The organism is Massilia sp. MP_M2 (assembly GCF_039123635.1).
Classification (GTDB): Bacteria; Pseudomonadota; Gammaproteobacteria; order Burkholderiales; family Burkholderiaceae_D; genus Telluria.
The window spans coordinates 625852-683522 of record NZ_JBCHJF010000001.1 but is presented as its reverse complement, the minus strand read 5'-3'; the positions used below and the strand labels follow the sequence as shown (position 1 = coordinate 683522).

General features: G+C 63.8%; 49 protein-coding genes, 1 tRNA gene and 1 pseudogene (2 of these 51 only partly in view). 34 read left to right on the top strand and 17 right to left on the bottom strand.

Annotation, left to right across the window (positions count from 1 at the left end; translation table 11 throughout):
- The 5 genes in view from RCH14_RS03055 to RCH14_RS03035 are tightly spaced (at most 11 nt apart) and all read left to right on the top strand, a layout consistent with a single transcriptional unit that may run on beyond the window.
- A protein-coding gene (locus tag RCH14_RS03055; protein WP_343024676.1) for an MFS transporter crosses the window boundary here: on the top strand, positions 1–1199 show its 3' portion. The gene continues 97 nt to the left of window position 1, outside the view; the window shows 1199 of its 1296 coding nt (coding positions 98–1296); its start codon lies beyond the left edge, outside the window; the stop codon is at positions 1197–1199.
- 11 nt (positions 1200–1210) lie between these two features.
- Positions 1211–3775 carry a nitrite reductase large subunit NirB gene (gene nirB, locus RCH14_RS03050; protein ID WP_343024675.1) on the top strand — a complete coding sequence of 855 codons (2565 nt, stop codon included), beginning with the start codon at positions 1211–1213 and terminating at the stop codon, positions 3773–3775.
- Between the two features lie 11 nt (positions 3776–3786).
- Entirely contained in the window at positions 3787–4134 is a 348-nt protein-coding gene (gene nirD / locus RCH14_RS03045) for a nitrite reductase small subunit NirD (protein WP_343024674.1), read from the top strand.
- Complete coding sequence (locus RCH14_RS03040; protein WP_343024673.1) at positions 4131–5360, top strand: FAD-dependent oxidoreductase; 1230 nt, start codon at positions 4131–4133, stop codon at positions 5358–5360. The genes nirD and RCH14_RS03040 overlap by 4 nt, the downstream gene beginning before the upstream one ends.
- Positions 5361–5371: 11 nt before the next feature.
- Positions 5372–8062 (top strand): molybdopterin-dependent oxidoreductase, encoded by a 2691-nt coding sequence (locus RCH14_RS03035; protein ID WP_343024672.1) that lies wholly within the window; start codon positions 5372–5374, stop codon positions 8060–8062.
- Here RCH14_RS03035 and RCH14_RS03030 read toward each other — a convergent pair whose 3' ends face one another.
- Positions 8063–9031 carry a TerC family protein gene (locus RCH14_RS03030; protein ID WP_343024671.1) on the bottom strand — a complete coding sequence of 323 codons (969 nt, stop codon included), beginning with the start codon at positions 9029–9031 and terminating at the stop codon, positions 8063–8065.
- 369 nt (positions 9032–9400) lie between these two features.
- Here RCH14_RS03030 and RCH14_RS03025 point away from each other — a divergent pair, with 369 nt between their 5' ends.
- Positions 9401–9862, top strand: coding sequence for a hypothetical protein (locus RCH14_RS03025; protein ID WP_343024670.1), 462 nt, complete (start codon positions 9401–9403; stop codon positions 9860–9862).
- A gap of 242 nt (positions 9863–10104) precedes the next feature.
- Here RCH14_RS03025 and RCH14_RS03020 read toward each other — a convergent pair whose 3' ends face one another.
- From RCH14_RS03020 to RCH14_RS03000, 5 genes are all read right to left on the bottom strand, one after another.
- The gene (locus tag RCH14_RS03020; RefSeq protein ID WP_343024669.1) at positions 10105–10803 is read right to left on the bottom strand and encodes a dienelactone hydrolase family protein; all 699 of its coding nucleotides are present in this window, start codon (positions 10801–10803) and stop codon (positions 10105–10107) included.
- A 138-nt stretch (positions 10804–10941) separates the two neighbouring features.
- Positions 10942–11691: an MBL fold metallo-hydrolase gene (locus RCH14_RS03015; protein WP_343024668.1), complete on the bottom strand. Its 750-nt coding sequence runs from the start codon at positions 11689–11691 to the stop codon at positions 10942–10944.
- A gap of 22 nt (positions 11692–11713) precedes the next feature.
- Positions 11714–12130 carry a YeeE/YedE family protein gene (locus RCH14_RS03010; protein WP_343024667.1) on the bottom strand — a complete coding sequence of 139 codons (417 nt, stop codon included), beginning with the start codon at positions 12128–12130 and terminating at the stop codon, positions 11714–11716.
- Between the two features lie 10 nt (positions 12131–12140).
- Positions 12141–12572, bottom strand: a complete 432-nt coding sequence (locus RCH14_RS03005; RefSeq protein ID WP_343024666.1) for a YeeE/YedE family protein — start codon at positions 12570–12572, stop codon at positions 12141–12143.
- Positions 12553–12900 (bottom strand): metalloregulator ArsR/SmtB family transcription factor, encoded by a 348-nt coding sequence (locus RCH14_RS03000; protein WP_343024665.1) that lies wholly within the window; start codon positions 12898–12900, stop codon positions 12553–12555. The genes RCH14_RS03005 and RCH14_RS03000 overlap by 20 nt, the downstream gene beginning before the upstream one ends.
- A 168-nt stretch (positions 12901–13068) precedes the next feature.
- Between RCH14_RS03000 and RCH14_RS02995 the strand changes: the two genes are divergently transcribed.
- From RCH14_RS02995 to RCH14_RS02915, 17 genes and pseudogenes are all read left to right on the top strand, one after another.
- Positions 13069–15999: an insulinase family protein gene (locus tag RCH14_RS02995; RefSeq protein WP_343024664.1), complete on the top strand. Its 2931-nt coding sequence runs from the start codon at positions 13069–13071 to the stop codon at positions 15997–15999.
- Positions 16000–16278: 279 nt separating this feature from the next.
- Positions 16279–17313 (top strand): LysR family transcriptional regulator, encoded by a 1035-nt coding sequence (locus tag RCH14_RS02990; protein WP_343024663.1) that lies wholly within the window; start codon positions 16279–16281, stop codon positions 17311–17313.
- Complete coding sequence (locus RCH14_RS02985) at positions 17310–18887, top strand: Wzz/FepE/Etk N-terminal domain-containing protein (protein WP_343024662.1); 1578 nt, start codon at positions 17310–17312, stop codon at positions 18885–18887. The genes RCH14_RS02990 and RCH14_RS02985 overlap by 4 nt, the downstream gene beginning before the upstream one ends.
- A gap of 423 nt (positions 18888–19310) precedes the next feature.
- Complete coding sequence (locus RCH14_RS02980) at positions 19311–20522, top strand: glycosyltransferase (protein ID WP_343024661.1); 1212 nt, start codon at positions 19311–19313, stop codon at positions 20520–20522.
- A 65-nt stretch (positions 20523–20587) separates the two neighbouring features.
- Positions 20588–21604, top strand: a pseudogene (locus tag RCH14_RS02975) (SDR family oxidoreductase); the annotation flags it as partial.
- A 237-nt stretch (positions 21605–21841) separates the two neighbouring features.
- Positions 21842–23197 (top strand): lipid II flippase MurJ, encoded by a 1356-nt coding sequence (locus RCH14_RS02970; protein ID WP_343024660.1) that lies wholly within the window; start codon positions 21842–21844, stop codon positions 23195–23197.
- A gap of 17 nt (positions 23198–23214) precedes the next feature.
- Complete coding sequence (locus RCH14_RS02965) at positions 23215–24441, top strand: glycosyltransferase family 4 protein (protein WP_343024659.1); 1227 nt, start codon at positions 23215–23217, stop codon at positions 24439–24441.
- Positions 24431–25831 carry an O-antigen ligase family protein gene (locus RCH14_RS02960; protein WP_343024658.1) on the top strand — a complete coding sequence of 467 codons (1401 nt, stop codon included), beginning with the start codon at positions 24431–24433 and terminating at the stop codon, positions 25829–25831. The genes RCH14_RS02965 and RCH14_RS02960 overlap by 11 nt, the downstream gene beginning before the upstream one ends.
- A 109-nt stretch (positions 25832–25940) precedes the next feature.
- Entirely contained in the window at positions 25941–26948 is a 1008-nt protein-coding gene (locus tag RCH14_RS02955) for a hypothetical protein (protein WP_343024657.1), read from the top strand.
- The gene (locus RCH14_RS02950; RefSeq protein WP_343024656.1) at positions 26945–28081 is read left to right on the top strand and encodes a glycosyltransferase; all 1137 of its coding nucleotides are present in this window, start codon (positions 26945–26947) and stop codon (positions 28079–28081) included. The genes RCH14_RS02955 and RCH14_RS02950 overlap by 4 nt, the downstream gene beginning before the upstream one ends.
- Positions 28081–30135 (top strand): asparagine synthase (glutamine-hydrolyzing), encoded by a 2055-nt coding sequence (gene asnB, locus RCH14_RS02945; RefSeq protein WP_343024655.1) that lies wholly within the window; start codon positions 28081–28083, stop codon positions 30133–30135. Before RCH14_RS02950 ends, asnB begins: the two co-directional genes overlap by 1 nt.
- 31 nt (positions 30136–30166) lie before the next feature.
- Entirely contained in the window at positions 30167–31333 is a 1167-nt protein-coding gene (locus RCH14_RS02940) for a glycosyltransferase family 4 protein (protein WP_343024654.1), read from the top strand.
- Between the two features lies 1 nt (position 31334).
- Entirely contained in the window at positions 31335–32969 is a 1635-nt protein-coding gene (locus RCH14_RS02935) for a GNAT family N-acetyltransferase (protein ID WP_343024653.1), read from the top strand.
- Entirely contained in the window at positions 32951–34015 is a 1065-nt protein-coding gene (locus RCH14_RS02930; RefSeq protein ID WP_343024652.1) for a GNAT family N-acetyltransferase, read from the top strand. Before RCH14_RS02935 ends, RCH14_RS02930 begins: the two co-directional genes overlap by 19 nt.
- A 23-nt stretch (positions 34016–34038) precedes the next feature.
- Positions 34039–35253, top strand: a complete 1215-nt coding sequence (locus RCH14_RS02925; protein WP_343024651.1) for a hypothetical protein — start codon at positions 34039–34041, stop codon at positions 35251–35253.
- 15 nt (positions 35254–35268) lie between these two features.
- On the top strand, positions 35269–36417 hold the full coding sequence (locus RCH14_RS02920; protein ID WP_343024650.1) for a glycosyltransferase family 4 protein: 1149 nt from the start codon (positions 35269–35271) through the stop codon (positions 36415–36417).
- 744 nt (positions 36418–37161) lie between these two features.
- Positions 37162–39105 carry a DUF4832 domain-containing protein gene (locus tag RCH14_RS02915; RefSeq protein WP_343024649.1) on the top strand — a complete coding sequence of 648 codons (1944 nt, stop codon included), beginning with the start codon at positions 37162–37164 and terminating at the stop codon, positions 39103–39105.
- Between the two features lie 76 nt (positions 39106–39181).
- Here RCH14_RS02915 and RCH14_RS02910 read toward each other — a convergent pair.
- Positions 39182–39258, bottom strand: a tRNA-Pro gene (locus RCH14_RS02910).
- Between the two features lie 52 nt (positions 39259–39310).
- Positions 39311–40240, bottom strand: coding sequence for an octaprenyl diphosphate synthase (gene ispB, locus RCH14_RS02905; RefSeq protein ID WP_407070051.1), 930 nt, complete (start codon positions 40238–40240; stop codon positions 39311–39313).
- Positions 40241–40575: 335 nt separating this feature from the next.
- Between ispB and rplU the strand changes: the two genes are divergently transcribed.
- The 7 genes from rplU (at position 40576) to RCH14_RS02870 (ending at position 46160) form a co-directional block, all read left to right on the top strand.
- On the top strand, positions 40576–40887 hold the full coding sequence (gene rplU, locus RCH14_RS02900) for a 50S ribosomal protein L21 (RefSeq protein WP_183549341.1): 312 nt from the start codon (positions 40576–40578) through the stop codon (positions 40885–40887).
- A gap of 42 nt (positions 40888–40929) precedes the next feature.
- Positions 40930–41211, top strand: a complete 282-nt coding sequence (gene rpmA, locus RCH14_RS02895; RefSeq protein WP_183549343.1) for a 50S ribosomal protein L27 — start codon at positions 40930–40932, stop codon at positions 41209–41211.
- A gap of 109 nt (positions 41212–41320) precedes the next feature.
- Positions 41321–42433: an Obg family GTPase CgtA gene (cgtA, locus tag RCH14_RS02890; RefSeq protein ID WP_343024647.1), complete on the top strand. Its 1113-nt coding sequence runs from the start codon at positions 41321–41323 to the stop codon at positions 42431–42433.
- Between the two features lie 3 nt (positions 42434–42436).
- Positions 42437–42862, top strand: a complete 426-nt coding sequence (locus tag RCH14_RS02885) for a hypothetical protein (RefSeq protein ID WP_343024646.1) — start codon at positions 42437–42439, stop codon at positions 42860–42862.
- A complete protein-coding gene (gene proB / locus RCH14_RS02880; protein WP_343024645.1) occupies positions 42859–43977 on the top strand; it encodes a glutamate 5-kinase in 1119 nt (372 codons plus the stop codon). Before RCH14_RS02885 ends, proB begins: the two co-directional genes overlap by 4 nt.
- Positions 43978–44132: 155 nt before the next feature.
- A complete protein-coding gene (locus tag RCH14_RS02875; RefSeq protein ID WP_343024644.1) occupies positions 44133–45710 on the top strand; it encodes a methyl-accepting chemotaxis protein in 1578 nt (525 codons plus the stop codon).
- A gap of 90 nt (positions 45711–45800) precedes the next feature.
- Entirely contained in the window at positions 45801–46160 is a 360-nt protein-coding gene (locus tag RCH14_RS02870) for a nuclear transport factor 2 family protein (protein ID WP_343024643.1), read from the top strand.
- Here the strand turns inward: RCH14_RS02870 and nth are convergent.
- Together nth and rsxB are read right to left on the bottom strand one after the other, a co-directional pair.
- Positions 46157–46864, bottom strand: coding sequence for an endonuclease III (nth, locus tag RCH14_RS02865; RefSeq protein ID WP_343024642.1), 708 nt, complete (start codon positions 46862–46864; stop codon positions 46157–46159). The genes RCH14_RS02870 and nth overlap by 4 nt on opposite strands.
- A gap of 5 nt (positions 46865–46869) precedes the next feature.
- The gene (rsxB, locus tag RCH14_RS02860) at positions 46870–47547 is read right to left on the bottom strand and encodes an electron transport complex subunit RsxB (RefSeq protein WP_343024641.1); all 678 of its coding nucleotides are present in this window, start codon (positions 47545–47547) and stop codon (positions 46870–46872) included.
- Positions 47548–47719: 172 nt separating this feature from the next.
- Between rsxB and RCH14_RS02855 the strand changes: the two genes are divergently transcribed.
- Entirely contained in the window at positions 47720–48055 is a 336-nt protein-coding gene (locus tag RCH14_RS02855; RefSeq protein ID WP_343024640.1) for an RcnB family protein, read from the top strand.
- A gap of 63 nt (positions 48056–48118) precedes the next feature.
- Here the strand turns inward: RCH14_RS02855 and RCH14_RS02850 are convergent, their stop codons facing one another.
- From RCH14_RS02850 to RCH14_RS02830, 5 genes are all read right to left on the bottom strand, one after another.
- A complete protein-coding gene (locus RCH14_RS02850; protein ID WP_343024639.1) occupies positions 48119–49354 on the bottom strand; it encodes a polyhydroxyalkanoate depolymerase in 1236 nt (411 codons plus the stop codon).
- Positions 49355–49600: 246 nt separating this feature from the next.
- A complete protein-coding gene (locus RCH14_RS02845) occupies positions 49601–50698 on the bottom strand; it encodes an NAD(P)/FAD-dependent oxidoreductase (protein WP_343024638.1) in 1098 nt (365 codons plus the stop codon).
- 120 nt (positions 50699–50818) lie between these two features.
- The gene (gene fdxA, locus RCH14_RS02840; RefSeq protein WP_343024637.1) at positions 50819–51142 is read right to left on the bottom strand and encodes a ferredoxin FdxA; all 324 of its coding nucleotides are present in this window, start codon (positions 51140–51142) and stop codon (positions 50819–50821) included.
- 76 nt (positions 51143–51218) lie between these two features.
- Complete coding sequence (locus RCH14_RS02835; protein WP_343024636.1) at positions 51219–51494, bottom strand: hypothetical protein; 276 nt, start codon at positions 51492–51494, stop codon at positions 51219–51221.
- Positions 51491–52948, bottom strand: coding sequence for a hypothetical protein (locus RCH14_RS02830; protein ID WP_343024635.1), 1458 nt, complete (start codon positions 52946–52948; stop codon positions 51491–51493). The genes RCH14_RS02835 and RCH14_RS02830 overlap by 4 nt, the downstream gene beginning before the upstream one ends.
- 177 nt (positions 52949–53125) lie before the next feature.
- On the opposite strand from RCH14_RS02830, the gene RCH14_RS02825 reads away from it, so the two are divergent.
- Positions 53126–53404: a polyhydroxyalkanoic acid system family protein gene (locus RCH14_RS02825; protein WP_343024634.1), complete on the top strand. Its 279-nt coding sequence runs from the start codon at positions 53126–53128 to the stop codon at positions 53402–53404.
- 17 nt (positions 53405–53421) lie between these two features.
- Here RCH14_RS02825 and RCH14_RS02820 read toward each other — a convergent pair whose 3' ends face one another.
- Positions 53422–53676, bottom strand: coding sequence for an acyl-CoA-binding protein (locus RCH14_RS02820; protein WP_343024633.1), 255 nt, complete (start codon positions 53674–53676; stop codon positions 53422–53424).
- A gap of 215 nt (positions 53677–53891) precedes the next feature.
- Entirely contained in the window at positions 53892–54248 is a 357-nt protein-coding gene (locus RCH14_RS02815; RefSeq protein WP_343024632.1) for an FKBP-type peptidyl-prolyl cis-trans isomerase, read from the bottom strand.
- A 141-nt stretch (positions 54249–54389) separates the two neighbouring features.
- On the opposite strand from RCH14_RS02815, the gene RCH14_RS02810 reads away from it, so the two are divergent.
- Together RCH14_RS02810 and RCH14_RS02805 are read left to right on the top strand one after the other, a co-directional pair.
- Positions 54390–55268: an EI24 domain-containing protein gene (locus RCH14_RS02810; RefSeq protein ID WP_407070045.1), complete on the top strand. Its 879-nt coding sequence runs from the start codon at positions 54390–54392 to the stop codon at positions 55266–55268.
- 372 nt (positions 55269–55640) lie between these two features.
- Positions 55641–57671, top strand: the 5' portion of a protein-coding gene (locus tag RCH14_RS02805) for a transglycosylase domain-containing protein (RefSeq protein WP_343024631.1). The gene runs 1305 nt beyond the window's last position; the window shows 2031 of its 3336 coding nt (coding positions 1–2031); it begins with the start codon at positions 55641–55643; its stop codon lies beyond the right edge, outside the window.

Genomic DNA, 57671 nt, shown 5'->3' with positions numbered 1-57671 from the left:
TTGCCTGGTTCGCCTGCGCGCCGCTGATGCCCGTCATCAAGGGCGAGTTCGGCCTGTCGATGGAGCAGATCGCCAATATCAATATCGCGGCGGTGGCGATCACGATTTTTGTCCGCCTGCTGGTCGGCCCCCTGTGTGATCGCTACGGGCCGCGCAAGACGTATACGGGTCTGCTGCTGATCGGCGCGCTTCCTGTGCTGGGCGTGGCCATGGCGCAGAGCTACGAAACCTTCCTGCTGGCCCGCCTGGGCATCGGCGCGGTCGGCGCCAGCTTCGTCATTACCCAGTACCACACGTCGGTGATGTTCTCGCCCAAGGTGGTCGGTACCGCCAACGCGGCCGCTGCCGGCTGGGGCAATGCCGGCGGCGGCGCAGCGCAGGCGCTGATGCCGCTGCTGCTGACCGCCGTCGTGATGCTGGGCGTGAGCCAGTCGATGAGCTGGCGCGTGGCGCTGGTGGTCCCGGGCGTCATGATGATCATCATGGCCTTTGTCTACTGGCGCTACACGCAGGATTGCCCGGCCGGTAACTACGACGACCTGCGCAAGACCGGCAACCTGCCGGCCAGCGCCGGCAAGGGCGGCTGGGCCAGTTTCACCGAAGGCTGCCGCAACCACCGCGCCTGGCTGCTGTTCGTCACCTACGGCGCCTGCTTCGGCATCGAAATCTTCATCCACAACATCGCCGCCGTGTACTACGTCGATCACTTCGACCTGACCCTGGGCCAGGCCGGCATGGCTGCCGGCAGCTTTGGCCTGTTGGCGCTGTTCGCCCGCGCGCTGGGCGGCTGGCTGTCGGACCGCGCTGCGCGCGGTGGTGACGTCAATCGCCGCGTGACCATGCTGTTCGTGCTGATGATCGGTGAAGCGCTTGGCCTGCTGTGGTTCGCGCAGGCCGACGGCGTCGTGTTCGCCGTGGTGGCGATGCTGGTGTTCGGCCTGTTCACGCACATGGCCTGCGGCGCGACCTATGCGCTGGTGCCGTTTGTCGCGCCCAAGGCGCTGGGCGGCGTGGCCGGCATCGTCGGCGCTGGCGGCAACGTCGGCGCCGTCGCCGCGGGCTTTCTGATGAAGGGTACGGGTGATATCCAGAGCACGCTCACGATCCTGAGTGGCCTGGTACTGGTGGCCAGCCTGTGCGCGCTCGGCGCGCGCTTCGGCAGCACGTCCAGCGTCCCGTCCGCAACCGTTGCAGCATAAAGGAGATCGTCATGCATATCGTCGTCATCGGCCACGGAATGGTGGGCCACAAATTTCTCGAAACGCTGGCTGCGGGCAGCATGCACGACCCGGCCACGCCGCTGCGGGTCACTGTGCTGGGCGAAGAGCCGCGCCCGGCCTACGACCGCGTGCACCTGTCGGAATTCTTTGCCGGTAAAAGCGCGGCTGATCTGTCGCTGGTCGCGCCGGGCTACTTCGAGCGCGCCGAGCTGGCCGAGCGCGTGGTGCTGCGCCTGAACGCGAAGGTGGTCGCCATCGACCGCGCCGCGCAATCGGTGCTGCTGGGCGACGGCAGCGCTGTCGCCTACGATCGCCTGGTGCTGGCCACCGGCTCGTACCCGTTCGTGCCGCCGGTGCCGGGCGCGGACCGCAAGGACTGCTTCGTCTACCGCACGATCGAAGACCTCGAGAAGATGAAGGAATGCGCCGCCCGTGGCGACGGGACGCGCCAGCGCATCGGCGTCGTGATCGGCGGCGGCCTGCTGGGCCTTGAATGCGCCAAGGCGCTGCGTGACCTGGGCCTGCAGGCGCACGTCGTCGAATTTGCACCGCGCCTGATGGCGGTGCAGGTCGACGATGCGGGTGCGCGCGTGCTGCGTACCCGTATCGAAGAACTGGGTGTCGGCGTCCACACCGGCAAGAACACGCTGGCCATCGTCGATGGCGAAGCGACGACCCACCGCATGCAGTTCGCCGACGGCACGAGTCTGGACACCGACATGATCGTGTTCTCGGCCGGCATCCGCCCGCGCGACGAGCTGGCGCGCCAGGCGGGGCTCGAACTGGGCGCGCGCGGCGGCATCGTCATCGACGGCCAGTGCCTGACGTCCGACCCGCACGTCTACGCGATCGGCGAATGCGCGCTGTGGAGCGGCCAGCTGTTTGGCCTGGTGGCGCCGGGCTACGACATGGCGCGCACCGCCGCCCGTCACTTGCTGGGCGCCGAGTGCGGCTTTCTTGGTGCCGACATGAGCACGAAGCTCAAGCTGATGGGCGTGGATGTGGCCAGCCTGGGTGACGCGCATGGCGTCACGCCGGGCAGCCGCAGTTACCAGTTCCTCGACGAGCGGCGCCAGACCTACCGCAAGATCGTCGTCTCGAGCTGCGGCAAGTACCTGCTCGGCGGCGTGCTGGTGGGCGACGCCGCGTCCTACGGCGCACTGCTGCAGACGATGCTGAACAAGATCGAGCTGCCCGAAGCGCCGGAATATCTGATCCTGCCCGAGAGCGGCAACACCGTGCGCCCGGCGCTGGGCGTGGACAAGCTGCCGGCCACCGCGCAGGTCTGCTCGTGCAACGACATCTCGAAGGGTGCGCTGTGCGAAGCAGTGGCCGGCGGCGCCACCACGATCGGCGCGCTGAAAAGCTGCACCACGGCCGGCACGGCCTGCGGCGGCTGCGTGCCGCTGGTGACGCAGGTGCTGAACGCCGAACTGAAAAAACTGGGCGTGGCCGTCAACAACCACCTGTGCGAACACTTCGCGTACTCGCGCCAGGAGCTGTACCACCTGGTGCGCGTGGAAGGCATCAAGGAATTTGGCGAACTGCTGGCGCGCCATGGAAAGGGCCTGGGCTGCGACGTCTGCAAGCCCACCGCCGCGAATATCCTGGCCTCGGTGTGGAACGATTTCGTGCTCAAACCAAAGCACGCCAGCCTGCAGGATTCGAACGACTACTTCCTCGGCAACATCCAGAAGGACGGCACGTACTCGGTCGTGCCGCGCATGCCGGGCGGCGAGGTGACGGCCGATGGCCTGATCGCGGTGGGCATGGTGGCCAAGAAGTACGGCCTGTATACCAAGATCACGGGCGGCCAGCGGGTCGATCTGTTCGGCGCCCGTGTGGACCAGTTGCCGGCGATCTGGGAAGCGCTGATCGACGCCGGCTTCGAGTCGGGCCACGCCTACGGCAAATCGCTGCGCACCGTCAAATCATGCGTCGGCTCGACCTGGTGCCGCTTTGGCGTGGGCGACAGCGTGGGCTTTGCCATCGAACTGGAAAACCGCTACAAGGGTTTGCGCGCGCCGCACAAGATCAAGTTCGGCGTGTCAGGCTGCACCCGCGAATGCGCCGAGGCGCAGGGCAAGGACGTGGGCCTGATCGCCACCGACAAGGGCTGGAACCTGTACGTGTGCGGCAATGGCGGCATGAAGCCGCGCCACGCGGAGCTGATCGCGTCCAACCTGACCGAGGCCGAAGTAGTGCGCCTGACCGACCGCTTCCTGATGTTCTACGTGCGCACGGCCGAACGCCTGCAGCGCACGTCGACCTGGCGCGAGAACCTCGAAGGGGGCCTCGAGTACCTGCGCCAAGTGGTGGTCGAGGACAGCCTGGGCATCGGCGACGAACTCGAAGCGCAGATGCAGCACGTGGTCGACACGTATGCCTGCGAATGGAAGGAAGCCATCACCAATCCGGCCGTGCGCAGCCGCTTCCGCCACTTCGTCAACAGCACGGAGCCTGACAGTAACGTGGTGTTCGTGCCCGAGCGCGGGCAGGTGCGCCCGGCCACGTTCGACGAACGCCGCCGCACGATTCCCATCGCCGTGGCTTGAGGAGAATGACCATGCATCGTGACACCCAACTTGCCAACTGGACCGCGGTCTGCCGGCTCGACGAGATCGTCCCCGACACCGGCGTGTGCGCGCTGCTGAACGGCCGCCAGGTGGCCGTGTTCCGCGTCGGCGACATTGAGCCGCGCGTGTTCGCCATCGATAACTACGACCCGAACTCGCAGGCCGCCGTGCTCTCGCGCGGGCTGGTGGGCAGCATCGGCGAGCGCATCGTCGTGGCCTCGCCCATCTACAAGCAGCACTTCGACCTGGCCAGCGGCGAATGCCTGGAAGCGCCGGCGCAGTCGGTGGCGAGCTATCCGGCCCGGATCGATGGCGACACCGTGTGGGTCGCCGCATGAACACGGCGCGCAGGCCCGCGCTGGTGGTGGTCGGTAACGGCATGGCCGGAATGCGCACGGTCGAAGAGCTGCTCGCCCTGGCGCCCGCTATGTATGACATCACCGTGTTCGGCGCCGAACCACATGTGAACTACAACCGCATCATGCTCTCGCCCGTGCTGGCCGGCGACAAGACGCAGGACGACATCGTGCTGCATCCGCGCGCGTGGTACGCCGAACACGGCATCACGCTGCACACGGGCGACCCGGTCGTGGCCATCGACCGCCGCCGCCGCAGCGTGCGTTCGCAATCGGGCATCGAGGTGACGTATGACCGCCTGCTGTTGGCCACCGGTTCGCAGCCGTTCATCGTGCCGGTACCGGGCGCGGACCTGCCGGGCGTGGTGGGCTTTCGCGACCTGGATGACGTCGACACCATGCTGCAGGCAGCGCGCGACGGCCGGCACGCGGTGGTGATCGGCGGCGGCCTGCTTGGACTGGAAGCAGCCAATGGCCTGCTGCGGCGCGGGATGGACGTGACGGTCGTGCACCTGACCGGCAGCCTGCTGAACCAGCAGCTCGATGGCGATGCGTCGCTGCTGCTCAAGGGCGCGCTCGAGCGGCGGGGCCTCTCGATCCTGCTGGGCGTGCAGACCGAGGCCATTCTGGGCGACGGCAAGGTCGCGTCGGTGCGCCTGTCCGATGGTGTCATGCTGCCGGCCGACCTGGTGGTGATGGCGGCCGGGGTGCGCCCGAACGTGGCGCTGGCGCGCGCCGCCGGCCTGCATGTCGAGCGCGCGATCGTCGTCGACGACACGCTGCAAAGCTACGACCCGCGCGTGTATGCGGTGGGCGAGTGCGTCCAGCACCGCCGCGCCACGTTCGGCCTGGTCGCGCCGATCTGGGAACAGGCGCGCGTCTGCGCGGCGCACCTGGCCGGCTTCGGGCATCGTCGCTACGTGCAGCAGGCAGTGGCCACCAAACTCAAGGTCACCGGAATCGACCTGTATTCGGCCGGCGACATCGTCGGCGGCCCGGGCACGCAAGACCTGGTGCTGCGCGACCGCCGCTCGGGCGTATACAAACGCCTGGTCCTGGCGGGCGACCGCCTGGTCGGCGCCGTGCTGTATGGCGACGTGGCCGACGGCCCCTGGTATTTCGACCTGATCGGGCGCGGTGTCGACATCTCGGCGCTGCGCGACCGCCTGTTGTTCGGTCCTGCGCTGTGCGACGCGCAGGCTGCATAGAAAGCTACCTCATGACGATCCCGATCCGCGCTGTGCGCACCACCTGTCCCTATTGCGGCGTCGGCTGCGGCGTGAAAGCGGCCGCGCTGCCCGGCGGTGGCGCGACGATCGAAGGCGACCCTGAACACGCCGCCAACCGCGGCCGCCTGTGCGTGAAAGGCTCGGCGCTGGGCGAGACGCTCGATCTGGACGGGCGCCTGCTGCATCCGGCTGTCCGGCAGGGTGGGGTGCTGGCGCGCGCCAGCTGGGACGAGGCGCTGGGTACCGTGGCGGACGGCTTCGCCCGCATCATCGCCGAGCACGGGCCGGACGCGGTGGCGCTGTACGTGTCGGGCCAGATCCTGACCGAGGATTACTACGTCGCCAACAAGTTCATGAAGGGTTACGTCGGCAGCGCCAATATCGACACCAACTCGCGCCTGTGCATGTCGTCCGCCGTGGCGGGCCACAAGCGCGCCTTTGGCGAAGACGTGGTGCCGGGCTGTTACGAGGATGTCGAACTGGCCGATGTGATCGTGCTGGTCGGCTCGAACGCGGCCTGGTGCCATCCGACGCTGTTCGGGCGCATCGTAAAGGCCAAAGAAGCGCGCCCCGCCATGCAGATCGTCGTGCTCGACCCGCGCCGCACGGCCACCTGCGAACTGGCCGACCTGCACCTGGCCTTGAAGCCCGGCAGTGACGTGGCGCTGTTCAACGGCCTGCTGGCGCACCTGGCGCGCAGCGATGCGTTCGATGCCCACTACGTCGCATCGCACACGACCGGCCTGGATGCGGCGCTCGATGTTGCCAACGCAGGCGACGACGTGGCGTTTACCTGTGGCCTCGATCCGAACGACCTGCACGCCTTTTACGACCTGTTCGCCCGCACCGATAAAGTGGTCACTGCATTCTCGATGGGCGTGAACCAGTCCAGCAGCGGCACCGACAAGGTCAACGCGATCATCAACTGCCACCTGGCCACCGGCCGCATCGGCCGCCCCGGCATGGGCCCGTTCTCGCTGACCGGCCAGCCCAATGCGATGGGTGGCCGCGAAGTGGGCGGCATGGCCAATATGCTCGCCGCCCATCTGGACCTGGACCACGTCGGGCACCGCGACGCGGTACGCACGTTCTGGGATGCCCCGCGCATCGCCGACAAGCCGGGCCTGAAGGCCGTGGACCTGTTCCGCGCGATCGAAGCGGGCAGTGTAAAAGCGGTGTGGATCATGGCGACCAATCCGGTTGTGAGCATGCCGGACGCGGACCAGGTGCGGCGCGCCTTGGCCGCCTGCGAGCTGGTGGTGGTGTCGGACGTCATGGCCGCCACCGACCTGACGCCGTATGCGCATGTGGCCCTGCCGGCGCTGGCCTGGGGCGAGAAGGATGGCACGGTCACCAATTCAGAACGCTGCATCTCGCGTCAGCGCGCGTTTTTGCCGGCGCCGGGCGAGGCGAGGGCGGACTGGCGCGCGCTGTGCGATGTCGCGCAGCGCATGGGGTATTCGGGTTTCGACTTCGACAGCGCGCATGCAATCTTCGACGAACACGCGTGCCTGTCGACCTGGAAGAATGACGACGATGGCTACCGCCGCGTATTCCGGCTCGATCCGCTGGTGGGGATGAGCGGCGCTGCGTATGACGACCTGCAACCGGTGCAGTGGCCGGTGCACGCAGCCGGCGAGGGCACCGCGCGCCTGTTTGGCAGCGGCGGGTTTTCTCACCCGGACGGCAAGGCGCGCTTCATCGCGACGGGCGCGCGCGCGCCGGCCAATCTGCCTTGCGGCGAGTTCCCGCTGGTGCTCAATACGGGGCGCCTGCGCGACCAGTGGCACACGATGACGCGTACCGGCAAGTCGCCGCGCCTGGCCGGCCACGCGGCCGAGCCGTTCGTCGACCTGCACCCGCACGATGCGCTGATGGCCGGCGTGCGCGAAGGTGAGCTGGCCCGCATCAGCTCACGCTGGGGCGCGATGGTGGCGCGCGTGGCGCACGGCGGCGGCATCGCGCGCGGCGCCGCGTTCGTGCCGATTCACTGGAACGGCCAGACCGCGTCCGATGCCCGCGTTGGGGCACTGGTCAATCCGGCCGTCGACCCGGTTTCTGGCGAGCCCGAATTCAAGCATACCCCGGTGCGGATCGAGTCGTTCGGCGTGGCCTGGTATGGCTTCATCATGAGCCGGCACGATCTCGCCCTCGACGGGGTGGCCCACTGGACGCGGGTGCGCGGCAGCGGCTTCGTGCGCTATGAACTGGCCGGGCGGGCACCGGTCACGCCGGACATGGCGCGCGCGCTGCTGGGTGCTGGAGGGGCGGCTGATGCGGATGCCGACTGGATCGAGTACCAGGACCAGTCGGCCGGCATGCTGCGCGCCGCGCTGCTCGTCGACGGCCGCCTGGAAGCCTGCCTGTTCGTGGCGCGCGCGCCCGATTTACCGGCGCGCGCCTGGCTGGGCGGGCTGTTCGCCGCATCCGAACTGGGGCCGCGCGAACGGGCCACACTGCTGGCCGGCCGCGCCGTGCAAGCCGGCCCCGACCCCGGGCCGACGGTCTGCTCGTGCTTCGGCGTTGGCCGCAACACGATCTGCGCCGCGATCCGTGCCGGGGACCTGCAGACGCCAGGCCAGGTGACAGCCTGCCTGAAGGCGGGCGGCAACTGCGGCTCGTGCATCCCGGAGATCAAGTCGCTGCTGCACGAGGTGCGCTTCGCCGCTGCTGCCGCGTGATCAGCCCGGCGGCGTTTTTGCGGCGGGTTTCGAGGTGAGCAGACTCGCCACCACCGACCCCGCCAGGATCGCCCCGACCACCCCCAGCGCGATGCCGGTCGGGATCTTGTAGATATCGAGCAGCAGCATCTTGACGCCGATGAAGATCAGGATCCCTGCCAGACCATACTTGAGCAGGTGGAAGCGGTCTGCCATGTCGGCCAGCAAGAAGTACATCGCGCGCAGGCCGAGAATGGCGAACACGTTCGACGTGAACACGATGAACGGGTCGCCCGTGACGGCAAAGATCGCCGGAATCGAATCGACCGCGAAGATCACGTCGGTGATTTCGACCATGATCAGCACCACGAACATCGGCGTGGCAAAGCGCAGGCCGTCGCGCATGATGAAGAATTTTTCGCCGTGGTATTCGTCGGTGATTCGCATGTGGCCGCGCAGCCATTTGAGCAGCTTGTTGTCCGCCAGGTCGGGCTCACTGTCGGCCGAGATCAGCATCTGGATACCGGTGTAGAGCAGGAACAGCCCGAACACATACAGGATCCAGTGGAACTGGGCCAGCAGGATCGCGCCCAGATAAATCAGGATCGCGCGCAGCACGATCGCGCCCAGCACGCCATACAGCAGCACGCGTTTCTGGTATTGCGGCGGTACGCCGAAAAAGCTGAAGAGGGTAATCCAGACGAATACATTGTCGACCGCGAGCGACTTTTCAATCAGGTAACCAGTGATGTATTCAAGCGACTTGGCCTTGGCCACGACGGGGCCGGCAATGCCTTCGAGATACCAGTAGAACCAGCCGCCGAAGGCCAGCGCCACCGAGATCCAGATCAGCGACCAGATGGCCGCTTCTTTCGTGCTGACTTTATGATCGCCCGACGTTTTGAGGCCAAAGAAGTCGATGGCCAGCATGACGACGACGAACGCGGTGAAGGACAGATAGAGAGTGGGTGTGCCGACCGATTCGAGCATGTGTACTCCGTGGAGTGGCAGTGGACGCGGGGAAAGCGTGCTGACCGGCACGCGCTGCTATTACAGCATGAATTTTATGGGAATGCCGCACGCATGGGGGCCTTCGATGGACGCTTCCGACGACGCTGGCGGCTGTATCGGGAGGGGGCGGTGTCGGGTGGTACAGAACGTGAAAAGCGCGTCAAGTTAATGAAGGCCGCGTAGCGCACTGAGCGTTTGAATCATGCTGACAGCCTCATTGATTGCGCGACGATCGATGGCTGCCGTAGACTGGGCGAGCTTACGCTTTCGGCCAAAAGCAGGCGCTCGGTTTCACTGCGCTAGTCCGTCATTCACCGCAGTGCGTTTATCAATCTGATCGGGGTGCCCATGAGCCATTACACGCTAACGTTATTTGCCGATGACTACCAGTTCTACATTCAGGACGAGAACATCGACGGCAACCTTTCGCACGCCTGGACGGATGATGCTGTCGAATGCCTCCTGGCGGTGGCGCCAGGCACTGTAGGAATCGGCACAGTTCGGAATGTCGAGGTGCCCGTTACGATCGCCGTTTTGGAGCAAGAGCCGGTACTCGATGCCGACAAGTTCGATCAAATCGTCGAGTGTTCTATCGAGGTGGAAAGCGGCGCTATTGTCGCGGCAGGCTGCACGGACTATTTTCCTGACGCGGTGCGCATCAAAATTGCCTCGGGTACCTATCGTGTTCGTGCCAGCTTTTACGGTCTTGACTCCGTATCAGCCGATGGGCTTGACGGCGACGACCAATATCATCTCGAGCTTTGGCCTGCGCCAATGGGCTCAGTCCAGATACTGAAACAGCGAACTTAATACTACTCAAAGTGATGTCGCAATACCCGCTTTGGGTCCAGGTTGTCTAGATTCAGTTCCAGCTCACGTCGGCCGGAAATTTCCACATCCTGCGTCAGTCGGCCGCGCCAAGTGTGAAAAAGAATTGCGGAAAAAGCGTTGTAAGCAGTGCCCGGTTTTTCTAATGGCGTGTCATCTGACAGCAGGGAGAGCCCCGTCTGCCGGCCTGGCGCCAGCAGACGAACATGGCGCCAGGCGCCGGATCAGCGCAGCGTGCGCGCGAAGAACTCGTCGGTGCGGGTGTTGGCCAGCGTGGCCGCGCCATGGTCGTAGTGACCGCCGCCCGGACGCGCAAACGCGTGGTCGCAACCCGGGTAGACATGGATCTCGGCATCGTTGCTACCGGCGAACGCTGCCTTGATCTTCTCCTGCGCATCCGGCCCGATGTATTCGTCGGCGCCGGCCAGGTGGTACAGGAACGGCGCGCCGATGTTCTTCGCTTCGGCCAGGTAGTTGTCGGTGCCGCCGCCGTAGTAGGCCGCGAACGCATCGCCATCGGTGCGCGCCGCGCTCAGGTAGGTCATCAGCCCGCCCAGGCAGTAGCCGGTGACGCCGACCTTGCCGGTGCTGCCTTCCATCGTGCGCGCCGCGCTGATGGTGGCGGCAATGTCTTGCACGCCATGGTCGAAATCGTAGCTCTGGTACAGCGCGAACGCGCGCGCGACGTCGGCTTCATTTGCTTCCGACAGCTCCACGCCCGGCTCTTCGCGCCAGAACAGGTCGGGAGCGACGGCGATATAGCCCTTGGCGGCGTAGTTGTCGGCGATGCTGCGGATGCCGGCGTTCACGCCAAAGATTTCCTGCAGCACGACGATGACCGGGTAGGTCCCGACGACGTCGGGACGGGCCACGTAGCAATCAAAACTGCGTTCGGCGGTGGTGACGGTAAGTGTTTCGGACATGGAATTCCTTTTGGTTGACGGGGAGGGTGCCGGCCGGGTTGCGTGAGCGGCCGTAGCGAGGCATATGATAAGACGAATGGGGCGGATGCTGCCACCAGCACGATTGTGGCCCGGCCCGGCCCCTCGTGCGCGCAGATATCAGCCCTGCAGACTGACGCCCATTTGCCGGCAGTAATGGGCGAGCTGCTCGGGCAGCTTCTCTGGGCACACGCCGCACGCCCGGTTACCGGGCACGGCATAGTCGATGAAGGTCGGGTAGGGTAGAGCCAGCTCCGCCATGATCGAGCGAAACTCATCCAGCGTCTTGCCGGCGCCAAGTCGCCCATTGCGCTGTTTTTCCTGGGCGATCGAGGAAACGCGGCGCGCCTGATAGTCGTGGGCGGGATAGACCAGCGTGTCATCAGGCAGCGTGAACAGCTTTTCGATCACGCTGCGGTACAGCGCATCGGCATCTCCGTTCTGGAAATCGGTGCGGCCGCAGCCGTCGATCAGCAGCGCGTCGCCGGTGAACACCCGCTCGCCGAGCAGATAGGAAAAGTGCCCATCGGTATGGCCGGGTGTATGCAGCGGCTGCAGGGATAGTCCGCCGACCTCGAACGGGCGGCCTTCCTCGATCGCCACGTCGGCGCACGGCAGGCAGTCGAACGCGGGCGCGGCGATCTTGCTGCCGGTGGCGTTGCGCAATGCCAGCGCCGCAGTGATGTGGTCGGCATGAATATGGGTGTCGAGCGTGAAGGCCAGTGTCAGTCCCAGTTCGTGCAGAACGCCAAGATCGCGCTCCATGCTGACGATCACTGGGTCGATCAGGATGGCCTGGCCGGTTTGCGGATCACCCAGCAGATAGGTATAGGTGCTCGACAGCGGTTCGAAAAGTTGTTTGAAAATCATGGTGCCTCCGGTGATCGGTGGATCAGGACCTGCGCCGTTCGAGCAGTTCGAAGAGCCCCATGCCAGCCAGCATGGCGGCGCAGAAAATGAGTGGCTGCACGCCGCCTGTCGCGAGGGAAGCCAGTGCCGGACCGGGACAAAAGCCGGCCAGTCCCCAGCCGGCCCCGAAGGCCAGGCTCCCCAGCACCAGCCGGCGGTCGATCCGGGTGGCTGTCGGCAGGCGCATGGGCTCGCCCAGCAGCGATTGCCGGCGCCTTGCAGCGACCCGGAATGCCGGCAGCGCCACCAGGATCGCGCCCGCCATCACCAGCGCCAGTGAAGGGTCCCAGCGGCCGGCCAGGTCGAGAAAGCCCAGGACCTTGGCCGGGTTGGTCATACCGGATACGATCAGGCCGATGCCGAACACGAGGCCGGTAATCAATGCCATCAGGATGCGCATGCTGTTCTCCTCAAGCCAATAGATGGCGAATAATGAACACGGTTGCGAAGCCGGCGCCCATGAACGCCAGTGTCGCCGCCAGCGAACGGGCGGAAGCACGTGCCAGCCCGCACACGCCATGGCCGCTGGTGCAGCCGGCGCCGTAGCGGGTGCCGATGCCGACGATCAGCCCGGCGGCAATCAGGGTGCCCGTGCCGGCGTCGATGTGCATTGCGGGCAATGGGGCGGCCAGCATGTAGACGAGTGGCGCCACGATCAGGCCGGCAAGAAATGCGATGCGCCAGCCGCGTTCGCCCGGGGCCGGCCGCAGCAGTCCGCCGACGATGCCGCTGATGCCGGCGATGCGCCCATTGAACAGCACGAGCAGGGCGGCGGCCAGGCCGATCAGCAGGCCGCCGCCCAGCGCGGTCCAGGGGGTGAAGTCAGCCCAGTTGACGGTCATCGCTGCCTCCCGGTTGTGCACAGAACTGCTGGTACAGGACCTGTAGCACGGCGCTGGCCGCGTCGCTGGCGAGGCTGTAATAGATTTGCTTGCCGTCACGCCTGGTCGTGACCAGGCGCTCCTCGCGCAGCACACTCAGCTGTTGCGAGAGGGTGGGCTGGGCAATCCCGGACGCCGCTGCCAGCTCGCTGACGCAGTATTCGGCCTGCGTGAGCTGGCACAGCAGCAGTAGCCGGTCCGGGTTGGCCAGCGTCTTGAGTAAAGCGCAGGCGCGCACGGCAGCGGCTTGCATCTGCGGCAGGTTCAATGGTTCTGGTTGGGGTGTCATGGGTTCGCTTTCGTCAGACTTCATTGAACCACACTATATCGAAAAACAAAATATATTTTAATATATTAATTGGTTCGTGACGGCGGTTTGGGCGGTGCCAACGCGTGTGCCCGGCACGGGGTAGAATTTCAGGGCATTGTGGTCGTCATGCCGTCGTCGAACGTCTTCATGACTCACCACGACCATTGCCATATTCTGAAAGAACCGTACATGAGTCATTTCGAGCACCTCCGCAGTCACGCCATTCCTGCACTCCAGGCCACGATGGAAGAGTATGTCGCGCCGGCGTCCGGCGCGCGCCACATCCACCTGACCACCAGCGGCGCCGACATGGCCTTCCTGGTGGGTTTCCCCACCGTGCCCGACGCCAGCGATGGCCGCGCGCACATCCTCGAACACCTGGCGCTGTGCGGCTCGCAGCGCTATCCGGTGCGTGATCCGTTCTTCGCCATGCTGCGCCGCTCCACCGCGACCTTCATGAATGCGTTCACCTACGCCGACCGCACCGTGTATCCGTTCGTCAGCACCGACGAAAACGATTTCTATAACCTGCTCGATGTGTACCTCGATGCCGCTTTCTTCCCGAAGCTCGATTACCTGAACTTCCTGCAAGAAGGCTGGCGCTACACGCTCACCGACGGCGTGCTCGGTTACCAGGGCGTGGTCTTCAATGAAATGAAGGGCGCGTTCGCCGATCCTGGCCACGCTCTGTACAAGGGCCTGACCTCGACGATCCTGAGCGGCACCACCTACGAGGTCGATTCGGGCGGCGATCCGCTGGCCATCCCCGAACTCACGCACCAGATGCTCAAGGACTTCCACGCCAGCCATTACCACCCGTCGCAGGCGATCTTCATGACCGCCGGGCCGCTGCCCGCCGCCGCAGTCCAGGCGCGCATCGCCGAGCGCGTGCTGGCGCGCCAGATCGATGTCTCGGCGCGCCGCGTCCCGCAACTGGCCAGCGCCTTCGCAGCGCCGCAGCGCAATACCGTGCGCATCCCGTCGCAGCAGGGCCGCGACAACGAATTTGGCCTGCAAATGACGTGGCTGATGAGTGAGTCGGCGATCCCGAAAGTGGCATTCGAAGCGAGCCTGTTGTCGGCCGGCCTCTTGGGCGACGCCGCCGCGCCGTTGATGAAGGCGATGGAGACGGCGGGCTATGGCCGGCCATCGGGCTTCAATGGCCATGACGACAGTGCCCGCCAGATGCTGTTCCACGTCGGCATGGAAGGCCTCACCGAGGCGCAGGCGCCGCTGGCCGAAGCGCTGATCTGGTCCACGCTGGAGCAGGTGGCCGAGCAGGGCGTGGAGCACGCCACGCTGCAGGCTGCACTGCGCGACCTGAAGTACCAGCAACGCAATACCCGCAGCGGCAGCATGCCGAACGTGCTCGAACGCCTGCTGGTGGCGCTGCCGGTCGCGATGCGCGATGGCGACGTCGTCACCGCCTTCGACAGCGACGCGATCCTGCAGGCGATGGAAAGCGATATCGCCGATCCCGCCTATTTCAAGTCGCTCGTACGTAACCTCTTGACGTCGCCTGGCCGCCTGGTCTCGACCATCGTGCCGGACGCCGCCTATTTTTCCGACCGCGACGCGGTGGAAAGCGCGCGCCTGGCGCAGGCCTCGGCCCAACTGACCGACGCCGACCGCGCGCGCATCGCGGCCGATAGCGTGGCCCTCGAAGCGCACCAGAAAACGGCGTTCGATTCGCAGGTGCTGCCGCGCATCCGTCCCGGCGACGTGGGCACGCAGCCGCGCACCTTGCCCGCGTTTGCACCGGCCACAGACGACATCCACGCGTTCAGCATCGGCTCGAACGGCATTTCGTCGGCCAGCATCGTGTATGACGTGTCGGCCATGCCGGCCGCTGACTGGCCATGGCTGGCCCTGTACACGCAGCTGCGCGACGACCTGGGCCTGGAAGGCCAGGACTACGCCGATGCCGGCGCCTGGCGCCAGCGTATGGTGCCGTCGTTCGGCTTCGACCTGCAACCGTTCCAGCTGCCAGACGGCGCGCTGCGCATCGACCTGGCGGTATCGGCCAACGCCCTGCGCGAAGAGCATGCCAATATCGTCGCGGTGCTCGATGCCTACATGGCCCGGCCACGCTTCGACGAGGCCGTTCGCCTGCGTTATCTGCTTGAGCGCAAGGTCGAAAACACGCTGGACGACCTGGCACAGGCCGGCAGCCATTACGCGTCCATGGCCGTGAGCGCGCCGCTGGCGCAAGTGCGGCGCTTCCAGGATGCCATTGCCGGGCCGACCGCGCTGGCATTCAACGCCCACCTGAAAGCACTGGCTGCCACACCGGAAGGCGTGGCGCAGGTCGCGGCCGAACTGGCGCGCATCCATGCCGCCATCGTGGCCCGACGCCCGAGCATCCTGTGCGCCGGCAGTGGCGACGACGGGCATGACCTGGCGCGCCTGCTGGCGGCCGCCTGGCCGACGTCCGCTATCGCAGGTGGCGCAGTCCCGGTGCCCGGCGCATCCACAGAAACCGCGCCGCAAGTCCCCGCGAATGTCGCGTTGCACGCGGCGGGCCAGGTCAATCACTGCAATATCGCATGGGCGGTGCCGATGTCGCACGACGCCGATGCTGGCGCGCTGAGCGTGGCTGCCGAGCTGTTCACCAATCAGGTGCTGCACACGGCGCTGCGCGAAGCGGGCGGCGCATATGGCGGCAGCGCGTCGTATGCGGGCGATTCGGGCGTGTTCTCGATGGCGTCGTTCCGCGACCCGCGCCTGGCGGCCACCTACCGCGATTTCGACGGGGCGGTCGACACCATCCTGGCGTCCGACTACAGCGACGAGCAGGTCGAGGAAGCCATCATCGGCGTCATCAAGAAGCTCGACAAGCCGGAAGCGCCGTGGGATGCGGTGCGCCTGGGCTGGCGCATGTACCGGCGCGGTACCGACATGGCCACGCGCGAGCGTTTCCGCCAGGCCGTGTTGGGCTGCACACAGGCGCAGGTGAAGGCGGTCGTGCTGAAGTACCTGAAAAACGGCACCGCCAGCCGCGCGGCGTTTGCCGGCAACACCGAGCAGGACCTGGGCGGCCTGGCCGTGCTCGATTTGTCGGTGCTGGCTGGCGCGTGATGGTATGCGGCTACCGCCGGTAGCCGCCCGTCATCCTGGTTCCCTATTAAAATAGCTCAAGCACTATATTTAATAGGGAATTTCTTTTCGAGTATTTTAGTAGGCGCAATGCCTGCTGTCGGATTCGGCCAGCCCTGAATCTTCGATTCATTTTCCAATCACTCCGATGCATTGACGGTACGCAGAATCCGCCCGGGATGTCCTGCATATCATCCATTGGTATTGCGCGTGCGCGCAGGCTGTTCCAAAGATTTTCTCAGTTAAATATCTGCACGGATAATGCAAGTGAGATACGCCATGAAACTGTTTGCGCCATTGGATAGTCTGCCGGATACGGCGCATGCGATCGATATTGACACCACATTCAAATCCGGCGCTGTTCAGTCTTGTAAAGCCAGAACGCTCCGTAGTAGTCTCAAGCAATGGAATATGTTTCATGCGGTAATTGATTACGATGGTTTCGAGGGTGCCGCCGATCATTTGCACGTGACCCAATCGACCATCAGTCACGCCGTTGCCAAGCTGCAAGAGCAACTCGGCATCGCCTTGCTGGAACTGAAAGGGCGCAAGGCGCAGATCACTGCCGAAGGTTTATGTCTGTTGGAAAGGTCGCGCGAATTGGTCCGGCACGCCAATGCGCTCGAGGCGCTGGCCGACACGCTGCGCCAGGGCTTGGGCCCGGAAGTGCGCGTGGCCATGGACCCCGGCTTTCCATCCGATCTGCTGATCCAGGCCACGCGGCAGTGTTCATCGTCACTACCCGACATGCGTCTGAGCGTCAGCGAAGTCACACCCGACGGCGCCCGCGGCGCGCTGCATGCGGGCGAGTTCGACATCGTCATCGGTGCGCAGCCGGTACTGGGCTTTGCCGCCGATTTCTTGCTCGAGGTCGAGCACATCGCCGTGGCCCATCCCGCCCATCCGCTGTTTTCAGGCAAGCGCGACATCACGCACGATGAACTCAACACGCATTCCCAGGTCGTCATCGCACCGGCACAGCACGGTAACGGCACCGGCATGGCCGAAGCCGCGCCGCATCATCCGGGTTCCTGGCGTGTGTGCAATCCTGAGCGGGCCATCGGTATCCTGCGACAGGGCGTGGGCTATGCGTGGCTGCCCAGGTTCCAGGTGCAACCGGCGCTGGACGCCCGGCACCTGCGCCTCTTGCCGATGGCGGGCGCGCGCCATCACCGCACGCGCCTGTACCTGATGTGCGCACAGTCGGTGGTGGTGGGGTCGGTGGCCAGGCAATTTGCCGACGCGCTGCATCTGTGCAGCGAGCGCTGCCATCAGGCAGGGGCGGGCCAGGCATGAAGCGCGTCCTGCAGCCGATGGCCATGCCGCTGTCGCGGCGCAGCAGAGACGGCGAGGCGCCCGCAGTGCTGTCCGCGTTCCGCCACGTGCTGCGCAACGGCTGGCTGATTGGGGGCGTGGCCTGTGTGATTGCCATCTTGGCCATCGTTGTCGCCCTCAGTGTAAAGCCGGTTTATGAATCGAACATCCTGATCCAGATCACGCGCAACGCGCCGCCATCGGCCGACGTGCAGACGGAAACCCCGGCCATCACCGAAATCGAAATCCTGCGCTCGCGCTCGATCCTGGCGCGGGTCGTCAATGCCCTCCACCTCGATATCGCCGTCGAGCCGAGCCTGTTTCCCGTCGTTGGCGCCTTCATCGCGCGCAGCAATCCAGGCTTGTCCGACCCCGGCCTGTTCGGGGTGGGTGGCTATGTCTGGGGCAACGAGCAGGTGCGGGTGGACACCTTCAACGTGCCCGATGCGCTGCTTGACCAGCCCTTCAATCTGGTCGTCAGCGCTCCGGATACCTACACGCTCAGCCAGCATGAGGCCGGCATACGCATAAAGGGCAAGGTGGGCCAGCGGCTGCACGCCAGGCTGCCTGCGGGAACGCTGGAGATCCTGGTTGCACATATCCACGCCAGGCCCGGCGCAGCGTTCACGCTGCATCGAAGCCGCGAGGGGCAGGCAGTGGACAGGTTGCAACGCTCATTGGCGATCGCCGAAAAGGGCCGGCTGTCGAATGTGATCGGCGTGTCGCTGCAGGGTGCCCGGCCCGAGCTCGTCAGCCGGATCCTCAATGAAATCGGCGACCAGTATATCCAGCAGCAAACCACCCAGAAAAACGACGAGGTAAAGAACCAGCTGGTGTTCTACGACCAGCAAGTCGCGCAAGCACAACGCCGCATCCATGAGCTCGATGCCAGGCTCAACGTACTCCTGCAACAGCACGGCGCATCCGACCTGAGCGAAGACGCGCGCATCCTGGCCCAGCAGTCGCTGGTGCTGCAGGCCGAACTCACGGCCAAAGAACAACAGAGAATCGCGTTGTCGGGCCGCGTCGGCGACCGGCATCCCGACATGCTGGTCGTGACGCGGCACATCGCCTCGATCCGCCATGACCTGGCCGACATCGAGAACAGGCGCAAGGGCTTCGGAGCAGCGCAGCAAGAAATACTGGCGGTCAATCGCGACAAGCTGGCGCACAGCCAGATGAGTTTCGAGCTGCTCAATACCCGCCACAAGCTCGATGCATTGATGCTGTCCAATCATGTCAACGTGCGCGTGGTCGATCGGGCGCAGATACCGCTGCAGTCGGTCACGCTCGGCTTGCCGATCATGCTCGTGCTGGCTTGTCTGCTGGGCCTGGTGGGCGGTGTCGGCGCCTCGGTGTTGAAGAACTCGCTGGTGCGGCGCAAGTACCGGGTCGGCGCAACATGGGGCGTGCGGCGGCTCGCGCTCGGTACGCAGGTGCCGCTGGACGAAGGTCAATCGCATCCGCAGGGCGCCGCGCCGGCTGCGGCGGGGCAGGGCGAAGCGACAATCAGCGCCGCCAAGGGCGATACGCAGACGACGACCGCACAGGGGTGAGCTGGCATGCCGGTTCGCCCGTCGCATGAGCCGCGCTGTATGCGCGTCCATGGCAAGCCGGCGTACAACGCGCCTCCATGGCAAGTCCGCGTGCAACGCGCCGCAGAGATCCGCCTGGGCTACTTCACTGATGCAAAGCATGCCGTCATTCCTGGCGCGCATGGTATTTAACCTGAGCCGCCAACCATCTTTTTTCGATATTTTCTCGTGGATTGATCGAAACAGAAACCAATCATAAAAATGCATCTGATGAGGAAGTCTGCTCATCAATACATCGATATTTTCAACGCTTTTTTCATTCCCATTTTGCTAAAGTAAATATCTGTTCAAACGTGGTATCTGTAAATGTCGGGGTTTGCACTGGCAACGAAATGATGTTGCGTGCGCATGCGAGTAAGGTGTTTTTCAGATCAGGCGGAGGGCATGATGGCGATAAAACAAAAATTCAATAGTTTTGAATCAGTGTTTCCGCCGGAATTATTGTTCCCCGTTCTCGAAACGTTTTTATTGGCATTGCTGGTCAGCGTGTTTATCTGCATGCTCAATGTCCTTACCGAGCGTTGGCATGGCAGGTTTTCATTCGATATCGACGTTAACAGTATCCAGAAAGTTCACAAGAACATGGTCTCACGCACTGGTGGCGTGGCGATCGTTGCGGGCGTGCTGGCAGTGCCGTTCTATGGCGGTCTGTTTGGCTACCCGCTTGCGCTGCAAACCGAGGCAAACACGCTCATCTTGCTGCTGTTGCTGGCAGCGCTGCCTGCGTTTTTGGCCGGCATCATCGAAGACCTGACCAAGCAAGTCTCGGTCCGCACCCGCCTGTGCGCCATCCTGACAAGCGCCGTACTGGCCGCCTGGCTGGTGGAAGCGCATTTGCCGCGCCTGGATATCTGGGCGCTTGACGGCGTCTTGCACTGGCTCCCGGTGTCGTTTGCCATGACCGCATTTGCGGTTGCCGGGGTATCCAATGCCATCAATATCGTCGACGGTTTCAACGGTGTCGCCGGTGGCACGATCGTCGTCATTCTTGCCGGCACAGGTTTTCTGGCGTGGCAGGATGGGGATCTCGTCGTCACGCTGCTGGCTTTGGCTGGTATGGGTTCGACCATCGGATTCTTGCTTCTCAATTACCCGACCGGCCGCCTGTTCATGGGTGACGGTGGCGCGTACTTCATCGGCTTCTGGGCGGCGGAGGTGGCAGTGCTGACGATTGTCCGCAATCCCGGCATCAATGCGTGGCAGATTCTCGCCATTTATGCTTACCCGGTGATCGAAGTCCTGTTCAGCATGTACCGCCGAAAGATCTTGCGCAGCGCTCTGGTCGGCGCACCGGATCGCCTGCATCTGCATTCGCTGTTTTACCGCCGCGTCGCCTGCAACAAGATTCGCATCGCCCCATACGCATGGCGCCGCAATGCCGGTGTCGCCTGCTTCGTCACCGCCTGGCTCAGCGCCGCAACGATTGCCGCCGTGCTGCTCGGCGATACCGTACCCGCCGCCGTGGCACTGGTCCTGGCCCAGATGGTGGTCTACGTGGCGGTCTACATGCGCCTGGTGCGTGGCCATTGGGGGCGTTGCCGCCACCCCGCCGTCATTCTTGGTCTGCGGCCTCAGCGTAGACGCGGTGCAATCTGACCGATGCGGCCTCGTGTGTACCCAGTACATCCATTCTCTTTGCCACCTCTGACAGGAACAGGTTCATGCCCAACTTCGACGATATCCAGATGGCGCTGCGCGCCCATCCCCAGCGGTGGCTGATCACCGGCTGCGCGGGATTCATCGGTTCCAATCTGCTGGAAACCCTCTTGAAGCTCGACCAGACCGTGGTTGGTCTCGACAATCTGTCGACCGGCTTTCAGCGCAACCTGGACGAAGTGCACAGTCTCGTAACAGACCTCCAATGGCGGCGCTTCACGTTCCTGCATGGCGATATCCGCGATCCACACATGTGCCGGCACGCCGTCGCCGGCGTCGACAAGGTGCTGCACCAGGCCGCGCTGGGCTCGGTGCCGCGCTCGATCGTCGATCCTGTCGACACCAACGACGCCAATATCAACGGCTTTCTACAAATGCTGGTGGCTGCGCGTGATGCGCAGGTGACGTCGTTCGTGTATGCAGCGTCCAGTTCGACCTATGGCGACCATCCCGGGCTGCCCAAGGTGGAAGAACGCATCGGCAAGCCGCTGTCGCCCTATGCGCTGACGAAGTATGTCAACGAGCTGTATGCGGACGTGTTTTTCCGTTGCTACGGGCTGCGCACCGTGGGGCTGCGCTACTTCAATGTGTTCGGCAGGCGGCAGGATCCGAACGGCGCCTACGCGGCTGTGATTCCAAGGTGGATCGCGGCAATGATGGCAGGTCGCCAGGTGCAAATCCATGGTGACGGCAGCACGAGCCGCGACTTCTGCTACGTCGACAATGCGGTGCAGGCAAACCTGCTCGCAGCGATGGCGCCGGTCGGGGCCGGCAGTGCGGTCTACAACGTGGCCGTGAACGAAGCGACGACGCTGAACCAGCTGTTCGCCTGTCTGAAAACCATTCTCACTGCACATGGTGTAACGGCAATCATGGAGCCACTTCACACCGCGTTTCGCGCTGGCGATGTGCGCCATTCGCAGGCGGACGTGAGCAAGGCGACGCGTGAGCTCGGGTACGCGCCGGCTTTCCGCATCCATGCCGGGCTCGAGGCGGCTGTGCTGTGGTATCGCAAGCACCTCGGCAATGTCATGCCGGATGCGGGCCGTGTTCCCGGCGAGGGTTCTGGCACTGTTGCCAGTGCAGTTGCCACCACTGTTGCCAGTGAAGTTGCCACTACTACTGCCAGTGAAGTTGTTAGCGCTGGTGCCGGTGTCAACGCAAGCGCAGGTGTGAACCATGCCCATGCCAGCTAAGCATCTGGCGAAGGCCAAGGTGAAGGCGCTGACGATGCCGAACAGCCGAAATGAGGGGGACAAGTGAGTCTGCTCGATACGCTCGGCACACGATGCCGCATCGCCGATCCGCAGCATCTCGCGATTTTCCGCGGGCTGCTGACGGTGGCGCTGTTCACCTTGCTCGGCAAGCTGATGAGCGCGGCGAAGGAAATGGCAGTCGCCTACCGTTACGGCCTTTCGGCCGAGGTGGACGCCTACCAGTTCGTGTACAACCTGGTGTCCTGGCCGCTCGGCATCTGGGCCAGCGTGCTGACCGCAGTGCTGGTGCCACTGGTGGCGCGCATGCGTGTGTCCTGTCCGCAGGCGATTCCACGCTTTCGCGCCGAACTGGCCGGGTTCACGCTCGTGCTGGGCGTGGCGCTGGCGCTGCTGGGGTGGCTGGGCATTGGCGTCCTGTTGCAGTTCGACCGGAGCGGCTTGCCGGCGCACTCGGCGCAGCTCGCCGCAGCGGCGCTTCCTGGCCTGATCCTGTTGCTGCCTCTGGGCCTGCTGGTCGCGCTGCTATCGGCGTGGCTGCTTGCAGCGCAGCGCCATATCAACACCTTGCTCGAATGCGTGCCGACCCTGTTCATCGCGGCGGCAGTCCTGCTATGTACCGGCGGCGGGATCGGGCCCCTGGTGTGGGGCACGGTTGCCGGCTGCGCCTGTCACTTGCTCACGCTCCTGGCGCCAATGACGAAGCGCTGCGAACTCGAAGCGCCTGCCTTTACCAGAGACTCTGAGCAGTGGCAATGGTTCTGGCAAGGCTTCGGCATCATGCTCGCCGGCCAGGCCTTGATGAGCTTTACCGTCATCATCGATCAGTTTTACGCTGTAAGTCTTGGCACCGGGACACTCGCCACGCTGGGTTATGCGAATCGGGTGTTGTCGCTGATTCTCGGCCTGGCGGCCATCGCCGTCTCGCGCGCCACGTTGCCGGTGTTTTCGCAGGCCAGCGCCGATGCTAACGGGCAGGTCTACTGCATCGCCGCCGCGTGGGCGCGCCTGATGTTCGCCGCTGGAGTCGCCGTGATGCTGCTGAGCTATCTCGGCGCGCCGTGGGCGATACGTCTGCTGTTCGAGCGGGGCCAGTTCGATGCCATGGACACGGCGCAGGTCGCTGAGGTATTGCGCTACGGTTTGCCGCAGTTGCCCTTCTATTTTGCGTCGATGGTGCTGGTGAGCTACGCGCTCAGCCAGCGCCGCTATGGGTTGATCGGCTGGTCGGGCCTCATCGGCTGTGGTGGGAAGGTACTCGGCAACCTCTTGTTGGTGCCACGTCTTGGCGTCAATGGTATCGCGCTGGGGACGATGACGGTGTACGGCCTCAACGCGCTGTTCTTCTGGCTGGCGCTGCGACGTCAGTCGCCACCACGGCGCCCTGCGCCATGTCTCTGAACCATGGAGCGCATCCAGTGAAGATCCTGTTGCTGATGCATAGCCTGTCTGCGGGTGGCGCCGAGCGCGCCGCGTGCACGCTGGCCAATTTCTGGGCGGGCAGTGCGCGCGAGGTGACCATCGTCACGCTGGCCCCCGTCAGCGCTGATTTTTATCCACTCGATCGGCGGGTAGGACGTATTTCGCTCGATCTGGCAGGGGCCAGCCGCCATGCGCTTCATGGCCTGTGGCAGAACGTGCGGCGCGTGGTGGCGCTGCGGCGCCTGTTGCGCAGTCTGCGGCCAGACATAGCACTTGCGATGATGAGCACGCCAAACGTGCTGTTGGCCCTGGCCAGCCGGTGGCTGCCAACGCTGCAGACGATCGGTTCGGAGCGGTGCTATCCGCCGCACGCACCGCTTGGTATCTTGTGGCACCTCTTGCGCCGTACACTCTACGGCCAGCTGTCGGCCATGGTAGCGTTGACGGGCGAGTGCGCGCACTGGATCGAAACACAGACGTCGGCGTCACGCGTGGTCGTCATTCCCAACGCCATCGCCTGGCCGCTGCCGGACAACCCGCCGCGGCGCATTTCTGCCAGGCTGTGCCAGCCAAAGCGCAAGCGCTTGCTTGCCGTGGGTCGCCTTGAACCCGTGAAAAACTTCGACGCCCTGATCGGCGCCTTCGCGCGCCTGGCGGGTGCCTTTCCGGACTGGGATCTGGTCATCCTTGGCGAAGGCCCCGAGCGCGCCCGACTGGCATCGGTGATCGAGCGCATGGGGCTGGTTCAGCGCGTTGCCATGCCTGGCGTGGCAGGCAATATCGCGCACTGGTATGGCCAGGCCGATCTGTTTGCGCTGACCTCGCTTTCCGAGGGTTTTCCCAACGCCCTGGCCGAAGCAATGGCTTACGGCGTGCCCGCGGTCAGCGTCGATTGCAATACGGGGCCGCGCGACATCGTCCGGCACGGTATCGACGGTTTCCTGGTCCCGCCAGATGATATTGCGGCCCTGAGCACCGCACTGGCCCGCGTGATGGGCGACGCCGCATTGCGCAGGCAGCTGGCAAGCCGTTCGACGGAGGCGAGGCAGCGTTTTTCGATCGAGAAGATCGGACAGATGTGGGAAACCCTGTTCCTGGCATTGCGCGGCAGTCAGCCGCTGGCCCTGGAAATCGGCCGTGCAGACAGCCACGAAGCCGGCCGTGCAGGCAGCCATACAGGCAACCAGTCTGCAGCAATGGAAGACCCGGCCCATGAATCATGAACTCGCCGCCGGCAATGAAGCGAGGCTGCCCGACCGTTCCGGGCCACGGACGGCGTCATCCAATGAATCCCGTTTTTTCGTCAGATACCACACGCTGCTGATGGCGGTCGCGCTTGGCGCCATGTACGCCAACCTGCCCTTTTATTTATATGTCCTCGACGCGCGCTTGCTGCCAAAATTTATCTATTTCGGCATCTTCGCGTTCATTGCGCCGCTGATGGCCATACGGTGGCATGCCCTTGGCGATTACCTGGTGTCGCCATTTGCCTTGTGGGCATTGTTATTATTTTCGTTGAATATGATCCATCTGGCAGCCTTTCCCGCCAGCGCCGACCTTGGCGGTGCAGTGTTCATGGATATACATGCTGAAGCCAGACGTTCTTTGATCGCGACGCGCGCCCAATATATTCTGTTCGCCCTGTTTCTTGGATTCGTTGCCTATATCTCGCCCACGAGAATGTATTTACGAATCATGTTCATCCTGATGGCCAGCGTCCCATGCGCCGTCATCGTCGATTTTGCCAACCCCGGCCTGTTGTATCCAGTGGATATGACTGGCGCAGTCCTTGGGCGAGCGGCAGCCATGTTCATCAATCCGAACCTGGCCGGAGAGGCGATATTGCATATCGTCGTACTCGGCTTCGTCGTGCTTGGTCATCGCTATCGCATGCCCCTGTTTTTGTTGGCCGGAATCGCCATCCTGACCACGTTTTCCCGTGCCGCCATCATTGCCTGGCTGGTGTTGCTGGGGTTCTTTATTTACAAGAGAACATTGCCGAGAGCTGCCTTGATATCGCTGGCGATTGCACTCGTTATTCTTCTGGTCTTTATCGGGAGTTTTGAAAGTTATATATCTTCAAGAGACGAATTCGAAGACGCAGCCGCCAATATTCTGTCGAGGCTCAACTTCTTCTCCAGCTTTAGCTTCGATGATGACAGTTCCGAAGAGCGGGCAGGTGTGATTCAAGCCGGCTGGGAGTTATTTCTTCAAAACCCTTTATTTGGTTCAGGTGCTGGCGCCACACATTTTTGGCGGCACCGGGGAAGCACGCATAATCAGCTTCTTCTTTTAGCAGCCGAATATGGTGTTCTGGGAATTTTATTATGGGGATGGATGTTCATCATGCTTTGTAAAAGCAGTTTTTTCAGCGATCAGGGGTTGCGGTATGCCATGGCATTTCTGTTCGCGTTCATGTCGCTGTTCACCCATCAAATGCTGGATGCCGCCTCGTATTGGCTGGCCACGTTCGCGCTGGTGTGCGCCATGCCGGGCCGCGCACCGGCCGGCCCGCCACCCTGGCCCAGGTACGGGCCCAATTACGGGCCCAATTACGGGCCCAATTACGGGCCCAATTACGGGCCAGCACAGCGCATGGCGCGCTTGCGCTGAAAGGAACGCTCTGCACGGTGTCATGACACGACCGGCCCGGCCTGCATTCCATCCCGCGTGCTCGCACGCACACACGGTATCGACGACGACGCGCTCTTCGTATTCCACCATGACTTCTGCAAAATTTGTCATTTCGCTTGATTTCGAGCTGTTCTGGGGCGTCGCCGACACGCAGACGATTGCCGGCTATGGGCACAACGTGCTTGGCGAATGGCAGGCGGTGCCCCGCATGCTGGCCCTGTTCGCGCGCTACGGTGTGCGCGTGACGTGGGCGACGGTCGGGATGATCATGTGCCGCAATTACGATGACTGGCGCGCCACCCGGCCGACGCTCCTGCCCGGCTATACGCGCAGCGCGCTGTCGCCGTATGCCATGGACCAGTTCGTGCGCAGCTATCCGCGGCTGTTCTTTGCGCGGCCGCTGGTCGAGCAAATCCTGGCGGCGCAGGGGCAAGAGCTGGGCACGCATACCTATGGGCATTTCTATTGCAACGAAACGGGCGCATCACCAGCGCAATTTGCTGCGGATCTGGCATGTGCCCAGTCAGCGGCCGCCGACATGGGCGCCAGCTTGCGTAGCGCGGTACTACCACGCAACCAGATTGTCGCGGCGTTTCTTCCCATCCTCGCGCAGGCGGCGATTCAGGTTTATCGCGGCAATGCGCAGCATCCGTTGTACCGCCATGGCGATGCCGTTGTCGGCGGCATTGCCGGCCGCGCAGCGCGCTTTGCCGATGCCTGCCTGCCCCTGAGCGGGAAGCGCACCGTGCGTCCGCAGTCGCATGGCGCCCTGGTGAATGTGCCGGGGAGCCAGTTTCTCTACCCATGGTCGCGCCGGCACCGCGCGCTGTTGCCCCTGCGCCTGCGTCGCCTGAAACAGGGAATGGCGCTGGCAGCGCGCGAAGGCAGTACGTTTCATCTATGGTGGCATCCGCACAATTTCGGCGTGAACCTGGACGAGAATCTGGCGCAGCTGGAAGTGTTGCTGGGCCATTACCGGCACCTGGCCGACACCCATGGCATGCAAAGCCATTGCATGGCCGACTTTGCCCCGGCCCCGGCCCCGGTGTCCACCTCCGCCTCGCCCACCACGCCGGGCGCACGGGGTCCGTCATGACGCGCCACGTTCTGCACGTCATCACCGGTCTGGCGGTGGGGGGCGCAGAGATGGCGCTGTACCGGCTCATCCTCGCGTTTCGCGACAGCCAGTACCGCCACACGGTCATCGTCCTTAGCCCTGGCGGCGGCATGTATTCGCGCTTTGTTGCATCCGGCATCACGCTGATCGTGCTCGACGTACGGCGCGCGCCCATCAGCGACCTGGTGCGCCTGGTCCGCCTGATGCGCGCGGCGCGTCCCGACATCGTCCAGACCTGGCTCTATCATGCTGATTTTCTCGGTGGCCTGGCGGCCCGGCTCGCCGGCAACCGCAATGTCATCTGGGGCATTCGCACGACCGATGTCGATGGCGGCTGCGCGCGCAGCACCGCGCTCGTGCGCCACCTGTGTGCATCGTTGTCGCGCTGGGTGCCGCACACCATCGTGTGCGTGGCCGAAGCGGCGCGCCGCTCCCATTCCCTGCTTGGCTACGATGCGGGACGCATGGTGGTTGTCGGTAATGGCTTCGATCTGGCGGCATTCACACCCGGCCCTGACGGGCGCGCGGCGCTGCGTGCGCATTGCGGCTTTGCGGCTGACGATATCGTGCTCGGCACGCTCGGGCGCTTCAACCTCGACAAGGACTACGCCAACTTCGTCAAGGCCGCTGGCCAGCTTGCCAGTCGCTACCCGCGGCTGCGCTTCCTGATGATCGGCAAGAACCTGGATGCCGCCAACGCCGAACTGATGCGCTGGATCGATGCCACCGGGTACACGGGGCGCTTTGTCCTGCTGGGCGAGCGCGCCGATGTCGCGATCTGCCTGTCCGCCATCGACATCTTCTGCCTGTCCTCGCGCACCGAAGCATTTCCCAATGTGGTCGGCGAGGCGATGGCGATGGGGTTGCCGTGCGTGGCGACGGATGTCGGCGACGTCGCCGTCCTGATGGCAAATACCGGCGTGCTGGTGCCCCGGGCCGACTCCAACGCGCTTGCGCAGGGCGTGGCGGGCCTGATGGCGCTTGACGCCAGGCATCGCAGGCAGATGGGTCAGCAGGCCAGGGCGCGGATCGGCGCCAGATTCACGATGGCATGCGTGCGGGAGCATTTCGAGCGCATTTATGAAGGCATCATTGCAAAAGGGGAACTCTGATGTGCGGATTCACTGGATTTCTGGCTGCGGCCCCTTCATCGGCGATCGACCAGGTCGGCTGCCTCAGGCGCATGACCGATGCGATCTACCATCGCGGCCCCGACGATGCCGGTTACTGGTCCGACGGCGAGCATGGCATCGGCCTGGGCCACCGGCGCCTGGCGATCCTCGACCTGTCCCCGGCTGGCCAGCAGCCGATGCGCTCGTGCTCGAGCCGCTTCATGCTCGTCTTCAACGGTGAAATCTATAACCACCTGGGCATCCGTAGCGAGCTCGAGGCAAGCGCCGGCGTGTGCGGATGGCGCGGTCGTTCGGATACCGAAACGCTGCTTGCCGGTTTCGACGCCTGGGGCATTGCCGCTACGGTCGAACGCGCCGTCGGCATGTTCGCCTTTGCCGTCTGGGACCGGCAGGCGGGCTTGCTGACGCTGGGGCGCGACCGTGTCGGCGAAAAGCCCCTGTATTACGGCTGGCAGGGCCGGGGAGACGACGCAGTGTTCCTGTTCGGCTCCGAACTCAAGGCACTGCGCGCGCATCCGGCATGTGCTGCCGACATCGATCGCGCTGCACTGTGCCTGCAGTTGCGGCACAGCTATGTGCCGACCCCGCATTCGATCTATCGCGGTATTGCCAAGCTCCCGCCGGGCTGCCTGCTGACTGTCTCGGCGGGGCGCCCCGAACCGGTGCTGCACAGGTATTGGTCGGCAGCGCAGCAGTACACAGCGGGCGTCGCCATGCCGTTCGTGGGCACGCCAACGCAAGCTGTCGATGCGCTCGACACCTTGCTCGGGGCTGCCGTGGGCGCGCAGATGATGGCCGACGTCCCGCTCGGTGCATTCCTGTCCGGCGGCGTCGACTCGTCGACGATCGTGGCACTGATGCAGGCCCGGTCAACGCGTCCGGTGCAGACATTTTCGATCGGGTTTCACGAGCAGGGCTTCGACGAGGCGCCGTATGCGAAAGCCGTGGCCCGTCATCTCGGCACCGATCACACCGAGCTGTACGTGACGGCTGCACAGGCCCAGTCCGTCATTCCACGGCTGCCGTCGATGTACGACGAACCGTTTTCCGACTCGTCCCAGATTCCCACATTCCTCGTGTCCCAGCTGGCGCGCCGGCACGTCACGGTGTCGCTGTCGGGCGATGCCGGCGACGAACTATTTTGCGGCTATACCCGCTATGGATTCGCCGCGCATCTGTGGAAGTCAATCAGCGCGGCGCCGTTGCCCGTGCGCCGGCTCGCCGCCAGGAGCATCACGCGGGTGCCGGTGGCATCCTGGAACCGGCTGGCGCGCATGCTGGTGCCGTTTCTGCCGCGCGCCATGCGCTTTGCCAACACCGGCGACAAGCTGCATAAGGGCGCCCAGGTCATTGCCAGCGCATCGCTCGAGGCCTTGTACCTGGGCCTGGTGTCGCATTGGGACGACCCAGCCGCGCTCGTAATCGGTGGCCATGAGCCGCCCACCTTGCTGCGCGGGGCCGCGCCGGCACTGTCTGGGCTCGGTAATGTCGAACGCATGATGGCGCTCGACACGCTGACCTATCTGCCCGACGACATCCTGGTCAAGGTCGACCGGGCAGCCATGAGCGTGTCGCTCGAAACGCGAGTGCCGTTCCTGGATCACCGCGTGATCGAGTTCGCGGCGCGGTTGCCGCTGGCGCTGAAATTGCGCGATGGCGTGGCCAAGTGGGCGCTGAGGCAAGTGTTGTATCGCTACGTGCCGCAAGCGCTCATCGAGCGGCCCAAGATGGGCTTTGGCGTGCCCATCGGCGACTGGCTGCGCGGCCCGCTGCGTGACTGGGCCGAAACCCTGCTGGCCGAGCCGCGGCTGCGCAGCGAAGGATTCTTCGATCCCGCGCTGCTGCGCACGCGCTGGCGCGAGCACCTCGATGGCCGCCGCAACTGGCAATACCACCTGTGGGACGTCCTGATGTTCCAGTCGTGGTTCGAACAGCAGGGTGCGCCGCGTCCTGAAGCGGCTGACGCCGCGCTGCGCTGTCCTGCTCCGCCCGCCGCGGCGGCGTCCTGCACGCTGGCGAGCTCGACCTCGTGAATTGCGCCCGACCTTCCTGAGGATCAACACCATGAACAAGAAAATCGTTATTTCGGTCAATACTGCCTGGAACATCCATAATTTTCGCTCCGGGCTGGTGAGGGCATTAACGGCGCAAGGCTACGACATCATGGTGATGGCGCCCGCCGACGCCTATGCGCACCGGCTGGCGTCGCTCGGCTGCCGTTTCAAGACCATTTCGATGGACAACAACGGTACCAGCCCCAGTCGCGACTTGTCGTTGTTGGTCAAGTATTGGCGTGTCTTGCAATCGGTGCGCCCGCTGGCCTACCTGGGCTACACGATCAAGCCGAACATCTATGGATCGATCGCGGCGCATCGGCTCGGTATTCCGGTCATCAACAATATCGCCGGCCTCGGCGCGACCTTCATCAACAGGTCCCCGCTAACATACCTCGTCAAGCAGCTGTACCGCTGCTCGCTCAGGCAATCGCAGCGCGTGTTCTTCCAGAATGCCGACGATTGCAAGCTGTTCGTCGACGCCGGCCTGACGCGGCCTGGCGTGGCGGAAGTCTTGCCCGGCTCGGGGATCGACTTGCAGCAATTCCAGCCGGATCCGAAACGGCTGCCCGCAGCGGAGGGGTTTTGTTTCCTGCTGGTGGCCAGGATGCTTCGGGATAAAGGTGTCGAGGAATACGCCGCTGCGGCGCGCATCGTGCGTCAGCACGTGCCGGGCGTGCGGTTCCAGTTGTTGGGCCCGGTTGACGCGCACAATCCGAACTCGATCCCGTTGCAACGGATCGCAGGCTGGAAAAGCAGCGGCCTGATCGAGTATCTGAAAGAGACCGACGATGTGCGGCCCTACCTGGCGCGTGCCGATTGCGTCGTCTTGCCGTCGTACCGCGAGGGCGTGCCGCATACGCTGCTCGAGGCGGCGGCGATGGCGCGCCCGATCATCGCAACCAATGTGGCCGGCTGCAAGGATATCGTGGAGCACCAGGCCAACGGCTTGTTATGCGATGTAAAAAATGCGGTCGACCTGGCCGACAAGATGATCCAGATGGTCGGCCTGACAGACGCGCAGCGCCTGGCCATGGGGCAGGCGGGCAGGAACAAGGTCGTCGCCCAATTCGATGAAACCGTCGTGATTGCGCGTTACCTGAACGCGCTGCGGCAGATCGAAGCCAATGGGCAGGCACGCGCCGTGCAGGGCATCGAAACGACGGCGCAAGTCTGATATGACGCTGCGCTTACTGACCGGCGACGCCGTGCTGGCCCACATCGCCACACCCAGGTTCGTGACGGCGTGGCGGGCGCTGCATGCCATTTGCCCTTGGGCCAGTGCCTGCCAACATGCCGATTTCGTCTTGCCGTGGTACGGCTTGTACGCGGGGTTGTTCGTGCCCGTTGTCGTCGTGCAGGAAGCCGACGACGGCGCGCTGGTCGGCCTGTTGCCGCTGGCCCTGGACGAAAAGGGCCAGCGCGTTACCGGCGCCGGTGAACGCCACGCCGAATACCAGGGCTGGCTGCAGCCACCGGACGCCGACGCATCCTTCATCACGGGGGCGCTGCGCGCCATCCGCGAGCATCTGCCGCGCGCCGATCTGGTGTTGCGTTACCTGCCAGCAGGCACGCCGCTGTCCTGGCTCAATGCATGGCGCGCCGAAACACGTGGTACACGACGGTGGGTGACGCTGCGCACGGTGCGCCGGCCGCTGATGCAGATCGACACGGTCGCCATGACCCGGCAGCGTAACAAGAAAAACCACCGGCAGAATGTCAATCGGCTGGGCCGGCTGGGCGCGGTGCGGTTTGAGCAGGTCACCGAGCACGAGCACTTCTTGCGGGTCGTCGATGCCATCTGCGATCAATACGATTTCAGGCAGGCGGCGCTGTACCGCGACAGGCCGTTCGCGCTCGACGCGGCAAAGAAGCGTTTTTATATCGCGTTGCATCGCCAAGGGCTGCTGCACGTCACGGTCCTGACGGTGGGTGGCGAGGTTGCCGCGTCCCACATCGGCCTCTTGAGCGCGGGCCGGGCCGTGCACCTGGGGATCAATACCTATCATCCGGCCACATCCGCACACTCCCCCGGTAACCTGTTGCTCGCCATGCTGGGCGTGCATCTCGCGACGCAGCAGATGCCCTTGCTCGACCTGACGCCGGGCGGCGATGGGTACAAGGAGCATTTCGCGACGGCGCATGATCAGGTCTCGGTACTGACGATCCACCGCGACCTGCGCAGCTTGTTGCTGACGGCGGCGCGCCAGTGCCTGGCCCAGGCCGCCAGGGCACTGGCGGTCTGGGCCGGCTGGCGCCGCCATGACGTGCTCGCCATCGTGCATGGGATCCGGCCGCAGCGATGGGCAAGCGCCGCTGCTGGGTGGAGCCTGCGCCGTGCGCGTCCCGAAGCCATTTCCCGCATCCTTCGACCCGGGCCTTCCCGCGAGATCGCTGGTGCGCTGCTGCCATCGCGCGACAGCTTGCCTGACGTCCTGCAATTCGACGCGGACGGTGCGGCGTGGGGGTACTGCGCGTTCCTGAATACCGCGATGAAGCGGATGGAACGATCCGAGCATTTCTATAGCCTCGTCCAGGACAACCGGCTGGCGCTGCTCTGCTGGGTGAGCGGGGGCACGGCGGGCGTAGCCATGGTGCTGTCTGGTTTATACGTGCATCGGCAATGCACGCAATCCGATCTGGTCGAGGCATTTATCGCAGGCGTGGTGCAGGACGTCCGACGCCGCGACCCGCATTCGGCAATTTACTACCAGGGCAGTGTGAGCGCCGAGCTGGACGAGAACCTGGCGCGCTGTGGTTTTAGCCCGGCCAACCTGCAACAGGAGCAATCGGCATGCATGCAAGCACATTGATTCCCCCGCCCGACAGTGTCACGTGTTACGTCGGGCAGGTGCCCGCCGGTATCGAAGAGGCGCTGATCACGACCTATGCATCGCTGCATTCGTCGCTGGCGTTTTTTACGGTGTTCAGGTCGCTCGAAAATGTCAGTTGCTACCTGGCTTGCAGCACTGGCGCGCCCAGCACGGTGTTGCTGTTTACATTCAGCGGTCGCCGGGTCGACGTCATCAACGAAATGATCGAGGTCTCGCAGGCTGAGATTGCGCGCTTCGTCGCCTATGTCTTCGCGCATTTTCCGCAGATTGACATCATCAGTTTCAAGGCCGTCAAGACCGCGACCAGCGAGCTCCGATTCCCGGTGCAACAGTACCGGGCCAAGGGCAGCTATGTCGTCACGTTGCCCGCCACGCCCGACGCCTACAAGGCGCGCATCGGCAAGTCCACGCGCGCCAGCATCAACCAGGGCCTGAATGGCATACGGCGCCACTTCCCGTCGTTCCAGTCGCGTTTTTTCGTCAACGACGACATCGACGAACACCATATTCAGGCGATCGTGGCCTTGAGCGAACAAAAGATCAATGCCGGCAATGCCGTGTTTTTCTACGACGTGGCGCGCCTTGCCCGGCTGGCCAGGCTGTGCGGGTTCGTGCATGTGATCCTGATCGATGGCCGCATCTGCGCCGGCTCCATCAATTACCAGGTGGGCACCAGCTTCTTCGGCGACGCGATGGGCTACGACCCCCAGTATGAAAAATTCGGGCTCGGCAAGTTGTGCGTCTACCTGACGATCTGTGAAAGCATCGTGCGCGGCGGGACCCGGTTCTATCTGGGCGGCGGCGTGTTCAACTTCAAGGAACGCTTGCTGGGCGTGCCGTTTGACATGGACGAAGTCCATATCTATCGTTCGCCCCTAAAGCTGCTGCGCAACATCGAACATGCGATCGGCGCCATGATCGCTGCTGCCATGCGCTCGGCCAAGCAACTGCTGCACCAGCACAAGCGGGCGACCTGGGCTCGAATCGTGTTCAAGTCGTTTTTCTTGTTACAGCGCCGCAAGTGATGCTTTGCCCGCATGGTGATCAAATGAAGCGCCTGTCAGCGAAGCGGCGTACCTTGCTGCTGCGTGGCGCCGCCCTGGGCGCGGCGGCGGCGTTGTTGCCAGCCCCGCTTGGCGATGCGACCGGGGGCCAACCCCGGCGCAACCCGGTAGGCGGTATCAAGGCCGCCATGGTGCCTCCAGTCATCGTCAGCCTCGCCGACTACGGCGGTGTGCCCGGCGCGCGGGCAGCAGCACTGGTCGGGGCGTTTCGCCAGGCGCTTGACGATCTGGCGGGGCAGGGCGGCGGCACGCTGTTGGTCCCGCGCGGCATCTACGATTTTGGGCCATGTACCGACGCCGCCTCGCTCGTCCTGTGCCGCGATGTGCATGACATTGCCATCTCGGCGTACGGCGCCTTGTTTACGGTCACGACAACAGCCAATGTCATGCCCAACCTGTTTTACTTTTTCAATTTTCAAAACATCACGATTGCTGGGGCCAGCTTCGCCGATGCAGGATTCCACCCGCGGCCCGACTGGCGCGGCATGGTGTGTGTCGGCATCCAGGCGGATCGTCCGAGCCGCGGCTTCATGCTGGTCGATTGCTATGCCGAACGGGTCGTGAGTCTGCTCACGTCGCACAACAACGCCGCCAAGCGGCGCTTGCTGTCCAATATTCGCGTCCACGGCGAGGTGCGCAATGCGTATTACGGCGTCAACGCCAGTTTCATCAGCAAGAACGTCGATGTCGACCTGGTATGTCACAACGTGCGGCGGGCCGTCATTGCGTCGGCGCTGCGCAACGCCGACATCAGGATAACGGTGTCCAGTACCCCGCAGTGGCCTGGTAGTAATGGGCTTATCGCACTGATTTGCGGCGGCGCCAGCGTGGGCCATGTGGACAATGTGCGGATCACGCTCGCGGCCTCGGGCGAGGGTAACTACGGCAGCTATGTTCACTTCTATCACCAGGGCGATGAACCTGGCGGCGCGATCCGCAACGTCGACGCCACGGTCCACCTCGACAATGCTGCCCGCGCCACGACCCTGTTCCTGTTCGACCACGAAGCCGGCTTCGTCAAGGCAAGCACCGCCCGGGTGTGGGACGCGATCGCACTGCACGGCACGATTGCCGGCGACTTCGATGGTCGCGTCATTGCCAATCCATCGGCGAGCTCTGCGCCGGGCACGGTCTGCCTTGATCGTAACCTGGCGCAGCGGGCGCATGCCGGGCACAGCTGGTGGTGCGATGCAACGTGAAGGCGACGCTCGACAATGCGATTACTGATCTACATTCACTCGCTGGAAAACGGTGGCGCTGAACGCGTGGTTGCCAATCTGGCCAATCACTGGGCGTCGCTCGGCTGGGCCGTGACGGTAGTGACCGTGGCGCCGCAAGCGCGTGATTTCTATGTACTTGATCCCGGCGTCGGGCGCCGCTGCCTTGACCTTACTGGCCACGGTGGTGGCTTGCTGGCCGGCTTCGTGCGCACGGCCCGGCGCGCGCGCGCGCTGCGCCGCGTGCTGCGCGACGTGCAGCCCGCTGTGGCCTTGTCCGCCATGCACACGGCCAATGTCGTGCTGGCGTTGGCGGCGCGCGGCCTGCCTGGCGTGCGTACGGTGGGTTCCGAGCATAATTTTCCACCCAAGGCGCCGATGGGCGTGGTCTGGGAAACGTTACGGCGACATGCCTATGGCCACTTGCACGCTGTCGTCGCGCTGACCCACGAATGCGCGCACTGGCTGGAACGTCATTCCCGGGCCCTGCGCATCCCCGTGATTCCGAACCCCGTCGTGTGGCCGTTGGCGCAGCATGCGCCGCATGTCAGCCCCACGACGTCGTGCGCCCCAGGCCGCCAGATCCTGCTGGGCGTGGGGCGGCTCAGTGAAGAAAAAAACTTCACGACCCTGATTGCCATCTTTGCCCGGCTGGCGCCGGCGCACCCGGACTGGGACCTCGTCATTCTGGGCGAGGGCGCGCAGCGTGCTGCATTGTCTGCGCAGGTGCAGGCGGGCGGGTTGGGGCAGCGCGTGTTCCTGCCTGGCAGTGTCGGCAATATGGGCGATTGGTATGCGCAGGCCAGCCTGTATGCGATGAGTTCGCATTTCGAAGGCTTTCCGAACACCTTGGTCGAAGCCATGGCATATGGCTTGCCGGCGGTGAGCTTCGATTGCGATACCGGCCCCCGGGATATCATCCGCCACGAGATCGATGGACTCCTGATTGCGCCTGGCGATATCGATGGCATGACATCGGCGCTCGATCGCCTGATGCTTGACGCCCACGCAAGGGCACGACTCGCGCAGCGCGCGGTCGATGCGCGAGAGCGGTTCTCGATGGAGAAAATATCGCGCATGTGGGAAGCGGTCTTCATGTCATCGACCTCCCTACCCGACATCGATGTTGACGTTGTTGCCAAATAAGTCACGCTGTCCCTGACGATTCCACAAGCAGTCACGCCCCGCCTGTCGTTCCCCCATCCAGCGTTCCTCAAGCAGCCGTGAGCATGTTCCGGCTGCATTTCCTCTAAAAAATTGCCAATTTGCAATTTCCTGGAGCAATGTTGCAGCGTTTCAGTTTTCCGAAAGAAAAATATTTTGGGAACTAATTGAGCGTGAGCATCTCCAACGCCAGTGTTTGAACTTTTAAGAAGCACTCTTCTGACACGCGTCAGACGTTCGCGCTCAGCGCCTGTTAGCCCACTACACCCGTCTTGGGCGGTCAGGAAACGAAAGCGGTAACGTTTTTCTCAAGGAAATTTTTTTTAGTTCTTGGAACCAATCGCTTTGAGGAAACTCAAACGTTTTGATGATTCCAGGAAATTAGGAGATGCCATGATCGATAGCACCTTGTTGTAATCACAGAGCGCCCAGCAGGGGATGTCTGCGTGAGCTTTCTCGCGTCATGTCGTGGATCGACCAGTCCGTCTTCTTGTCGCCAGTGCTTCACCTTAGCGCCTTGCCGGCGCTTCCCCGCCGCTAGCTGATCGCCAGTCGACACAGCTAGTCCTTCTCAGCAGGTCTTGCGGATATCCCTGCCACGCCGATGCGCGTGGCAGCGGGATCGTCACGCTCTTTGTCTGCGGATGCTCCCCGCCACTTGCGTTGCAAGCGCCGGCTGGATCGTCACGCGCCGGTTGTTGGATTTTTATATAAAGCGATTCTCAAATGTCACAGATTCACATTACTTCCATTCCTTCCGTCCGTCGCCCAATCGGGCTCGCACTGCTGTGCGCCGGGCTTCTTTCCAGCCCGGTGCTGATGTCAGTTGCCGTGGCTGCGCCCGCGGCGCCGGCGTCGGTCACGGCGGGCCCGACGACGGCAAGCAGCGACGGCGCCAATCTCAGCATTCGCATTCTTTATACCGGCACGCCGGCCTGGGTGCGCGTCTTCATCGATAACGACGCCGTCACCACGACCGGTTATGCATTCAACGGCGTCGGCGCCGGCTACATGATCGAGAATGGTCGCCTGTACCGCTACAGTGGCAGCAATGGTGCATGGGCCTGGACCTTCGTCAAAACCGTGCCGTACACATCGGCCAATAACTGGGCAACGATGACGGTGACTCGTGCCGAGCTCGGCGGCGCGGACAACATCAGCGTCATTACCCAGACCGATCCGCCAGCGCAACTCTCGCCGATCCTGCGCCTGTCGATCACCAAGCCGGTCCCGCCAACGCCAACCCCGACGCCGACGCCGACGCCGACGCCGACGCCAACCCCGACGCCAACGCCAACGCCAACGCCGACGCCAACGCCAACGCCAACGCCGACGCCGACGCCAACCCCGACGCCAACGCCAACGCCAACGCCATCCCCGGGCGCCACGGTGCCGGTGAACTACACCGCCAGCACCGCGGTCATCACCAACCCGGAACGCGGCTTTTACCGCCACGTGGGCTGCGAAACGCCACTGAGCCAATCGCAACTGACGAGCTTTCGCACCTCGGGTGGCGAATCTCTGATGCTGTGCGTGTTCTATCTGCGCAGCTTCGTCAACGCGCCGATCAGCCAGTCCACGCTCAATCTGTTCCAGCAGCAGATGGACACGGTGCGCAAGGCTGGCCTGAAAGCCATCGTCCGCTTCGCCTACAACGACAACAACTCGCCGGTCGACGCGACCCCGGCGATGGTCAACACCCACCTGACGCAGCTGGCGCCGTACCTGACCGCCAACAAGGACATCATCGCCGTCGTGCAGGCCGGTTTGATCGGCGCATGGGGCGAGTGGGGCAACACCAACAACTATGGCGACAGCTACAACATGACCGCCAAGAACATAGCTGACCGCAAATCGGTGGTCGACAAGCTGCTGCAGGTGGTGCCGGCCGAACGCATGGTGCAGTTGCGCATGCCGCTGTTCAAAACCAAGCTGTACACCCCGACCGCCTTGAGCGCGAGCGAGGCCTACAACGGTTCGGCCAAGGCGCGCCTGGGCCACCACAACGATTGCTTCCTGTCCAATGCATCGGATTACGGCACCTACATCAATCCATCGGTGGAGTTCCCGTATCTGGCGGCCGAAACGAACTACGTCGCATCGGGCGGCGAGACCTGCAACTACGCGCCGCCACGCAGCGATTGCCCGACCGCGCTTGCCGAAATGGGCCGTTTCCACTGGTCGTACCTGAACCTGGACTACAACACCACGGTGCTGAACAACTGGAAAACGCAGGGTTGCTTTACCCAGGTGAAGCAGAAGCTGGGTTATCGCTTCGTGCTCAAGAGCGGCGCGTTCTCGCGCACGGCGAAACCGGGTGGGGGCTTTACTGTCAACCTGCAGCTGCAGAACGAGGGCTGGTCGGCGCCATTCAACAGCCGCGACGTGGAACTGGTGTTGCGCAACACGGCGAGCGGGGCAACCTACCGCGTCAAGCTGGCAACCGACCCGCGCCACTGGCTGTCGAACCAAGCGGTGACGATCAACCAGACCGTGGCGCTGCCGGCCAATATGGCGGCCGGTTCGTACTCGGTGCTGCTGAACCTGCCGGATCCACAGGCGTCGCTGCGCGACCGCCCCGAGTACGCGATCCAGCTGGCCAACAGCAATACGTGGGAAGCGTCGACCGGGTTCAACAATCTGCAGCACACGGTTGGCGTTGCACCATAAGCAGCGTCGCGGCCTGATGCCGACAGGCGGGCAATAAAAAAGCCAGGCCGGTTTGCCGGTCTGGCTTTTGATTATCTGGTCGGGGTGAGAGGATTCGAACCTCCGGCCTCTACGTCCCGAACGTAGCGCTCTACCGGGCTAAGCTACACCCCGACGGTTCGGGTGTACGTACAGCCGCCCCGGGATGGTCGTAATATAAAATCGCTTAGTGGTTCCTGTCAACCGCGAAGCTGCTCAGTTGCAGCAGGCTGTTCTTGAACACGCTGTCCGGCAGACCGGCAATCGCTTCGGACGCTCGACGCGCCGCCTGCTCAGCCTGCGCCCGCGTGTAATCGAGCGCGCCGCTCGTCGTCACGGCGGCCAGCACGGCGTCGAATTGCGCTTCGTCGCCTTGCTCGATGCAGCTGCGCACGAGTTCACGCTGTTCCTGGGTGCCGTGTTCCATCAGCCAGATCAGTGGCAAGGTCGGTTTGCCTTCGCGCAGGTCGTCTCCCAGGTTCTTGCCGATCTCGGTGGCGTCGCCGGCGTAGTCGAGCACGTCGTCGATCAGCTGGAACGCGGTGCCCAGCGAGCGGCCGTACTCGCCGGCGGCGGCGATCTGCGCGTCATTCGCGCCGGCAATCAGTGCGCCCAGTTCGGCGGCGGCTTCGAACAGCTTGGCGGTCTTGGAGCGGATCACGAGCAGGTAGCTCGCTTCGGTCACGTCCGGGTCGTGCATGTTCAGCAGCTGCAGCACTTCGCCTTCGGCGATCACGTTGGTGGCGTCCGACAGGATCTGCATGATGCGCATGCTGTCCAGGCCCACCATCATCTGGAACGCGCGCGAGTAGAGGAAATCGCCGACCAGCACCGAGGCGGCGTTGCCGAACAGCGCGTTGGCGGTCTGGCGGCCACGGCGCATCGACGATTCGTCGACGACGTCGTCGTGCAGCAGCGTTGCGGTATGGATGAATTCGACGACGGCGGCCAGCTCATGGTGCGCGGTGCCCCGGTAGCCATAGGCATTGGCCAGCAGCAGCACCAGTACTGGACGGATGCGCTTGCCGCCGGCACTGATGATGTACTCGGCGATCTGGTTGACCAGCGTGACTTCGGAATGCAGCCGCTGGCGGATCACCGTGTTGACGGCCTCCATATCGGGCGCGATCGACTGGACGATGGTGTTCTGTTGGGCGTGTTGGGTAGCGGCTGACAAGGCTGACCTGCGTGAGCGTTGGGTTAACTATAAGAGTGGGCCGATTATACGTCATGGGAGGGGGAACCGTCGGGCTGACGGGGATGCATTCGCCGCAAGGCGGGTCAGGCTGCCGCTGGCATCGATGCACGCCGTGAACAGCGCGTTGAATGCCTTTGACGCAGTGCGTGCACTTATGTATAATCCTCTGTTCCCCGGCTTAAGAATAGTCCAGCGTCACAAGCGCAGGACGACGCGCCGAGGGGTTCTTTTAACATTTGATGAGGTTTCAAATCATGTACGCGGTCATAAAAACCGGTGGCAAGCAATACAAAGTTGTCGCTGGTGAAAAACTTAAAGTAGAACAGATACCGGCAGACATTGGTTCCGAACTCACGATCGATCAGGTCCTCGCCCTTGGCGAAGGCGAAAGCATCAAGTTTGGTGCTCCGCTGGTCGAAGGTGCAACGGTGCTGGTGAAAGTGGTTTCGCAGGGTCGCCACGACAAAGTGCGTATCTTCAAGATGCGTCGTCGTAAGCACTACCAGAAGCGTATGGGCCATCGCCAAAACTTCACCGAAATCCAGATCGTTTCGATCAACGGCTAATCCCCGTTCCGGTTCCCAGCAACGTCATCCAGGAGTAAATAAATGGCACACAAAAAAGGCGGCGGTACTACCCGCAACGGCCGTGACTCAGAAAGCAAGCGCCTTGGCGTGAAAGTCTACGGCGGCCAGGCAGTCAATGCCGGCGGCATCATCATTCGTCAGCGCGGCACCCCAGTGCGCGCCGGCACCGGCGTCGGCACGGGCAAGGATCACACCCTGTTCGCGCTGGTCACTGGCACCGTCAAGTTCGTCAAGCAAGGCGTGGGCTCGAAGCAATTCGTGACCGTCGTTGCTAACGAAGCAGCGGAAGCAGTCGCAGCGTAATTGCGCGTTTCGCGCCGCTCTCGAGCGGCGCTTCTTTGCAAGGCGCAAGCCTTCCATCGAAAGGCTCTGCCCACGGTAGGGCCTTTTTAGTTTTTAAGCGGTCACAATCATGAAGTTTATCGACGAAGCAAAAATTGAAGTCATCGGAGGCGACGGCGGCAACGGATGCGCCTCGTTCCGGCGCGAAAAGTTCCGCCCATTTGGCGGTCCCGACGGCGGCGATGGCGGCACGGGTAGCTCGATCTTTGTGGTTGCCGACCGCAACGTCAACACGCTGGTCGACTTTCGCTATTCGAAAGTCCACACCGGCAAGCATGGCGAACCGGGCCGCGGCTCGGATTGCTATGGCAAGGGCGCCGAAGACATCTATATGCGCATGCCGGTTGGCACGCTCATCATCGACGATGTCAATGGCGAAATCATTGCCGACCTGACCGAACACGGCCAGACCGAACTGCTCGCCAAAGGCGGCGAGGGCGGCTGGGGCAATATCCACTTTAAAAGTTCGACCAACCGCGCCCCGCGTCAAAAGACCGAAGGCAAGGAAGGCGAGCGTCGCACGTTGCGCCTGGAACTGAAAGTTCTGGCGGACGTGGGCCTCCTGGGCATGCCCAACGCCGGTAAATCGACGTTCATCACCGCCGTCTCGAACGCGCGCCCCAAGATCGCCGATTACCCGTTCACCACCTTGCACCCGAACCTGGGCGTGGTGCGCGTGTCGCACGAGAAAAGCTTTGTCGTGGCCGACATTCCGGGCCTGATCGAAGGCGCCGCTGAAGGTGCGGGCCTGGGTCACCAGTTCCTGCGTCACCTGGCGCGCACCGGCTTGCTGCTGCACATCGTCGACCTGTCGTCGTTCGAAGCGAACATCGATCCGGTCAAGGAAGCCAAGGCCCTGATCAAAGAACTCGAAAAGTACGACGAAGAGCTGCTGAACAAGCCACGCTGGCTCGTGCTCAACAAGCTCGACGTGCTGGACGACGCCGAGCGCAAGAAGCGCGTCAAGGACATGATCAAGCGCCTGGCCTGGAAGGGCCCGGTGTTCGAGATTTCGGCGCTGAACCGCGAAGGCTGCCAGGAACTGATCAATGCGATCTACCTGCACCTCGAAGAAAAGCGTCACGCCGAGCACCGCGCCGAAGAAACCGCGATGACCGAAGAAGCGCGCGGCATTTCGTCGATCGATCCGGACGATCCACGCTTCAAGATCCTCGAAGACTGACCCTTGGCCGGCAGCGCTCCTCAGACCCTGATCTGGTCGCGCGCCTGGCTGCGTGGCCAGCTGCTGCAGCTGGTCGCAACCGTCAGTTCGCTGGCGGCGCTGGCGGCCTTGCTCGATCCCGACCGTATTGCGTCGGCGATGGGCCTGTTTCTCGTTGGCGTGAATGGCTACAGCCAGTTCTACGCCGTCTATGTGGGCGTCCGCCTCGCTACCGCGGGATTGGCGCTGTTGGCGGCCAGGCACGGCGATCAGCCGATCCTGGGCGACCTGACTGCCCTGTTCCTCCTGGCCCAGCCGGCCGGCCGCCTCGTCGCGGCCTTCGCGATCGGCTTGCCCACGGGGGTTTTACTTGCTGTCTGCGCGGTTGAACTGCTGGCAGGACTTTCCCTGCTCGCATTGCGGCCGCGGGGAAAATTCCTGTCGCCATGAACTCCGCCCTCCAACAAGCTTCCCGCATCATCGTCAAAGTTGGCTCTTCCCTCGTTACCGACGAGGGCAGGGGCCTGGACCATACCGCCATTGCCCGTTGGGCATCCCAGATTGCCGCGCTGCGCGCTCTTGGCAAGGACGTGGTCCTGGTCAGCTCGGGCGCCATCGCCGAAGGCATGTTGCGCCTGGGCTTTGCGAAGCGCCCGCATGATATCCACGAACTGCAGGCGTGCGCCGCCTGCGGCCAGATGGGTCTGGCGCAAATCTATGAAACCAGCTTTCGCGCGCACGGCGTGCAAACGGCCCAGGTGCTGCTCACGCATGCCGACCTGGCCGACCGCGAACGCTACCTGAACGCGCGCTCGACGCTGACCACCTTGCTGCGCCTCAAAGTGGTGCCGATCATCAACGAAAACGATACCGTCGTCACCGACGAGATCAAGTTCGGCGACAACGACACCCTCGGTGCGCTGGTCGCCAACCTGATCGAGGCCGATGCGCTCGTCATCCTGACTGACCAGCCCGGTCTGTACTCGAGCGACCCGCGCAAGAATCCCGATGCGCGCCTGATCGCGCACGCCCAGGCCGGCGACGTGGCGCTGGAAAGCATGGCGGGCGGCGCCGGCAGCAGCATCGGCAGCGGCGGCATGCTGACCAAGGTACTGGCTGCCAAGCGCGCCGCCCGTTCCGGCGCGCACACCGTGATCGCCTGGGGGCGTGAGCCGGATGTTCTCACGCGCCTGGCGGGTGGCGAAGCGATCGGCACACAGTTGCTGGCCCCGACCGGCCGCTTGACGGCGCGTCGTCAGTGGATGGTCGACCATCTGCACACGACCGGTGAAGTGGTTATCGACGCCGGCGCCGCAGCCAAGCTCACGCGTGAAGGCAAGTCGCTCCTGCCAATCGGCGTCATCGCCGTCAAAGGCGAGTTCGGCCGTGGTCAGGTCGTCACCTGTGTCGACGAAGCGGGCAAGCCGCTGGCGCGTGGACTGACCAACTACGCCAGCAGCGAAGTGCGGCGCATCATGCGCCATTCGTCGACCGAGATCGAGCGCATCCTGGGCTTCGTCGAAGGCCCTGAGCTGATCCATCGCGACAATATGGTCTTGCTGTAGGCAGCGAGCATTCGCTCACCCGTTGTTGCGCCAATCTGACGTAATGACGGGTTTGTACCGCAAATCTTCCCAAAATATTGCCGTATGGCTTTAAAAGTTGGGCTTGGCTATACACTGGGCGTAAGCGCGCTGCGCGTATATTCAGGATGTTCACCATGAAATTAAGTCGCAAATTACCACTGGGCTTTGCCGCCGTCACCTTGCTCGTCGCCTGCGCGGGCTTTTTCGGCATGGCGCAGATGAACAGCGCGGTCGATACCTACCGCCAGGCGGTGCTCACAGAAGGCCAGGCGCAGCAGGTGCAGGCATTGCTTTCTCACTTCCGCAAACAGGTCCAGGAATGGAAAAACACCTTGTTGCGTGGCAAGCAAGAAAGTGAACGCGTCAAGTACTGGAACGCGTTCCAGAAGAACGAAAAGGAAGTCGCACAACAGGTCCAGGCCTTGCTGGACGCCATGCCGGAAGGCGAGGTGCGCACGCTGGTGACGCAATTCGGCGCGGCGCATGCGACCATGGGTGGGGATTTCCGCCGTGGCTATCAGGATTTCGAGGCGGCGGGTTTCGATGCCGCCGCTGGCGACGTGGCCGTCAAGGGCAAGGACCGCGCCCCGGCCGAGCTGCTGGTGCAGGCCGAAGAAAAAATGTCGGCCGTCAGCCTGGCCACTGCGACGCGGGCCGACGCGGTGAGCAAGCAGGCCACATTGCTCAGCTACAGCCTGATGCTGCTGGGCGCCGCGGTGGCAGTTGTCGCTGGCGTGCTGGTGTCGCGCTCGATCACGCGGCCTCTCGATGAAGCGGTCGAGGCGGCGCGCAGCGTGGCGGCGGGTGACCTGCGCACTGCGATCACGGTGCGCAGCGACGATGAAACGGGCCAGCTCTTGACGGCGTTGAAGGACATGTCGGCCAGCCTGCAGCGCATCGTGCTCGAAGTGCGTGGCGGGGCCGAGACCATCGCGGTGGCGTCCGGCGAAATCGCGCAGGGCAACCTCGACCTGTCCGCGCGCACCGAGCGCCAGGCCGGCGCGCTGGAAGAGACAGCGTCATCGATGGAAGAACTGACCTCGACCGTCATCCAGAATGCCGACAATGCGCGCCAGGCCAGCGTGCTGGCCGTGTCGGCCTGCGATGTCGCGGTCAAGGGCGGCAAGGTGGTCGAGCAGGTGGTGGGCACGATGGCGTCGATCAGCGCGTCGTCGCGCAAGATCACCGACATCATCGGCGTCATCGACAGCATCGCGTTCCAGACCAATATCCTGGCGCTCAATGCGGCGGTCGAAGCGGCCCGTGCCGGCGAGCAGGGCCGTGGCTTTGCCGTCGTGGCGGGCGAGGTGCGCATTCTCGCGCAGCGTTCGGCCACGGCGGCAAAAGAAATCAAGGACCTGATCGGCGAATCGGTGGCCTGCGTGAAAACGGGCGACCGGCTGGCCGGCGAAGCGGGTGTGACGATGGGCGAAATCCTGACCAGCGTGCGCGGCGTGATGGACATCATCACCGAGATCAGTGCGGCCAGCAGCGAGCAGAGCCAGGGCATCTCCCAGGTCAACCAGGCCGTTACCGAAATGGATGTCACGACCCAGCAGAATGCTGCGCTGGTCGAGCAGGCCGCCGCCGCGGCGCAGTCGCTGCGCGAGCAGACGGTGGCGCTGACGGAAGTGGTCAGCGTGTTCAAGGTCGAAGAGCCAAGCGGCGCCGTGGCGTTGCCGCGCACCAGGCCGGTACTGGCTGCCGCTTGACACGGGCGGGGTGCGCGGTAAGATGCCCGCGCGCCCGTATTGCCGGGATGGGCCCGGCAACTGGTGGCGCACCATGTGATCCACCATCCGATGACACGACGCTCACCTTCCGCCGTGGTCCAGGCGCAGCTTGACGCCTACAACGCCAAAGACCTCGATGCGCTGATGTCCACCTATGCGCTGGAGGCGGCGCAGTTCGCGCTGCACGGCGACCTGCTGGCCCGGGGCCACGCACAGATCCGCCCGCGCTACGAACAGCGTTTTCTGGAGCCCGACCTGCACGCGCGGTTGCTATCGCGCACGGTGCTGGGCAACTTCGTCACCGACCTCGAAATCGTGACCCGCAACTTTCCGCAAGGCCAAGGCACGGTCGAGATGCTGTGCGTGTACGAAGTGGTGGACGGTCGCATCGTGCGGGCGTCGTTTGCGACTGGCGAGACCCGGATCTAACTTGCTGCAGGGAGCGCGGCCTCGGCCGCCGCGGCTGCCGCGACAGCAGCTGGCTCGAGTACGCCGCTCGGCGCCGGTGTCTTGTCCCTGAACTCACACAGGTCGGCAATCAGGCAATTCCAGCATTTGGGTTTGCGCGCCACGCAGGTGTAGCGCCCGTGCAGGATCAGCCAGTGGTGGGCGTCGTGCAAAAATTCCTTTGGCACGAACTTCAAGAGCTTCTGCTCGACGATGTCGACGTTCTTGCCGGGGGCAATCTTGGTGCGATTCGAGACGCGGAAGATGTGCGTGTCGACCGCCATTGTCGGCTCGCCAAAGGCCGTGTTGAGCACGACGTTCGCCGTCTTGCGGCCGACGCCCGGCAGCGCCTCGAGCGCTTCACGCACGGGTGGCACTTCGCCGCCATGCTGCTCGACCAGGATCTGGCAGGTAGCGATCACGTTCTTCGCCTTCGTGTTGTACAGGCCAATGGTCGCGATATAGGTCTTGAGCTCATCGATGCCCAAGTCGAGGATCGCCTGTGGCGTGTTCGCCACCGGGAACAAAAGGCGCATGGCCTTGTTCACGCCGACGTCGGTCGACTGGGCCGACAGCAGCACCGCGATCAGCAGTTCGAATGGCGTTGAAAATTCGAGCTCGGTGGTGGGCGTTGGATTGGCGGCGCGAAAGCGCGTGAATATCTCGAAGCGTTTGGCGGAATTCATGCAGGTCAGGTCAGGTCGGTGTTGCCGGCGGCCTTCAGGCGCGCGCGTTCCATGGCGGCGGCGATGATCGCGCGCTTGCGCTCTTTTTCCGCCAGCTCTTCTGGGGTATTGGTGGCTTCAGCGGTGACTTCCCGCATTTTCTGGACGGCCTTGGCGGCCAGCCGTGCGTCGTTCTCGTCGCGCTCGCGGCGCAGGCGCGCTTCACGGAAATCGTGGCGGCTGCGCGCCGCATCGGCGGCCGTTTGCGTCCAGGCATCCCAGCCGGTGCGCTCGCCCGTGACCGGCACCATCGCGATGCAATCGACCGGGCAGGGCGCCACGCACAGGTCGCAGCCAGTGCACAGGCTCGGCAGGATCGTGTGCATCTGCTTGGCCGCGCCCAGGATTGCATCGACCGGACAAGCCTGGATGCACAGCGTGCAGCCGATGCACAGCGCCTCGTCGATGAAGGCCACCGGGCGCGGACGCTCGAGCCCATTGGCCGGATTGATCGGGATGACGACGCGGCCCGTGGCGGCGGCCAGGCGGCGCACGCCTTCCATGCCGCCCGGTGGGCACTGGTTGATGGCGGCTTCGCCGCTGGCGATCGCTTCCGCATAAGGCCGGCACGCAGGATAGCCGCACTTGGTGCACTGGGTCTGCGGCAGCAGGTCTTCGAGCTGATCGGCGAGGGGTTTGGTCACGGTGTGGCGGATCTGGTAAAGCCGACATTATCCGCCAAATTGACGGGCGCTGCGATGAAACGCGGCGCATCAGCATGGCGCCGCAGCGGCGCGATCACGTGCGGGGTCAATCGAACAGCGGTGTGGGCCGTAACCTGCTGTACTATAAACCGACCAACCGACGAGGACTGACATGAACGAATTGATCGCCCCGTTGCTGTTCGCTGCCATTTTTTCTGCAGGCGACAACCTGCAGACGCGCCACGCCAGGGACAGCCATGCCACTGCGCCGCCCGAGGTGGCCGTGGTGCTGCCGTCGCTGTACCGAAGCGTGGAATCCAGCGGCGAACTGCGCCGTGGTGAGCGGCTGCCCGCCCGTTATCAGTCGCTCCAGTACGTCGTCGAGGACTGGCGCAAGCTGCGCCTGGGCAAGCCGCCACGCGGGCACCAGTGGGTGCAGGCCGATCGCAGTTTCGCGCTCGTGGCCATCGCGACCGGCCGGGTCGAGCAGGTGGTGCTGGTGCGCTGAGCGCACCGCCCGCACAAAAAAATGCCATGGCGCTTGCCATGGCATTGTTCGTTCAGCGACCGCTTATTTGTTGTCGCGGATGAATTCCGTGATCTTCGGACACACGATCTCGCGCCAGCGGCGGCCCGAGAAGATGCCGTAGTGGCCGGCTTTCTCGACGACGAACGCCTGTTTTTTCTCTGCCGGCACACCACTGCACAGATCATGCGCAGCGCTGGTCTGGCCCAGGCCCGAAATATCGTCCAGTTCGCCTTCGACGGTGAGCAGCGCCACTGTCTTGATGTCCTGCGGGCGCACCAGCTTACCGCCCACGTTCCAGGTGCCTTTTGGCAGGCTGAAGTCCTGGAACACGGTCTTGATCGTGTCAAGGTAGTACTCGGCCGGCATGTCGAGCACGGCGTTGTATTCGTCGTAGAACTGCCGGTGCGATTCGGCTGAATCGTCGTCACCCTGCACCAGGTGCTGATAGAACTCGCGGTGGCTCTGGGCATGGCGGCCCGGGTTCATCGCGATGAACCCGGCGTGCTGCAGGAAGCCCGGATAGACCTTGCGCCCAAAGCCCGGGTAATTGCCCGGCACGGAATAGATCACAGTGTTCTCGAACCACGAGAACGGCTTTTCGACCGCCAGGTCGTTGACGGCGGTGGGCGACTTGCGCGGATCGATCGGGCCACCCATCATCGTCATCGTCTTGGGCAGTTTGGCATCCTTCTCGCTGGCCATCAGCGCGATCGCGGCCAGCACCGGCACGGTTGGCTGGCACACGGAAATCACGTGCACGTCCGGCCCCAGGTGACGGATGAAGTCCTGCACGTAGAAGATGTAATTGTCGAGGTGGAATGGACCATCGGACAGCGGCACCATGCGCGCATCGGTCCAGTCGGTGATGAAGACGTCATGGTCGACCAGCAGCGCCTTGACCGTGTCGCGCAGCAGCGTGGCGTGGTGGCCGGACAACGGTGCGACGAGCAGCACGGTGGGCTGGGCGAGGGCGGCGATCCCGGCGTCGGGCAAGTCCTTCTTGAAGTGCAGCAGGCTGCAGAACGGCTTCTCGAGCACGGTCTCTTCGACGATGCCGACTTCTTCGCCCTTGATCGTGGTGGTCTTCAAGCCGAAAGCCGGCTTATGGTATTCCTTGCCCAGGCGATACATCAGCTCGTATCCGGCGGCGATCCGCTGCGAAAACGGGCTATGCGCGAAGGGCGAAACCGGGTTGGAAAACATCTTCGACGACGCCTCGGCCCATTGCATCAATGGGGTCAGAAAGGAGCGCTGCATTTCGTGCAATTGGTAAAGCATAAATAAATCCTTCTGTTGACTGTGCGCGCCGCAAATGTTTGCGTTGAAGCTTCAACGATTATAGGGGATTTGCTTTTGGCTTGTGGAAACCTGAGCGGACCTGACGCTGAAGCATGCTGCACTTGTAGCATATTTACCCGTGCACGCTTCGTTGGGCACCCCACATAAAACAAAACGCCCCGCAGTGCGGGGCGTTTTAACGTAACGTTGTCGTTGCGATGTTACTGAACGACCGTTTCCGGATGCTTAGTCGAAGACGGGCGTCTCGACACCGAGGATCTTGTGCAGCTTCGGCGACGTGGTCGTGTACTGCATGTGGATCTTCTTGTCAGGGAAGATGTACGGTGCAGCACCGAACGCAGCCAGTGCGGCTTCGTGGAAGCCCGACAGGATCAGCTTTTTCTTGCCCGGATAGGTGTTGATGTCGCCGACGGCGAAGATGCCCGGGACATTCGTCTCGAACTTCGCGGTGTCGACCACTTTCAGCTGCTTGCGCTCGATATCCAAGCCCCATTCGGCGATCGGCCCCAGTTTTGGCGACAGGCCGAAGAACACCAGCAGCATGTCCAGCGGGACGCGGCGGGTGACGCCGTCGGCGCCGGTGACCTTCACTTCGGTCAGCTGGCCGTCTTTTTCATCAAAGCCGGTGACCTGACCAATGATCAGTTGCATTTCGTATTCGTCGCACAGCGCCTTCATCTTGGCGACCGAGCTCGGCGCCGCGCGGAAGTCGTCACGGCGGTGCACCAGCACCACGGACTCTGCCTTGCCGACAAAGTTCAGCGCCCAGTCGAGCGCCGAGTCGCCGCCACCGCAGATGACGATGTTCTTGCCGTCGAAACGTGCCGGATCCTTGACGCGGTAGAACAGCTGTTCGTCTTCGAACTTGTCGATCGCGTCGACCTTGATCGTGCGCGCCTGGAACGAACCGACGCCGGCGGCGATGAAGATGGTCTTGGTGATGAACTGGGTACCGGTCGACGTCTCGACGTTGAACCGGTTGTCTTCACGGCGCTGCACGCCGGTGACTTCCTGGCCCAGGTGGAACGTCGGTTCGAACGGCTCGATCTGCTTGAGCAGGTTGTCGGTCAGTTCCTGGCCGGTGCACACGGGCACGGCCGGAATGTCATAGATCGGCTTGTCCGGGTACAGTTCAACGCACTGGCCGCCGACGGCTGACAGCGAATCGATGACGTGGGCCTTGATTTCGAGCAGGCCGAGTTCGAAGACCTGGAACAGGCCGACCGGACCGGCGCCGATGATGACGGCATCGGTTTCGATGGCGCCGGCGAACGAACTGTTGGGAGCGATGCTGCCCGCTTCGTGGGTGGCACTGATAGTCATGCGCTTAAATCCTGTGATGTTTGAATGGTGAGGCGAGGGCGGCCGGAGCCGCCGTACGTAACGCCCCCGGGACCGGCGCCGGCGCACCGCAGCCGGCGCGACGGCGACCTGACCGCCCGATCAGCGAACCAGTTGGTCGAGCTTGTCCGTGACGTCTTTCCACTTGTCGGCGTCCGGCAGGGCGGCCTTCGTCTTGGTAATCGACGGCCAGAAGCGCGACAGATCGGTATTGATCTTGATGAACTGCTGCTGATCGCCAGGCACGTCTTCTTCGGCAAAGATTGCATTCACGGGGCACTCGGCGACGCACACGGCGCAGTCGATGCACTCGTCGGGATCGATGGCGAGGAAATTCGGGCCTTCCCGGAAACAATCTACCGGGCATACATCGACGCAGTCGGTGTAACGACAGCTGATGCACGATTCGGTGACAACGTGGGTCATAACAGTCCTATCAGTTGGTGGGGTGTCGCATTGCCGGGCGCGCGAGGGCCGGCCGGACAAGACAAAGCACTGTATTTTAGGGCAATTCCGGTTTTCTCACAAACTCGCTTATATACACAATGGACATAAGCAAATGACGCATTGAACCGCACGGGCGTGCGGCGCGCGCATGGGGGCGCGGGTCAGGCAGCTCGGCGCCGACGGCGGCGGGCGCGGCGGGTGCAGCGCCGAAAAAATCGAGGCGCTGCAACAACGCTTCCAGGGCCGGGCCCACGGCCAGTTCGGCTGTGTCGAGTTCGTACGATTCGGCCAGCCCGGCAAAGCCGCCATCGGTGCTTGCGCTGATCTTCATGCGCGCCGCGAGGCGTCGATGACCAGGCCGGGCGCGGACTGGGACGCGGGCATGCTCGCGCCGGTCTGGTCATGGCGCCCCGGTTCGGCGCACCAGTGGGCCAGCAGGGGCGCGTCGCCGGTCAGCGCACGGCGGACGTCTTCGTATTCGGGCAATTGCATGGTGCCGCAACAGGCGCGCCGGTCTTGCCGGGCGCCAGGTGCATCGCATACGCAGGCGGCCAGCGGCACGACGGGCAGGGAAAGCGTTGCTGCACCGACGGCCGCGGTGCCGGGTTCGACCACTTCGCGCCGGCTGAACTGGTTGCGGATGAAACTGCCGTATGCATGGGGTTTGCCGTCGGCCGCGACCGCCAGCAGCATGCCGTTGACGACGTCGGCGAACGTGGCGGCCGCGTCGGGTGCGCCAATGAGCGCGCGCAGCAGCACGCCGGCCAGGTAAGCGGCCACCCGGTACAGCACGGCGGCATCGTCTTCGTGCTCGGGATTGCGTTCATGGGCAAACAGGTCGGCCAGTACGTCGTACATGGCACCCGTGAACACCTGGGAAATGGCGTGCACCTGGGTACCCACCTGGCTCAGGCGCAGGTCGTTGTCGGCATTGCGCAAGCCGTTGCCGTAGCCCAGCGCCAGCCCGAACTGCTCGGCGACGTCGGTGAGGAAGGATTTGTCATGCAGGTTGGCCCTGGTCTGGGCGACGATGGCTTCGCACTGGTCAAGCTGTGCCAGGGCCAGGAAAATGGCAGTGAGGTCGCCGAACGATTCGTGCAGGCCGCCGGTCTGGGGCGGGGCGTCGGCATGCAGCCAGCGTGGCTTGATGCCATCGAGTATTGCGTGGGCGGTCTCGTGCGAGACGATATCGAACGAGCGGCAGGTAAACACGCGCTTGGGGCTGCCAGCGGGAAGGAAGTCGCCGAACTTCAGGCAGCCCTGCGTGCGGCTGTAGAACGCGTTCACGACATCGGGCAGGCCGTGCGGAAAGACGCGCAGCGCGCTGGTGTCGCTGCTGCTGTTCCATTGCCATGGCAACGGCATGGCAACCCCGGCTGCGGCCAGCACGCGCTGGTACATGGTCAGGGTCTGGCGCACGACGGCAAAGGTGTGCACGGCGTCGAACTGGGGTGTATCGGCCTGGAGGACGAAGTCGCCGAAGGCGTTGGGTTCGACCTGGTCGATGCCGGGCACGCCGGGCGCGATGCGGGCGTCGCGCGGGCCGGCCAGCACGGCGCCGGGCAAATACGCCATGCGAGTGCCGATCGCGCCGACCGATGGATCCTGCTTCCACATCAGCACGCGGGCGCCGAACGCGTGCGGCAGCGGTTCGGCATCGACGGGTGGGCCCGGGTCGGCCTCGGGGGTGTCTGGGGCGCCGTCGACCAGGCGCGCCACGCCACCCGCTTGACGGGCCCGTGCACTGTGCGGCGCCTCGGGCGGTTCCAGGGGATGCGTTTCCATGAGGGTTCCTCGCGTGATGACGGCGTTCGCCTTCATGGTCGCGCGGCATGACGGGCACGCTTTGAGACGCGTCAAGTGCGGCGTCACGAATGCATCAGTTCTAGCGCGCTCTGGCATACGACGGCGTCAACTGGCATCATGGCGGATTGTTCGAAATAATTAGGAAGGAAAGTCCCGATGGCGGAAATCAGCATCGTCCAGCAACACACCCTGAGCCCGGCGGCGGCACGCTCGGCGGCCGAGCAAGTGGCGCAGCGTATTGCGACCGAATATGGACTGGCATGCCAGTGGGACGGCGACGTGCTGCGCTTCGAGCGCAGTGGCGTGGAGGGGGAATTGATGCTGGAAGACCAGCAAGCGGCGATGCGGATTCGCCTGGGATTCTTGATGGGCGCCTTCGCGCCGGCCATCGAGGCCAAGGTGGCGGAGAAGATGCGCAAGACCTTCGCCGCCTAGTCAATCGATCCGTTGAATCAGCCTTTCAGCTCTTCGATCAGATCGATGTATTGCTGCTGGGCTTCTTCTTGCGACGTACCGGCCAGACCGGCCCAGGCGTCGAACTTGGCGCGTGCCACGAAATCGGTCATGCCCGGACGCTCGCCGCTGGCATCGCCGCTCGAACCCTGTTTGTACAGCGCATAGATCTTCAGCAAGGTCATATTGTCCGGACGCTCCGACAGATTCTTCGAATCGAGCTGGGCCTGGGTGAATTGTTCTTGCACGCTCATGGAAACTCCTGTGATGGTTGGTTGCAGTCTTGTCGCTTGGACAAGGCGGCAGGCATCTTAGCGCAGGAGACGGGAGCGGCCCGGGGATTCGGTCGTACTTTAGAAGGGAACTTCAAATGCGGCGCCAGGCCAGGGGAATTGCGAGGGGATGGTGCCGATGGCACCTGCCATGCCCGCCCGAGGGGCGGCGCATGGCAGTGAAGCGAGGAGGCGGCTTAGACAGCCAGCAGGTCGACGTCGAAGATCAGGGTGGCGTTTGGCGGAATGACGCCGCCAGCGCCGCGCGCGCCATAGCCCAGGGCTGCCGGGATGGTCAGACGACGCGAACCGCCGATTTTCATGCCTTGCACGCCTTCGTCCCAGCCGCGGATGACCTGGCCGGCGCCGAGTGCGAACTCGAACGGGTCGCCACGGTCTTTGCTTGAATCGAACTTGGCGCCGAGGCTGCCGTCGTCGTTGCGCAGCCAGCCGGTGTAGTGCACGGTGACGTGCTGGCCAGCCTTGGCTTCGTCGCCGGTGCCGGTGACGAGTTCTTCGTATTGCAGGCCAGAATCGGTAGTGGTGGTGGACATGGTCTTCCTTGTTATGCAGATTGAACGACAATTGTAGTGCATGGGTCGGGAAACCGCCATTGTCCGGGCCAGCCGTGCGCCCCGTTGCCGCCCGCCGCGGTCCCGTAGAATGCCCCCTTGACCATCCCATCTGGAGCCGCCATGCCGCAACCCGACAGCGCCACCGTTATTCCGAGAACCGCCCCGATGAAGGGTGTCCTGCTGGCCTGGCGGCGCGCGCTGGGTTCGCAGTTCAGCGGCCGCATGCTGCTGCTCTCGCTGGTCCCGCTGCTGCTCTCGCTCACGCTGTGGGGCGTGGCGATGTGGCTGGGCCTGCAGCCGCTGCTTGACTGGCTGCACGGCCTGTTTGCCGACTACGGCGGCTTCGACGCCAGCAACAGCATGCTGGGCATGGTCGGCCTGGGCATGCTCAAGGTGATGGTCGTGCCCCTGCTGGCCATCGCGTTGTTGCTGCCCCTGATGATCGCCTCGAGCCTGCTGTTCATGGGCATCCTGGCGATGCCGGCCATCGAGCGCCATGTGAGCAGCCGCCACTTCCCCGGACTCGACAAGAAGGAGGGTGGCTCGTTCGTCGGCAGCCTGGCCATCAACCTGGGCAGCACGGCCGTGTTCGCGCTGCTGTGGCTATTCACACTGCCGCTGTATGCGGTGCCGCCACTGGCCTGGCTGGTGCAGGCCAGTCTGTGGGCCTGGGTCACGTCGCGCGTGATGAGCTACGACGCGCTGGCCGCGCACGCCAGCCCGGCCGAGCGCCAGGCATTGATGCGCGCTTGCCGCCCGGCCTTGCTGGCGATCGGCCTGACCTCGGGCCTGGCCGGCGCGCTGCCCGGCATCGCATGGATGGGCGGTGCGGTGATCTCGGTCGTGCTGTTCCCGGTGCTGGCGCTCGTATCGCTGTGGCTGTACGTCATGCTTTTCCTGTTCGCCGGGCTCTGGTTCCAGTATTACTGCCTGCAGGCACTGGCTGACCTGCGGGCGCGCCAGGCCATGACACATTCTGGCGCCGATGCGTCCATTTAAATCAGCGGTGTGCTGTGCACCATTCCGGTAGCGGGTGCGTTAACTGCCAGCGTCGGCCGTGCTCACGGCGCTTGATGTGTTGCCGCCAACAGTCGTGACGCCCTGGCATCCCCTGCGGTCATGCTATTGCGCCAACTCGTTGTTTTTTTGCGAAAATATTCGTGATAACGCCAATTTGTTAAACGGTATCTCGCGTGAGTCTTATTGATGTGGTGGAATATTGCCTATGGACGGGGCAATCTGGAGTGAGATTGCACTGCTGAAATTTGTGAACTAACAGACACCACAATCACTCGAACGGACCAGCAGCAAGAGATGGCGAGCAGGTTGGCGGGGGTTGCAAGCGTTTTGATTCGGACCGGTTAAGCCATCATGGAAAGTATTCGTCGCCTCGTGCGACCAAACAATGTATTCGGCAAGCGCGCCGCCACCTCGCGGAGCGAGCCGACGATGGACGGCGCAGTTTCTGCGCCTGTCGCTGCGCCCATCGCTGCCGCAGCGGCGGGTGCTTCTGCGTCTCCGGTCACGCCAGATCCGACAGGTGATGTTCCCCTGCACGAAGCCTTCCCGCACCTGGCCGGTAACGGCTATGGCAGTGGCGATGGCAGCGGCGGGGTGCCGGGCGGCCCGTCCGGCGGGCCGGAGGCGCCGCCGCCAGCACCGCGCAAGAGCCGCTGGAAACTCTGGCTGGCACTGATCTGCTTGCTGCTGATCGCCATCCTGGCCGCCTGGGCCGTGACGGAAACCCGCACCTCGCGCCTGCAGTCGAAAATCTTCGCTGACATGGCCAGCGAACTCACGTTCCGCATGGCCAATGGCCCGAGCGATTCGATCCGCTTCCCTGCTGCCAGCCCGTACGACACCCGGCTCGGCTATGCCGGGCTGCCAAAGTACCTCGAACGCCTGCAGACGCGCGATTACGCGATCGCATCGCAGGCGCGCATCTCGCCGCAGATGGTCAAGATGGCCGATCTCGGCCTGTACGCCACCTACCACGAAAAAACCAAGGTCGGCCTCGAGATCCTCGATTGCCGCGCCCAGCCCCTGTTCACGTCGCGCTTCCCTGAGCGTTTCTACGACAAGTTCGACGCCGCGCCGTCGCTGCTGGTGCAAAGCCTGCTGTTCATCGAGAACCGTGAACTGCTCGATGCGAGCCACCCGCGCCGCAATCCGGCGGTCGAATGGGACCGCTTCTCGAAGGCCGTGTTCGACAAGACGCTGGCCAGCGTCGGCCTGGGCGGCGAAGGCCGCGTCGCCGGCGGCAGCACGCTCGCCACGCAGATCGAAAAATACCGCCACTCGGCCGAGGGCCGCACCGGCTCGCTGACCGACAAGATCATCCAGATGGCCTCGGCCACGCTGCGCGCCTACCAGGACGGTGAAGACACCACGGGTTCGCGCCGCCAGGTGGTGCTCGACTACCTGAATACGGTGCCGTTGTCGGCCAAGCCCGGTTATGGCGAAGTCAACGGCATCGGCGACGGCATGTGGGTCTGGTACGGCCGCGACTTTAACAAGGTCAACGCGATGCTCAAGGGCCCGATGACGAGCCCGGATGCCGTGATGGCCTACAAGGAAGCGCTGTCGCTGATGATCGCCCAGCGCCGCCCGGCGTATTACCTGGGCGCCGGCGATAGCGATCTTGAAACCCTGACCAACAGCCACCTGCGCGTGCTGTCGCAGCAGGGCGTGATTTCGCCGCAACTGCGCGACGCCGCCCTGAGCGCCAATTTGAAACCGGCGTTGCACACGGGCGTGGCGCCGCCACCGGCGGACGCGTTCGTCTCGCGCAAGGCGGCCAATGCGGTGCGCAATCATGTGGGTTACCTGATCGGCGACTCGCGCCTGTACAACGTCGACCGCCTCGATCTGTCGGTCGTCTCGACGCTCGACGGCAATGCCCAGCAAGCCGTCACGACCGCGCTGCGCAATCTGTCTGACGCCGAACATGCCAAACAAGCCGGCCTGACCGGCAAGGGCATGCTTGGCAATGGCGACCCGGCGCAAGTGGTCTACAGCTTCACGCTGATGGAGCGGGGCGAGCACGTCAACTACCTGCGCGTGCAGACCGACAACTACGACCAGCCACTGGACATCAACGAAGGCGCCAAGCTCGACCTTGGCTCGACCGCCAAGCTGCGTACGCTGGTCACCTACCTCGACATCGTCGACCAGTTGCACAAACGCTTTGGCGCGATGGACAAGATTGGCCTGATGGGCGTCGAAGTCGATCCGAAAGACCGCATGTCGCTGTGGGGTCTGGAATACTTCCGCACGCTGCCTGACGGCGCCGACCGCAGCCTCAAGCCCATGCTCGACGCCGCCATGGGGCGCACCTACTCGGCCAATCCGGGCGAGCGCTTCTTCACTGGCGGCGGCCTGCACACGTTCGGCAACTTCAGC

Excerpts from the sequence above, each read along its gene's own strand:
- RCH14_RS02920 (WP_343024650.1), top strand. The coding sequence starts at position 35,269 with ATGCGATTACTGATCTACATTCACTCGCTGGAAAACGGTGGCGCTGAA.
- RCH14_RS02960 (WP_343024658.1), top strand. The coding sequence starts at position 24,431 with ATGAATCATGAACTCGCCGCCGGCAATGAAGCGAGGCTGCCCGACCGT.
- RCH14_RS03040 (WP_343024673.1), top strand. The coding sequence starts at position 4,131 with ATGAACACGGCGCGCAGGCCCGCGCTGGTGGTGGTCGGTAACGGCATG.
- RCH14_RS02810 (WP_407070045.1), top strand. The coding sequence starts at position 54,390 with ATGCCGCAACCCGACAGCGCCACCGTTATTCCGAGAACCGCCCCGATG.
- rplU (WP_183549341.1), top strand. The coding sequence starts at position 40,576 with ATGTACGCGGTCATAAAAACCGGTGGCAAGCAATACAAAGTTGTCGCT.
- RCH14_RS02815 (WP_343024632.1), bottom strand. The coding sequence starts at position 54,248 with ATGTCCACCACCACTACCGATTCTGGCCTGCAATACGAAGAACTCGTC.
- RCH14_RS02825 (WP_343024634.1), top strand. The coding sequence starts at position 53,126 with ATGGCGGAAATCAGCATCGTCCAGCAACACACCCTGAGCCCGGCGGCG.
- RCH14_RS03035 (WP_343024672.1), top strand. The coding sequence starts at position 5,372 with ATGACGATCCCGATCCGCGCTGTGCGCACCACCTGTCCCTATTGCGGC.
- nirB (WP_343024675.1), top strand. The coding sequence starts at position 1,211 with ATGCATATCGTCGTCATCGGCCACGGAATGGTGGGCCACAAATTTCTC.
- RCH14_RS02835 (WP_343024636.1), bottom strand. The coding sequence starts at position 51,494 with ATGAAGATCAGCGCAAGCACCGATGGCGGCTTTGCCGGGCTGGCCGAA.
- RCH14_RS02990 (WP_343024663.1), top strand. The coding sequence starts at position 16,279 with ATGCAAGTGAGATACGCCATGAAACTGTTTGCGCCATTGGATAGTCTG.
- nth (WP_343024642.1), bottom strand. The coding sequence starts at position 46,864 with ATGAATTCCGCCAAACGCTTCGAGATATTCACGCGCTTTCGCGCCGCC.
- nirD (WP_343024674.1), top strand. The coding sequence starts at position 3,787 with ATGCATCGTGACACCCAACTTGCCAACTGGACCGCGGTCTGCCGGCTC.
- RCH14_RS02925 (WP_343024651.1), top strand. The coding sequence starts at position 34,039 with ATGAAGCGCCTGTCAGCGAAGCGGCGTACCTTGCTGCTGCGTGGCGCC.
- RCH14_RS03025 (WP_343024670.1), top strand. The coding sequence starts at position 9,401 with ATGAGCCATTACACGCTAACGTTATTTGCCGATGACTACCAGTTCTAC.
- ispB (WP_407070051.1), bottom strand. The coding sequence starts at position 40,240 with ATGGAGGCCGTCAACACGGTGATCCGCCAGCGGCTGCATTCCGAAGTC.
- RCH14_RS02950 (WP_343024656.1), top strand. The coding sequence starts at position 26,945 with ATGACGCGCCACGTTCTGCACGTCATCACCGGTCTGGCGGTGGGGGGC.
- RCH14_RS02935 (WP_343024653.1), top strand. The coding sequence starts at position 31,335 with ATGACGCTGCGCTTACTGACCGGCGACGCCGTGCTGGCCCACATCGCC.
- RCH14_RS03015 (WP_343024668.1), bottom strand. The coding sequence starts at position 11,691 with ATGATTTTCAAACAACTTTTCGAACCGCTGTCGAGCACCTATACCTAT.
- rpmA (WP_183549343.1), top strand. The coding sequence starts at position 40,930 with ATGGCACACAAAAAAGGCGGCGGTACTACCCGCAACGGCCGTGACTCA.
- RCH14_RS03000 (WP_343024665.1), bottom strand. The coding sequence starts at position 12,900 with ATGACACCCCAACCAGAACCATTGAACCTGCCGCAGATGCAAGCCGCT.
- proB (WP_343024645.1), top strand. The coding sequence starts at position 42,859 with ATGAACTCCGCCCTCCAACAAGCTTCCCGCATCATCGTCAAAGTTGGC.
- RCH14_RS02845 (WP_343024638.1), bottom strand. The coding sequence starts at position 50,698 with ATGACTATCAGTGCCACCCACGAAGCGGGCAGCATCGCTCCCAACAGT.
- RCH14_RS02855 (WP_343024640.1), top strand. The coding sequence starts at position 47,720 with ATGAACGAATTGATCGCCCCGTTGCTGTTCGCTGCCATTTTTTCTGCA.
- RCH14_RS02875 (WP_343024644.1), top strand. The coding sequence starts at position 44,133 with ATGAAATTAAGTCGCAAATTACCACTGGGCTTTGCCGCCGTCACCTTG.
- RCH14_RS02985 (WP_343024662.1), top strand. The coding sequence starts at position 17,310 with ATGAAGCGCGTCCTGCAGCCGATGGCCATGCCGCTGTCGCGGCGCAGC.
- RCH14_RS03005 (WP_343024666.1), bottom strand. The coding sequence starts at position 12,572 with ATGACCGTCAACTGGGCTGACTTCACCCCCTGGACCGCGCTGGGCGGC.
- RCH14_RS03020 (WP_343024669.1), bottom strand. The coding sequence starts at position 10,803 with ATGTCCGAAACACTTACCGTCACCACCGCCGAACGCAGTTTTGATTGC.
- RCH14_RS02995 (WP_343024664.1), top strand. The coding sequence starts at position 13,069 with ATGACTCACCACGACCATTGCCATATTCTGAAAGAACCGTACATGAGT.
- RCH14_RS02830 (WP_343024635.1), bottom strand. The coding sequence starts at position 52,948 with ATGGAAACGCATCCCCTGGAACCGCCCGAGGCGCCGCACAGTGCACGG.
- RCH14_RS02955 (WP_343024657.1), top strand. The coding sequence starts at position 25,941 with ATGACTTCTGCAAAATTTGTCATTTCGCTTGATTTCGAGCTGTTCTGG.
- fdxA (WP_343024637.1), bottom strand. The coding sequence starts at position 51,142 with ATGACCCACGTTGTCACCGAATCGTGCATCAGCTGTCGTTACACCGAC.
- RCH14_RS02820 (WP_343024633.1), bottom strand. The coding sequence starts at position 53,676 with ATGAGCGTGCAAGAACAATTCACCCAGGCCCAGCTCGATTCGAAGAAT.
- RCH14_RS03010 (WP_343024667.1), bottom strand. The coding sequence starts at position 12,130 with ATGCGCATCCTGATGGCATTGATTACCGGCCTCGTGTTCGGCATCGGC.
- cgtA (WP_343024647.1), top strand. The coding sequence starts at position 41,321 with ATGAAGTTTATCGACGAAGCAAAAATTGAAGTCATCGGAGGCGACGGC.
- RCH14_RS02940 (WP_343024654.1), top strand. The coding sequence starts at position 30,167 with ATGAACAAGAAAATCGTTATTTCGGTCAATACTGCCTGGAACATCCAT.
- RCH14_RS03030 (WP_343024671.1), bottom strand. The coding sequence starts at position 9,031 with ATGCTCGAATCGGTCGGCACACCCACTCTCTATCTGTCCTTCACCGCG.
- RCH14_RS02980 (WP_343024661.1), top strand. The coding sequence starts at position 19,311 with ATGATGGCGATAAAACAAAAATTCAATAGTTTTGAATCAGTGTTTCCG.
- asnB (WP_343024655.1), top strand. The coding sequence starts at position 28,081 with ATGTGCGGATTCACTGGATTTCTGGCTGCGGCCCCTTCATCGGCGATC.
- RCH14_RS02870 (WP_343024643.1), top strand. The coding sequence starts at position 45,801 with ATGACACGACGCTCACCTTCCGCCGTGGTCCAGGCGCAGCTTGACGCC.
- RCH14_RS02930 (WP_343024652.1), top strand. The coding sequence starts at position 32,951 with ATGCATGCAAGCACATTGATTCCCCCGCCCGACAGTGTCACGTGTTAC.
- RCH14_RS02850 (WP_343024639.1), bottom strand. The coding sequence starts at position 49,354 with ATGCTTTACCAATTGCACGAAATGCAGCGCTCCTTTCTGACCCCATTG.
- RCH14_RS02915 (WP_343024649.1), top strand. The coding sequence starts at position 37,162 with ATGTCACAGATTCACATTACTTCCATTCCTTCCGTCCGTCGCCCAATC.